39 protein-coding genes, 3 tRNA genes and 1 pseudogene are annotated in these 55,082 nt (G+C 73.1%); 19 read left to right on the plus strand and 24 right to left on the minus strand.

Translation table 11 applies throughout. The annotated features are described in order from the left end of the window. Positions 1 to 238: 238 nt before the first annotated feature. From AB0O07_RS35525 to AB0O07_RS35545, 5 genes are all read left to right on the plus strand, one after another. A complete protein-coding gene (locus tag AB0O07_RS35525; protein WP_365641597.1) occupies positions 239 to 1,408 on the plus strand; it encodes an ABC transporter ATP-binding protein in 1,170 nt (389 codons plus the stop codon). Further along, positions 1,405 to 2,073 carry an HAD family phosphatase gene (locus AB0O07_RS35530; protein WP_365641599.1) on the plus strand — a complete coding sequence of 223 codons (669 nt, stop codon included), beginning with the start codon at positions 1,405 to 1,407 and terminating at the stop codon, positions 2,071 to 2,073. The genes AB0O07_RS35525 and AB0O07_RS35530 overlap by 4 nt, the downstream gene beginning before the upstream one ends. Positions 2,074 to 2,457: 384 nt before the next feature. Then, positions 2,458 to 5,211 carry a pyruvate, phosphate dikinase gene (gene ppdK / locus AB0O07_RS35535; RefSeq protein WP_365641602.1) on the plus strand — a complete coding sequence of 918 codons (2,754 nt, stop codon included), beginning with the start codon at positions 2,458 to 2,460 and terminating at the stop codon, positions 5,209 to 5,211. A gap of 322 nt (positions 5,212 to 5,533) precedes the next feature. Continuing rightward, a complete protein-coding gene (locus AB0O07_RS35540) occupies positions 5,534 to 7,288 on the plus strand; it encodes an ABC transporter permease subunit (RefSeq protein ID WP_365641604.1) in 1,755 nt (584 codons plus the stop codon). Between the two features lie 18 nt (positions 7,289 to 7,306). Beyond that, the gene (locus tag AB0O07_RS35545; protein ID WP_365641606.1) at positions 7,307 to 8,731 is read left to right on the plus strand and encodes a nitrate/sulfonate/bicarbonate ABC transporter ATP-binding protein; all 1,425 of its coding nucleotides are present in this window, start codon (positions 7,307 to 7,309) and stop codon (positions 8,729 to 8,731) included. A gap of 97 nt (positions 8,732 to 8,828) precedes the next feature. Here the strand turns inward: AB0O07_RS35545 and AB0O07_RS35550 are convergent, their stop codons facing one another. Continuing rightward, a complete protein-coding gene (locus AB0O07_RS35550) occupies positions 8,829 to 9,266 on the minus strand; it encodes a metalloregulator ArsR/SmtB family transcription factor (protein WP_365641608.1) in 438 nt (145 codons plus the stop codon). 357 nt (positions 9,267 to 9,623) lie between these two features. On the opposite strand from AB0O07_RS35550, the gene AB0O07_RS35555 reads away from it, so the two are divergent. Beyond that, on the plus strand, positions 9,624 to 10,646 hold the full coding sequence (locus tag AB0O07_RS35555; RefSeq protein ID WP_365641610.1) for a winged helix-turn-helix domain-containing protein: 1,023 nt from the start codon (positions 9,624 to 9,626) through the stop codon (positions 10,644 to 10,646). A 174-nt stretch (positions 10,647 to 10,820) separates the two neighbouring features. Further along, positions 10,821 to 12,236 carry an endo-1,4-beta-xylanase gene (locus AB0O07_RS35560; RefSeq protein WP_365641611.1) on the plus strand — a complete coding sequence of 472 codons (1,416 nt, stop codon included), beginning with the start codon at positions 10,821 to 10,823 and terminating at the stop codon, positions 12,234 to 12,236. A gap of 32 nt (positions 12,237 to 12,268) precedes the next feature. Here AB0O07_RS35560 and nirD read toward each other — a convergent pair whose 3' ends face one another. Both nirD and nirB read right to left on the minus strand, forming a co-directional pair. Next, on the minus strand, positions 12,269 to 12,688 hold the full coding sequence (nirD, locus tag AB0O07_RS35565; RefSeq protein WP_365641613.1) for a nitrite reductase small subunit NirD: 420 nt from the start codon (positions 12,686 to 12,688) through the stop codon (positions 12,269 to 12,271). Then, a complete protein-coding gene (gene nirB, locus AB0O07_RS35570) occupies positions 12,685 to 15,315 on the minus strand; it encodes a nitrite reductase large subunit NirB (protein ID WP_365641615.1) in 2,631 nt (876 codons plus the stop codon). The genes nirD and nirB overlap by 4 nt, the downstream gene beginning before the upstream one ends. A gap of 238 nt (positions 15,316 to 15,553) precedes the next feature. On the opposite strand from nirB, the gene AB0O07_RS35575 reads away from it, so the two are divergent. Beyond that, on the plus strand, positions 15,554 to 16,333 hold the full coding sequence (locus AB0O07_RS35575; RefSeq protein WP_365641617.1) for a TSUP family transporter: 780 nt from the start codon (positions 15,554 to 15,556) through the stop codon (positions 16,331 to 16,333). A gap of 37 nt (positions 16,334 to 16,370) precedes the next feature. Here AB0O07_RS35575 and AB0O07_RS35580 read toward each other — a convergent pair whose 3' ends face one another. Next, on the minus strand, positions 16,371 to 17,183 hold the full coding sequence (locus AB0O07_RS35580) for an aminotransferase class IV (RefSeq protein ID WP_365641619.1): 813 nt from the start codon (positions 17,181 to 17,183) through the stop codon (positions 16,371 to 16,373). 93 nt (positions 17,184 to 17,276) lie between these two features. On the opposite strand from AB0O07_RS35580, the gene AB0O07_RS35585 reads away from it, so the two are divergent. Continuing rightward, positions 17,277 to 17,933 (plus strand): NAD(P)H-dependent oxidoreductase, encoded by a 657-nt coding sequence (locus AB0O07_RS35585; RefSeq protein ID WP_365641621.1) that lies wholly within the window; start codon positions 17,277 to 17,279, stop codon positions 17,931 to 17,933. Positions 17,934 to 17,970: 37 nt separating this feature from the next. Here the strand turns inward: AB0O07_RS35585 and AB0O07_RS35590 are convergent, their stop codons facing one another. The 6 genes from AB0O07_RS35590 to AB0O07_RS35615 all read right to left on the minus strand — a co-directional run bounded on the left by AB0O07_RS35590 (position 17,971) and on the right by AB0O07_RS35615 (position 32,166). After that, positions 17,971 to 18,597 (minus strand): ElyC/SanA/YdcF family protein, encoded by a 627-nt coding sequence (locus AB0O07_RS35590; protein WP_365641681.1) that lies wholly within the window; start codon positions 18,595 to 18,597, stop codon positions 17,971 to 17,973. Positions 18,598 to 18,836: 239 nt separating this feature from the next. After that, complete coding sequence (locus AB0O07_RS35595) at positions 18,837 to 20,780, minus strand: hypothetical protein (protein ID WP_365641623.1); 1,944 nt, start codon at positions 20,778 to 20,780, stop codon at positions 18,837 to 18,839. Beyond that, complete coding sequence (locus AB0O07_RS35600; RefSeq protein WP_365641683.1) at positions 20,777 to 24,622, minus strand: DUF5682 family protein; 3,846 nt, start codon at positions 24,620 to 24,622, stop codon at positions 20,777 to 20,779. The genes AB0O07_RS35595 and AB0O07_RS35600 overlap by 4 nt, the downstream gene beginning before the upstream one ends. A 259-nt stretch (positions 24,623 to 24,881) precedes the next feature. Further along, positions 24,882 to 26,030 carry an AAA family ATPase gene (locus tag AB0O07_RS35605; RefSeq protein WP_365641685.1) on the minus strand — a complete coding sequence of 383 codons (1,149 nt, stop codon included), beginning with the start codon at positions 26,028 to 26,030 and terminating at the stop codon, positions 24,882 to 24,884. 122 nt (positions 26,031 to 26,152) lie between these two features. Further along, entirely contained in the window at positions 26,153 to 31,228 is a 5,076-nt protein-coding gene (locus AB0O07_RS35610) for a hypothetical protein (RefSeq protein WP_365641626.1), read from the minus strand. Beyond that, a complete protein-coding gene (locus AB0O07_RS35615; protein ID WP_365641628.1) occupies positions 31,225 to 32,166 on the minus strand; it encodes a DUF4132 domain-containing protein in 942 nt (313 codons plus the stop codon). Before AB0O07_RS35615 ends, AB0O07_RS35610 begins: the two co-directional genes overlap by 4 nt. Positions 32,167 to 32,302: 136 nt before the next feature. Here AB0O07_RS35615 and AB0O07_RS35620 point away from each other — a divergent pair, with 136 nt between their 5' ends. The 7 genes and pseudogenes from AB0O07_RS35620 to AB0O07_RS35650 all read left to right on the plus strand — a co-directional run bounded on the left by AB0O07_RS35620 (position 32,303) and on the right by AB0O07_RS35650 (position 41,007). Beyond that, positions 32,303 to 33,268 (plus strand): helix-turn-helix domain-containing protein, encoded by a 966-nt coding sequence (locus AB0O07_RS35620; RefSeq protein ID WP_365641630.1) that lies wholly within the window; start codon positions 32,303 to 32,305, stop codon positions 33,266 to 33,268. 4 nt (positions 33,269 to 33,272) lie between these two features. Continuing rightward, positions 33,273 to 33,737, plus strand: a complete 465-nt coding sequence (locus AB0O07_RS35625; protein WP_365641633.1) for an SgcJ/EcaC family oxidoreductase — start codon at positions 33,273 to 33,275, stop codon at positions 33,735 to 33,737. A gap of 240 nt (positions 33,738 to 33,977) precedes the next feature. Beyond that, complete coding sequence (locus AB0O07_RS35630; protein ID WP_365641636.1) at positions 33,978 to 34,775, plus strand: sirohydrochlorin chelatase; 798 nt, start codon at positions 33,978 to 33,980, stop codon at positions 34,773 to 34,775. A 57-nt stretch (positions 34,776 to 34,832) separates the two neighbouring features. After that, positions 34,833 to 36,155, plus strand: a complete 1,323-nt coding sequence (locus AB0O07_RS35635) for a deoxyguanosinetriphosphate triphosphohydrolase (RefSeq protein ID WP_365641638.1) — start codon at positions 34,833 to 34,835, stop codon at positions 36,153 to 36,155. 169 nt (positions 36,156 to 36,324) lie between these two features. Then, positions 36,325 to 37,608 carry an FAD-dependent oxidoreductase gene (locus tag AB0O07_RS35640; RefSeq protein WP_365641641.1) on the plus strand — a complete coding sequence of 428 codons (1,284 nt, stop codon included), beginning with the start codon at positions 36,325 to 36,327 and terminating at the stop codon, positions 37,606 to 37,608. Positions 37,609 to 37,710: 102 nt separating this feature from the next. Continuing rightward, positions 37,711 to 39,639: a DNA primase gene (dnaG, locus tag AB0O07_RS35645; protein WP_365641643.1), complete on the plus strand. Its 1,929-nt coding sequence runs from the start codon at positions 37,711 to 37,713 to the stop codon at positions 39,637 to 39,639. 92 nt (positions 39,640 to 39,731) lie between these two features. Continuing rightward, positions 39,732 to 41,007: pseudogene (locus tag AB0O07_RS35650) on the plus strand (sigma-70 family RNA polymerase sigma factor). 135 nt (positions 41,008 to 41,142) lie between these two features. On the opposite strand, the gene AB0O07_RS35655 reads toward AB0O07_RS35650, so the two are convergent. From AB0O07_RS35655 to AB0O07_RS35670, 4 genes are all read right to left on the minus strand, one after another. Then, the gene (locus tag AB0O07_RS35655) at positions 41,143 to 43,071 is read right to left on the minus strand and encodes an ABC transporter ATP-binding protein (protein WP_365641646.1); all 1,929 of its coding nucleotides are present in this window, start codon (positions 43,069 to 43,071) and stop codon (positions 41,143 to 41,145) included. After that, positions 43,071 to 44,804: an ABC transporter ATP-binding protein gene (locus tag AB0O07_RS35660; protein WP_365641649.1), complete on the minus strand. Its 1,734-nt coding sequence runs from the start codon at positions 44,802 to 44,804 to the stop codon at positions 43,071 to 43,073. The genes AB0O07_RS35655 and AB0O07_RS35660 overlap by 1 nt, the downstream gene beginning before the upstream one ends. A 405-nt stretch (positions 44,805 to 45,209) precedes the next feature. Then, positions 45,210 to 46,667: an FGGY family carbohydrate kinase gene (locus AB0O07_RS35665; RefSeq protein ID WP_365641652.1), complete on the minus strand. Its 1,458-nt coding sequence runs from the start codon at positions 46,665 to 46,667 to the stop codon at positions 45,210 to 45,212. A gap of 49 nt (positions 46,668 to 46,716) precedes the next feature. Beyond that, entirely contained in the window at positions 46,717 to 47,016 is a 300-nt protein-coding gene (locus tag AB0O07_RS35670) for a YtxH domain-containing protein (RefSeq protein ID WP_365641655.1), read from the minus strand. Between the two features lie 230 nt (positions 47,017 to 47,246). On the opposite strand from AB0O07_RS35670, the gene AB0O07_RS35675 reads away from it, so the two are divergent. The 3 genes from AB0O07_RS35675 to AB0O07_RS35685 all read left to right on the plus strand — a co-directional run bounded on the left by AB0O07_RS35675 (position 47,247) and on the right by AB0O07_RS35685 (position 47,684). Continuing rightward, positions 47,247 to 47,319, plus strand: a tRNA-Asn gene (locus AB0O07_RS35675). 5 nt (positions 47,320 to 47,324) lie between these two features. Next, positions 47,325 to 47,397: transfer RNA gene (locus tag AB0O07_RS35680), tRNA-Asn, on the plus strand. Positions 47,398 to 47,610: 213 nt separating this feature from the next. Continuing rightward, positions 47,611 to 47,684, plus strand: a tRNA-Ile gene (locus AB0O07_RS35685). Between the two features lie 179 nt (positions 47,685 to 47,863). On the opposite strand, the gene AB0O07_RS35690 is transcribed toward AB0O07_RS35685, so the two are convergent. The 10 genes from AB0O07_RS35690 to AB0O07_RS35735 form a co-directional block, all read right to left on the minus strand. Continuing rightward, complete coding sequence (locus AB0O07_RS35690) at positions 47,864 to 48,112, minus strand: hypothetical protein (RefSeq protein WP_365641658.1); 249 nt, start codon at positions 48,110 to 48,112, stop codon at positions 47,864 to 47,866. After that, positions 48,109 to 49,266: a hypothetical protein gene (locus AB0O07_RS35695; protein ID WP_365641661.1), complete on the minus strand. Its 1,158-nt coding sequence runs from the start codon at positions 49,264 to 49,266 to the stop codon at positions 48,109 to 48,111. The genes AB0O07_RS35690 and AB0O07_RS35695 overlap by 4 nt, the downstream gene beginning before the upstream one ends. Further along, on the minus strand, positions 49,266 to 50,267 hold the full coding sequence (locus AB0O07_RS35700; RefSeq protein WP_365641664.1) for a hypothetical protein: 1,002 nt from the start codon (positions 50,265 to 50,267) through the stop codon (positions 49,266 to 49,268). The genes AB0O07_RS35695 and AB0O07_RS35700 overlap by 1 nt, the downstream gene beginning before the upstream one ends. Positions 50,268 to 50,346: 79 nt before the next feature. Further along, a complete protein-coding gene (locus AB0O07_RS35705) occupies positions 50,347 to 51,207 on the minus strand; it encodes a phage tail protein (protein WP_365641667.1) in 861 nt (286 codons plus the stop codon). After that, positions 51,204 to 52,316 (minus strand): hypothetical protein, encoded by a 1,113-nt coding sequence (locus AB0O07_RS35710; protein WP_365641670.1) that lies wholly within the window; start codon positions 52,314 to 52,316, stop codon positions 51,204 to 51,206. Before AB0O07_RS35710 ends, AB0O07_RS35705 begins: the two co-directional genes overlap by 4 nt. A gap of 24 nt (positions 52,317 to 52,340) precedes the next feature. Then, positions 52,341 to 53,012, minus strand: a complete 672-nt coding sequence (locus AB0O07_RS35715) for a hypothetical protein (RefSeq protein WP_365641672.1) — start codon at positions 53,010 to 53,012, stop codon at positions 52,341 to 52,343. Positions 53,013 to 53,037: 25 nt separating this feature from the next. Further along, positions 53,038 to 53,397: a hypothetical protein gene (locus tag AB0O07_RS35720; RefSeq protein ID WP_365641688.1), complete on the minus strand. Its 360-nt coding sequence runs from the start codon at positions 53,395 to 53,397 to the stop codon at positions 53,038 to 53,040. A gap of 47 nt (positions 53,398 to 53,444) precedes the next feature. Further along, complete coding sequence (locus AB0O07_RS35725; RefSeq protein ID WP_365641675.1) at positions 53,445 to 53,735, minus strand: hypothetical protein; 291 nt, start codon at positions 53,733 to 53,735, stop codon at positions 53,445 to 53,447. A gap of 34 nt (positions 53,736 to 53,769) precedes the next feature. After that, positions 53,770 to 54,345, minus strand: a complete 576-nt coding sequence (locus AB0O07_RS35730) for a phage tail protein (protein WP_365641677.1) — start codon at positions 54,343 to 54,345, stop codon at positions 53,770 to 53,772. A gap of 95 nt (positions 54,346 to 54,440) precedes the next feature. Further along, positions 54,441 to 54,851, minus strand: a complete 411-nt coding sequence (locus AB0O07_RS35735) for a hypothetical protein (protein ID WP_365641679.1) — start codon at positions 54,849 to 54,851, stop codon at positions 54,441 to 54,443. Positions 54,852 to 55,082 lie beyond the last annotated feature (231 nt).

The raw sequence follows: 55,082 nt of genomic DNA on the forward strand, positions 1-55,082 counted from the left end.
GGGGGGGGGGGGGGGGGGGGGGGGGGGGGGGGGGGGCCCCCCCCCCCCCCCCCGGCCGCTCCGGCCGCCGCGTCGTCGGCTCCGGGGACGGGTGCGGGCGCGGGCGCGGGGGCGGCTTCGCCGTCTGCTTCCGCCGCTGGTTCCGCCGCTGGTTCCGTTTCCGCCGCCGCGTCCGCGTCCGGTGTGTCCGTGTCCGCCGCGTCTGCCGCGTCCCCCGTCCCAGAGAAGGAGTAGCCCCATGTCCCCCACCACCGCGGTCACCACCGGACCGCCCGCGGCGCGTACGGAGGCATCCGGCGCCCGTGTCGAATTCCGCGGGCTGCGGCGCGCCTTCGGCCCCACCGTCGCCCTCGACGGGCTCGACCTCACCGCCGAACCCGGTGAACTCCTCGCCCTGCTCGGCCCCTCCGGGTGCGGCAAGACCACCGCGCTCCGGGTCCTCGCGGGCTTCGAACACCCCGACGCGGGCGAGGTGCTGGTGGACGGCGAGGACATCACCGGCGTCCCCGCCAACCGCCGCGACGCGGGCATGGTCTTCCAGTCGTACAGCCTCTTCCCGCACCTCAACGCCCGCGACAACGTCGCCTTCGGGCTGCGGGTACGGAAGGTCTCCACCGCCGAACGGCGCGCCCGCGCGGCCGAACTCCTCGACCTGGTCGGGCTGCCCGAGCACGGCGACCGCTTCCCGCACCAGATGTCCGGCGGCCAGCAGCAGCGGGTCGCGCTCGCCCGCGCGCTGGCGCTGCGCCCGCGCGTCCTGCTGCTGGACGAGCCGCTCTCGGCGCTCGACGCCAAGGTGCGGCTCACCCTGCGCGAGGAGATCCGGCGGCTCCAGCTCTCGCTGGGCATCACCACCATCTTCGTCACGCACGACCAGGAGGAGGCGCTCTCCATGGCCGACCGGGTGGCCGTGCTCAACGCGGGCCGTCTGGAGCAGTGCGCGCCGCCCGCCGAACTGTACGAGCGGCCCGCCACCGCCTTCGTCGCGGAGTTCGTCGGCACGATGAACCGGCTGCCGGGGGAGGTGACCGGGGCCGGTACCGGGGCCGGTACCGGGGCCGACAGCGACGGTGGCGGTGCGGTCGCGGGCGAGGGTGCTTCGGTGCTGGTCGCGGGGGTCACGCTGCCCGTGGACGGAGAGGTTCCGGCGGGCGGGGGCGCCGTCGAGGTGCTGATACGGCCCGAGAACATCACCGCCACCGCCGACCCCGCGGGCAGCGCCACGGTGGTCTCCACCTCCTTCCTCGGCGCGGTCACCCGGGTCCTGCTCGACCTCCCCGGCTCCACCGCCGTCCACGCGGATGTGCCGTCGCGCGACGCCGGGGTGCTCACGCCGGGGGTACGCGCCCGGGTCGAACCGGCGCGCCGCCCGGTGCTCGTCGTACCGGCGCGCGAGGGGCGCGGATGACGGCGCGGCCCGCCGCCGTGCTCTTCGACATGGACGGCACCCTCGTGGACACGGAGGTGCTGTGGTGGGAGACGGCCGAGGAGGTCGCGGCGGGCCTCGGCCACCGGCTCACCGGCGCGGACGCGCCGGAGGTGGTCGGCCGGGCCGTCGCCGACACCGCCGCTCATCTGATCAGGGTCACGGGGGCGACGGATCCGGCGGCGCCGGAGCGGGTCGCCGCCGCGCTCTCCCAGGGGTTCTTCCGGCGGGTCGACGCGGGGGCGCCGCCCCGTCCCGGCGCCCGCCGGCTGCTCGCCGAACTGGAGTCGGCCGGGGTGCCGTTCGCGCTGGTCAGTGCCTCGCCCCGGACGGTCGTGGACGCGGTGGTGCACGGTGCGCTGGCCGATGTCCCGTTCGCCTTCACGCTCTCGGCCGACGACACCGTACGGACCAAGCCGCACCCGGATCCGTACCGGGCGGCCGCGGAGCGGCTGGGGCTCGACCCCGGCGCCTGTGTCGCGGTGGAGGACTCCCCGGACGGCACCGCCTCCGCCGTCGCCGCGGGGTCCGCGGTGCTGGTGGTGCCGTCGTTGCTGCCGGTGCCCGAGGGGGCCGGGCGCTCCTTCGCGCGGAGCCTGGAGGAGGTCGACCTCGGGGTGCTGGGCGCGGCACTGGGGGCGCGATGACGGCGCGCCCGAGGGGTGCGTCAAGGGGGTGATTCTCGCCACGTTTGATGTGGCCCTGGCTCAGATGAGCGGATCTTGACTCCGTTCCCCGTGCATTGAAGACGGAAAGGGTGGCACTCGGTGCCACCCTTTCCGTCTTCAAGAAATGAAAACAGACGTCGATGTCAGCGCTCAAATGAGCGCGGCTGGTCATCTCCGGGTCATGCCCGCTTCGAGGGGTGAACGAGGCGCCGCGCCCCCTGTCGTCCGGGGGCCGCTTTCGATCCGGTGGCGGACGCGCGGTTAAGGCCGTATGACAGTTAAGTGGCCGTACCCAGGCGCCTTCGATCTGGGTATGTTCCTCGCCAGCCAGGTCAGCCACCGCGTCGCCGAGGAGTCAACACCGTGCCGGAAACCAGTGATTCCCACGTAGCTTCCCACGCAGCCACCTCCGAGAAGTACGTGTACGACTTCACCGAGGGCAACAAAGACCTGAAGCATCTCCTCGGCGGCAAAGGCGCCAACCTGGCGGAGATGACCAACCTCGGGCTCCCCGTCCCGCCCGGCTTCACCATCACCACCGAGGCGTGCAACACGTACCTCGACACCGGTACGGAACCGGCCGCCCTCCGCGACGAGGTCAGCGCCCATCTCGACGCGCTGGAGACCCGGATGGGCAAGAAGCTCGGTCAGCACGACAACCCGCTGCTGGTCTCGGTCCGCTCCGGCGCCAAGTTCTCCATGCCCGGCATGATGGACACCGTCCTCAACGTCGGGCTCTCCGACGCCTCGGTCGCCGGACTCGCCGCGCAGACCGGCGACGAACGCTTCGCGTGGGACTCGTACCGCCGGCTCATCCAGATGTTCGGCAGGACCGTGCTCGGCGTCGACGGCGAGCTGTTCGAGGAGGCGCTGGAGGAGGCCAAGCGGGCGCAGGGCGCCGCCACCGATGTCGATCTCGCCGTCGCCGACCTGAAGAAGCTGGTCAAACACTTCAAGAAGATCGTCAGCCGGGAGGCGGGCCGCGACTTCCCGCAGGACCCGCGCGAGCAGATGGACCTCGCCATCCGCTCGGTCTTCGCGTCCTGGAACACCGACCGCGCCAAGCTCTACCGCCGCCAGGAGCGCATCCCCGGCAACCTCGGCACCGCCGTCACCATCTGCTCCATGGTCTTCGGCAACCTCGGCCCGACGGCGACATCGAAAGGCGGCGGCACCGGCGTCGCCTTCACCCGTGACCCGGCCAGCGGCCACCAGGGCGTCTACGGCGACTACCTCCAGAACGCGCAGGGCGAGGACGTCGTCGCCGGCATCCGCAACACCGTCCCGCTCGCCGAACTCGCCACCATCGACAAGGAGTCGTACGACCGGCTCCTCGCCATCATGGAGACCCTGGAGAACCACTACCGGGACCTGTGCGACATCGAGTTCACCATCGAGCGCGGCCAGTTGTGGATGCTCCAGACCCGGGTCGGCAAGCGCACCGCCGGCGCCGCCTTCCGGATCGCCACCCAACTCGTCGACCAGGGGCTGATCGACGAGGCCGAGGCGCTCCAGCGCGTCAACGGCGCCCAGCTCGCGCAGCTCATGTTCCCGCGCTTCGACGAGGAGGCCAAGCGCGAACTGCTCGGCCGGGGCATCGCCGCCTCACCGGGCGCCGCCGTCGGCAAGGCCGTCTTCGACTCGTACACCGCGATCAAATGGTCCCGCTCCGGCGAGAAGGTCATCCTCATCCGCCGCGAGACCAACCCCGACGACCTCGAAGGCATGATCGCCGCCGAGGGGATCCTCACCTCGCGCGGCGGCAAGACCTCGCACGCCGCCGTCGTCGCCCGCGGCATGGGGAAGACCTGTGTCTGCGGCGCCGAGGAGCTGGAGGTCGACACCAAGGCGCGGCGGCTCACCGTGGGCACGACCGTGATCGAGGAGGGCGACGTCGTCTCCATCGACGGCTCGACCGGCAAGGTCTACCTCGGCGAGGTCCCCGTCGTGCCGTCCCCCGTGGTGGAGTACTTCGAGGGCCGGATGCACGCGGGCGCGGACGACGCCGACGAACTGGTCGAGGCCGTTCACCGGATCATGGCGTACGCCGACCGCCGCCGCAGGCTCCGGGTGCGCGCCAACGCCGACAACGCCGAGGACGCGCTGCGCGCCCGCCGCTTCGGGGCCCAGGGCATCGGGCTCTGCCGTACGGAGCACATGTTCCTCGGCGAGCGGCGCGGGATGGTCGAGAAGTTGATCCTGGCCGACACCGAGGAGGAGCGCGAGGAGGCACTGGGTGCCTTGCTGCCGCTCCAGAAGAAGGACTTCATCGAGCTCTTCGAGGCGATGGACGGCCTCCCCGTGACGGTCCGGCTCCTCGACCCGCCGCTCCACGAGTTCCTGCCCGACATCACCGAACTCTCGGTACGGGTCGCCCTCGCCGAGGCCCGCAAGGACCACAACGAGAACGACCTGCGCCTCCTCCAGGCCGTCCACAAGCTCCACGAGCAGAACCCCATGCTCGGGCTGCGCGGGGTACGGCTCGGGCTGGTCATCCCGGGGCTCTTCGCCATGCAGGTACGGGCCATCGCGGAGGCCGCCGCCGAGCGGAAGAACGCCAAGGGCGATCCGCGCGCCGAGATCATGATCCCGCTGGTCGGCACGGTCCAGGAGCTGGAGATCGTCCGGGACGAGGCCGAGCAGGTCATCGCGGAGGTCGAGCGGGCGAGCGGCTGCGCCCTCAAGCTGGCGCTCGGCACGATGATCGAGCTGCCGCGCGCGGCGCTGACGGCCGGCCAGATCGCGGAGGCCGCCGAGTTCTTCTCGTTCGGCACCAACGACCTCACCCAGACCGTCTGGGGCTTCTCCCGCGACGACGTGGAGGCCAGCTTCTTCACGGCCTACCTGGAGAAGGGCATCTTCGGGGTCTCGCCGTTCGAGACCATCGACCGGGACGGCGTGGGCTCGCTGGTACGGGACGCCGTCGCGGCGGGCCGGGCCACCCGCCCCGGGCTCAAGCTGGGCGTCTGCGGCGAACACGGCGGCGACCCGGAGTCCGTGCACTTCTTCCACGAGGTCGGCCTCGACTACGTCTCCTGCTCGCCGTTCCGGATCCCCGTGGCACGCCTGGAGGCGGGCCGCGCGGCGGGCGAGTCGAGCGGCAGCGACTCGCGCTAGCCGACGCGCCACCGGGACCGCCGCGCCGGCCCGTTCCTCACCCTCGCCCGGGCCGGCGGGGGCGGTCCCGGGCACGGAGGGGCGGGCGCACTGTGCGGTGCGCCCGCCCCCTTTTTCCTGTCACCCCCGTCTCTCCCGTCTCTCCTGCCTCTCCCGTTCTGACCTCTGGCTTCTCGCCGCTCTTCACTCGTCCGGGTGAGGGAGGTGATTGGTATTTGCGTATCGACGCAAGAAGGGGCACGCTTGATCGGGACGGGCCTCCGGCGTGCTGCCGCGAGGCATGGCTCGGCGCTGTGCGCATGGTGGGGAGGGGAGGCCGGTGATGTCGTTCCGTACGGACCGGACCCCCGCGCGCGCCGAACTCTCCGCACCCCTCGCCGGGCGCGGGCCCCGGCTTTCCTGGGTGGACCTGGTCGTCGCCGCTGCCGTGCTCGTCCTGCTGTACGTGACCCTGCGCGTCGGCCAGGGGACCACGGTCTCCTTCCACCCCAGCGAGTCGGTGCGGGTGAGCACCGACCCCGCCGAGCTCCCCTACGACGCGGCGCGCAGCCTGCTCCGGATGTTCCTCGCGCTGGCCCTCTCCCTGGCCTTCACCTTCGTCTACGCGTACGCGGCGGCCAAGAGCCGGCGGCTGGAGCGGATCCTGATCCCGGCGCTGGACATCCTCCAGTCGGTGCCCGTGCTGGGCTTCCTGACCGTCGCGGTGACCGGGTTCATCGCCCTGTTCCCCGGTTCGGTGCTGGGCCTGGAGTGCGCGTCGATCTTCGCGATCTTCACCTCGCAGGCGTGGAACATGACCTTCGGCTTCTACCACTCCCTCATCTCGCTCCCCCGCGAACTCGACGAACTCTCCCGCTCGTTCCGCTTCACCCGGTGGATGCGGTTCTGGAAGGTGGAGCTGCCGTCGGGCGCGATCGGGCTGGTGTGGAACGGGATGATGAGCTTCGGCGGCGGCTGGTTCTTCCTGGTGGCCTCCGAGGCGATCAGCGTCAACAACAAGAACTACGCCCTGCCCGGCGTCGGCTCCTACGCGGGCGCCGCGATCGCCGAGGGCGACCTGGCCAAGGTCGGCTATGCGATCGCCACCATGACCTTCCTGGTCGTCGCCGTGAACTTCCTGTTCTGGCGCCCGCTGACCGCCTGGGCCGAGCGGTTCAAGAACGAGCAGTCCGAGGCGGGCGAGGTGCAGCGCTCCGTCGTCCTCGACTTCCTGCGCCGCTCCAACTGGCCCCGGCTGCTCGGGCGTCTGCTCCGGCCGGCGGGGCTGGCCGCGAGCCGGGCGGGCCGGATCTTCGGCACCGACGACCGGCCGCTGGTCGTCCACCCCCTCCGGCGCCGCACGGGCGATATCGTCTTCGCGCTGGTGGCGGGGGTGGCGATCGTCTGGGGCCTGTTCGACCTGGGCCGCTACCTCCATGACCGCACGGGGCTCGGGGTCTTCGGCGAACCGCTGCTGCTCGGCCTCGCCACCTTCGGCCGGGTCGTGGTCCTGGTGGTGGTCGCCACGGTGATCTGGGTGCCCGTCGGGGTCCGGATCGGCTTCTCACCGCGCCTGACCCGGGTCGCCCAGCCGCTCGTCCAGATCCTGGCCAGCTTCCCCGCCAACTTCCTCTTCCCGCTGGCCGTCTGGTTCTTCCTCAGGACGGGGCTCTCCCTCGATGTGGGCGGCATCCTGCTGATGGCGCTCGGCGCCCAGTGGTACATCCTGTTCAACACGATCGCCGGGGCCATGTCCATCCCCACCGACCTCCGCGAGGCCATGGACGACCTGGGGGTGCGCGGCGGACAGCGCTGGAGACGCCTGATCATCCCGGGCATCTTCCCGTCCTATGTGACCGGCGGCATCACCGCGTCGGGCGGGGCCTGGAACGCGTCGATCGTCGCCGAGGTAGTCACCTTCGGCGCCACCACCCTCACCGCCACCGGCCTGGGCGCGTATATCGCCAAGGCGACCGAGAGCGGCGACTTCCCCCATCTGCTGGCCGGGGTCGCCGTGATGAGCCTGTACGTCGTCGGGCTCAACCGGCTCGTCTGGCGCCGCCTGTACCGCCTGGCCGAAACCCGCTACAGCCTGTGACCGAGAGAGGAGCCGACGATGGCCCCGCGATCCCTGCGTTCCCTGCTGCGGGGCGACCGTGCCCCGCGCACCCCGTACGGCGCCACCGCGCCCCGCCCCCGGGCCGCCGACGGTGAGCTGCTGCTCTCCGCCGAGGCCCTCACCAAGTCGTATGCCGGAGCCGACGGCGAACTCCCCGTCCTCTCCGGGATCGACCTCCAGGTCCGCGCCGGGGAGATCGTCGCCCTGCTCGGCAAGTCGGGCTCCGGCAAGTCGACCCTGCTGCGCTGTCTGGCCGGCCTGCTGCCGCCCAGCTCCGGGACGCTCACCTACCGGGGCGAGACACTGACCGGGGCCAACCCCGGCACCGCGATGGTCTTCCAGACCTTCGCGCTGCTCCCCTGGCTGACCGTGCAGCAGAACGTCGAACTCGGCCTGGAGGCCCGGGGCGTCTCCGCCGCCGTGCGGGCCGAGGCAGCCGTGCGGGCCATCGACCTGATCGGCCTCGACGGCTTCGAGTCCGCCTACCCGAAGGAGCTGTCCGGCGGGATGCGGCAGCGCGTCGGCTTCGCCCGCGCCCTGGTGGTGGAGCCCGATGTGCTGATGATGGACGAGCCGTTCTCCGCGCTGGACGTGCTGACCGCGGAGAACCTGCGCGGCGAGCTGATGGAGCTGTGGGAGTCGGGCCAGTTCCCCACCCGGGCCATCGTGCTGGTCACCCACAACATCGAGGAGGCGGTGCTGATGGCCGACCGGATCGTCGTGCTCGGCTCGCGGCCGTACGGCACGATCCGGGAGTCCTTCGAGGTCGGCCTCGACCGGCCCCGGGACCGGCACTCCGCCGCCTTCGAGGAGCTCATCGACCGCGTCTACCGCACCATGACCGGCCGGGCCAGGGAGACCCGGCTGCCCGGCCGCCCCGAGGGGGTCGAGGCGGACCGGCGCACCGCCGCCAACACCCCGCTGCCCACCGCCAGTGTCGACGGGCTCTCGGGCCTCGCCGAGATGGTGCTGCACCAGGGCGGGCGGTGCGATCTCGCCGATCTCGCGGACGATCTGGTCCTGGAGATCGACGACATCCTGCCTATCGTGGACGCCCTCGACCTGCTCGGATTCGCGAAGATCAGCGGGGACGACCTGGTCCTCACCGAGCGCGGCACCGCCTTCGCCGGGGCCGATGTCCAGGAGTCCAAGACCATTTTCGCCGCCGCCGTACTGGGCGCCCCGCTGGTCACCCTGATCACCACGAGCCTGCGGCAGAGCCCCGAGGGCACCCTGCGGGCCGGCTTCTTCCGGGATGTCCTGGCCCACCACTTCACCAGCGAACAGGTCACCCGGCAGTTGGAGGTGGCCACCGACTGGGGCCGCTACGCCGAACTGTACGCATACGACGCCGAACCGGAGGAGTACCGCCTCGACGAGGGGGACGCACCCGGGGACGCACCCCCACCCCGGGAGGCGTGAAGGAGGCAGGTGGGCAGGGGATGCGAGGGGGACAGGTGATGTGCGAGGGCAGGTGATGTGCGGGGAGGGCGCGGGGGAGAGGTACGGGCGGGTGCCGTCAGCGGCCGGGGGCCGGGTGCTGGTGGGGGCGTACCGGCGTCGGCATCCGTACGCCCTGACGGGCGGTGGCCGGGGCCGGTTCCTCGCGGGGGGCCGTGCCGTCCGGAGCGGCGGCCGGGGTGACGGGGTCGCCGACCGCGTCCGCCGCCAGGGACGCCTCCTCCAGCAGGCCCGTCACATGCGCGCCCGACGCCCGGTAGTAGATCCGCGTGCCCTCGCGCCGGGAGGTGACCAGACCGGCCGCCCGCAGCTTCGCCAGATGCTGGGAGGTCGCCGCGACATGCGCGCCCAGCAGTTCGGCGAGTGCGCTCACCGGCTGCTCGCTCCGGCTCAGCGCCCACAGCAGCCGGTACCGCGACGGGTCGGCCACCGCCTTCAGCACCGCCACCGCCCGGTCGGCTCCGGCTGAATCCCACGGCGTAACTTGCGCTCCCATGCAAATAGCCTACCCGGGTCCCGGGGTGCCCGTGCCGGTTCCCCTGCCGGAAATGCCGAAAGAAACCATCGGGAAGGGGCACGGCCGGAGGATCCCCACCCACCGGCCGTGCCATTACGCGAGCCGGGCATGGAGCCGCAACCCGACCGACCGCCGCCAGGTGCGCAAAGCCCCCCACGGCCTTCGGCACACCCTTTCGGACGTTCGGGTTTCATGCCCGACGAGGTACAGCTTTTCGTCTGGCGACCGGCGTCCGCCAGGCGTTTCAAGTGTGGCTGAAACACCGTGGTAACAGCCGGTGATGGCGTGCATACTCGGTGCCGGGGCGCGATGGTGGGGCAAACAGGTGGGGACGGGATGCTGCGTATTCATTTCACCGGAAACGACCTGGGCGGGGTCAGGATGGCGGCCGGGCCCGATCCGTTATGGGAGACGATTCTCAGCTTTCATCGAATAAGGGATCGGCGCGGGCCGCTTGTCTACGGAGAATGGCGCGGAGAAACACGGAGCAAGTTGAAAGGGGAAACGAGTCTGCTCTCGGCGCTCGTTCCGCAGCGCGGCTATTTCCCGGATTTCCTCACCCCCGCGCAAGGCCGGTTCGGTATGGACGCGGGGCTCGAAGCGCTCCGGGCCACCCCGTCCGAGCGGGTCCGCGCCGAACTCGCCCTGGTGGCCGCCGGTACCGGTCGCCCGGCCCGCAAGGATCCCGGCGGCCGGCTCGCCACCCTCGCCGACGGCGGACCAGGGTGCCTGGGCCACCTCGTGGACACCATCCGTACGTACCACCGCGTCGCCGTCGAGCCGTACTGGCCCCGGATCCGCGCCCGGGTCGACGCCGACCGCGCGCTGCGCGGCCGGGCCCTGCTCGACGGCGGCGCCGGCCGGCTCCTCGCCACCCTCCCGCCGATGGTGCGCTGGAACGGCACCGTGCTGGAGGCCGACTACCCCGTCGAGCGCGAACTGCGGCTGGACGGACGCGGACTGCTCCTCCAGCCGTCCTTCTTCTGCCGCTCGACCGCCGTCGTCCAGCGGGACCCCGCCCTGCCGCCCGTCCTCGTCTACCCGGTCACCCACTCCGACGCGCCCGCCGCCGCCGAGCGCGGCGGCCCCTCGCTCGGCCGGCTCCTCGGCCACACCCGCTCGGCGGTCCTCCGGGCCATCGGCCAGGGCGCGACCACCAGCGAACTCGCCCTCCGGACCGGCGTCTCGCTCGCCTCGGCCAGCCAGCACGCCGGTGTCCTGCGCGAGTCGGGCCTCGTGGCCACCCTCCGCCACGGCAACGCCGTGCTGCACACGGTGACCCCGCTCGGCGCCGCCCTGCTGAGCGGCCGGGCCGCGGCGGACGGCCTCTACGCGGCGAACCGCCGGACCGGCTCGTAGCGCCGGGTGCCGGTGCCGGTGCCGGGTGTCGGGTGTCGGGTGCCGGTGCCGTTGACGAAGCCCGGCCGCGCCTCTACGTTCCTCCCCGCACCCGTCGAAACTTTCAGGGAACTTTCCGAAACCTCGCTGTGGGAGCCTCCACGAGAAGGGACGATCGTGAGGAATCTCCGCGCCATGACCCGGCGCCGGCGGCGTACCGTCGCCGCCCGCGTCGCGGCCACCGTCTCCGCCCTGACCGCCGCCGCCGTCGCGGCGGTCGGATTCGCCGCACCCGCCCACGCCGCCGACCCCGTGCTCCGCGATCTCGCAGCGGCGAAGGGGGTCTACTTCGGCACCGCCGTCACCGCCTCCAAACTCACCGGCACATACGGCGCCATCACCGGCGCCCAGTTCAACTCCATCACCCCCGGCAACGAGATGAAGTGGGGCTCCGTCGAGCCGACCCGGGGGAGCTTCAACTGGGGCGGCGCCGACCAGGTGGTGAACTTCGCCGCCGCCAACGGGCAGAAGGTGCGCGGCCATACCCTCGTCTGGCACAGCCAGATGCCCGACTGGCTGGCCAACGGCACGTTCGGCGACAGCGAACTGCGCACCATCATGACCGACCACGTCACCACCGAGGCCGCCCGCTACGCCGGGAGGATCGACCACTGGGACGTCGTCAACGAGCCGCTCAACGAGGACGGCACGATGCGGGCGAGCAAGTTCTACACCCAGCTCGGCGAGTCCTACATCGCCGACGCCTTCCGTGCCGCCCGCGCCGCCGACCCCGCCGCCAAGCTCTACATCAACGACTACAACACCGACGGCACGGGCGCCAAGAGCAACGGCATGTACTCCCTGGTCCAGCGCCTCAAGGCGCAGGGCGTGCCGATCGACGGCGTCGGCTTCCAGGGCCATCTCATCCTCGGCCAGGTGCCCGCCACCCTCCAGGCCAACCTCCAGCGCTTCGCCGATCTCGGCGTGGACGTCGCGATCACCGAACTCGACATCCGGATGACCCTTCCCGCGACCGACGCCAAACTCGCCCAGCAGAAGGACGAGTACCGGGCCGTCACCGCCGCCTGCCTCGCCGTCTCCCGCTGCGAGGGCGTCACCGCCTGGGGCTTCACCGACTCCGACTCCTGGATCCCGGGCACCTTCCCGGGCCAGGGCGCGGCCACCCCGTACGACGAGAACTTCCAGCCCAAGCCCGCCTACTACGGGATCGCCGAAGCCCTCGGCTGGAGCGGCGGGGACGGCGGCGGGGGCGGCGGTACGGACCCGGCCGGCGGATGCGCGGTCGGGTACACCGTGCAGAGCCAGTGGAACACCGGCTTCACCGCCGAGGTGACCGTGCGCAACACCGGTACGGCCCCGGTCAGCGGCTGGACGGTGCGCTGGACCTGGCCCTCGGGCCAGACCGTCACCTCGGCGTGGAACACCACCCTCACCCAGTCCGGCAGCCAGGTCACCGCCGTCAACGCCGCCCACAACGCGGCCATCGCCGCGGGCGGTTCGGTCTCCTTCGGCTTCAACGGCGCCTGGAGCGGCGTCAACACCGCGCCCACCGGCTTCACCCTCAACGGCAGCGCCTGCGCCACGTCGTAACGTACCTGCTCACCTCCGCGGTACGGACGTACCTACGTGGTGGCCGGTACGCGCGTCCGCAGCCGGGCCTCGTACGCCTGGACGGCGACCTCCTCGTCGTCCAGGCAGCGGCCGGTCGCCAGCTCGAAGCGCTGTTTCAGCAGCGGCGACGCCACGAAGAACCGCCCCTCGTGCGTTCCGGTCAGCCCCCGGGAGAGCACATACGCCCCGGAGAACGGATCCCGGTTGGAGATCGCGTACGGCCGTCCCGACCGGTCCAGGAAGACCGCCACCTGACGGCCGTCCGGGAGCAGCGCGGCCACCCCGCGGCCCGGGGTGAGCGTGTCCGGCGCGCAGACGGGGTACCACTCGTCGTCGCCGAGCAGCACGTCGAGGGTGCTGCCTTCGAGGGTGCTGCCTTCGAGGGTGCTGTCTCCGAGGGTGCTGTCTCCGAGCGTGGAGGATCCGGTCATCGGGCGTTCGCCCCTTCCAGGGGTTCCAGGGTGAGGAGGACCAGGTCGGGCTTGACCTGGTCGCGTTCCGGTACGAACTTCACCGTCGGGTCCGGCGCGTCGGGCGCGTTGACGAAGGAGACGAACCGCCGCAGCCGCTCCGGGTCGTTGATGGTCTCGGCCCACTCGTCGCGGTATCCCGCGACATGCGCCGCCATCAGCGCCTCCAGCTCCGCGCAGAGCCCCAGCGAGTCATGGACCACCACGTCCCGTACGTGGTCGAGTCCGCCCTCGATCCGCTCCAGCCATGCCGAGGTGCGCTCCAGCCGGTCGGCGGTGCGGATGTAGAACATCAGGAACCGGTCGATCAGCCGTACGAGCCCGGCGTCGTCCAGGTCCTGCGCCAGGAGCTCCGCGTGGCGCGGGTCGGCGCCGCCGTTCCCGCCGACGTAGAGGTTCCAGCCGTTGGCGGTGGCGATGACCCCGAAGTCCTTCCCGCGCGCCTCGGCGCACTCGCGCGCGCACCCGGAGACCGCCGACTTCAGCTTGTGCGGCGAGCGCAGCCCCCGGTAGCGCAGCTCCAGGTCGATCGCCATCCGCACCGAGTCCTGCACGCCGTAGCGGCACCAGGTCTGCCCCACACAGGATTTGACGGTACGGAGCGACTTCCCGTACGCGTGCCCCGACTCGAAGCCCGCGTCCACCAGCCGGGTCCAGATCAGGGGCAACTGGTCCACGCGGGCGCCGAAGAGGTCGATCCGCTGGCCGCCGGTGATCTTCGTGTAGAGGCCGAAGTCCCGGGCCACCTCACCGATCACGATCAGCTTCTCCGGGGTGATCTCCCCGCCCGGAATCCGGGGGACGATCGAATACGACCCGTTGCGCTGGATGTTGGCGAGGAAGTGATCGTTGGTGTCCTGGAGTGCGGCCTGTTCGCCGTCCAGGACATAGCCGCTCGCGCCGATCGCGGGGGCGAGCGAGGCGATGATCGAGGCGACGGCCGGCTTGCAGATCTCGCAGCCGTCCCCGCCGCGTGCCCCCTCGCGGCCGTGCGTGTCGAGCAGCCGGGCGTACGAGGTGAGGCGCAGGGTGCGGATGATCTCGTACAACTCGCCCCGGGTGTGAGGGAAGCAGCCGCAGAGCCCGTGGTCGGCGGGCCCGTTGCCGTTCGCCGCCAGCAGTTGGCCGATCACCTTCACACAACTGCCGCACCCGGTGCCGGCCTTGGTGCACTTCTTCACCTCGGCGAGCGAGCCGCAGGGGTCGATGGCGCCCTTGGTGACGTTGTGGCAACTACAGATGACGGCCTCGTCGGGCAGCGCCTCCGGGCCCATCGCGACGGGCGCGCCGAGCCCGGCGGGCAGCACCAACTGCGCGGGCGCGACGGGCGGAACGCTCCCGGTGAGCGCGCGGAGGGTGCCGTACGCCTCGGCGTCGCCGACGAGCACCCCGCCCAGCAGGGTGCCGGACGCGTCCACCACCAGCTTCTTGTAGATCCCGGCGCGGGGGTCGGCGTAGACGACATCGAGGGCGCCGGGTGTGGCGCCGTGCGCGTCACCGAACGACGCGACGTCCACACCGAGCAGCTTGAGCTTGGTCGAGAGGTCGGCGCCGGTGAAGCCGGGGCCGGGGCCGGCCGGGACGGCTGAGCCTGTTCGGGCCGGCTCCTCGGGGTCGCCTCCGGCCGCGAAGGAACCGGCTGCCGTGGGGACATCGGCTGCCGCGAGGACGTCCGCGACCGTCGTGGCCATCTCGTATCCGGGCGCCACCAGCCCGTACACCCGGCCGTCCACCGCCTGCGCGCACTCGCCGATCGCGAAGACGGCGGGGTCGGACGTACGGCACCACGCGTCGACCACGATGCCGCCGCGCTCCCCGACCGCCAGCCCCGCGTCCCGCGCCAACTGGTCCCGGGGGCGCACCCCGGCCGAGAAGACGACGAGGTCGGTGGCGAGCGAGGAGCCGTCGGAGAGCGCCATTCCGGTGACGGTCCCCTCGGCGTCCGTCGTCACCTCCCGTGTGCCGACGCCCGTGTGCACCGTCAGGCCCATCTCCTCCACCGTGTGCAGCAGCGCCGTGCCGCCGCCCTCGTCGATCTGGACGGGCATCAGGCGGGGCGCGAACTCCACGATGTGCGTGGCGAGTCCGAGCCCCTTGAGCGCGCCCGCCGCCTCCAGGCCGAGCAGTCCGCCGCCGACGACCGCGCCGGTGCGGGCCGTCATCGCGTACTCCTCGATGGCGAGCAGGTCCTCGATGGTGCGGTAGACGAAACAGCCGGTCGCGTCCTTGCCCGGCACGGGCGGCACGAACGGGTACGAGCCGGTGGCCAGCACGAGCGTGTCGTACCGGAAGACCCGCCCGGCCCGCGAGGTGACCGTACGGGCGGCGCGGTCGACGCGCTCCGCCGGGTCGCCGAGGTGGAGTTCGATGGCGTTCGCGGCGAGGAAGTCCGGCTCCAGGAGGGTGAGGTCCTCGGGCGTACGGCCGTCGAAGTACGAGGTGAGCCGCACCCGGTCGTAGGCGGGGCGGGGCTCCTCGCAGAGCACCACGACCCGGGCCCGCCCGGTCACGCCGCGCTCGGCCAGGGCCTCCAGGAACCGCTGGCCGACCATTCCGTGGCCGACGACCACGATCGTGGGGGTGGACATCTCGGGGCCTCCATCGGTTGGTCGTGTCCGGAAGCCTGCGGGGCGGCTGTTACCCGTCCGCATCGCCTCCGTTTCCCGGACGGAACGCTGCGCTCAGCGCGGGCGGGGGGTGGGTGTGAGGGGGCCGGGAACTCGTTCCGCGTACTCGTGCCAGGTACTCGTGCCAGGTACTCGTGCCAGGTACTCGTTCCACGTACTCGTTGGACAGGCCATGTATCCGCTCCCTAAGGTCGCGGCCATGCCCGACATATCCCTGACAGTGATCCTTCTGCTCTGCCTCGCCGCCGCCGCGGCGGGATGGATCGACGCGGTGGTCGGCGGGGGCGGGATGCTGCTCCTGCCCGTGTTCCTGCTCGGCCTTCCGCAGGTCTCCGCCGCGCACATCCTCGGCACCAACAAGGCCGTCGCCATCGTCGGCACGACGGGCGCGGCGATCACCTACGCGCGCCGGGCGCCGGTGGACGTGGGGGCGGCGGTCAGGATCGGGCTCATGGCGCTCGCCGGGTCGATGGCCGGCGCGTTCTTCGCGGCCGGGATCAGCAGCGAGACGCTCCGCCCGGTGATCATGGTGGTGCTGCTGGGGGTCGCCGCGTTCGTGCTGCTCCGGCCCGGCTTCGGCCGGGAGCAGCGGCGCGGCCCGGTCGGGCGGGGGCGGGCGGTGCTGGCGATCGTGCTGGTGGGCGGCGGCATCGGCTTCTACGACGGGCTCTTCGGACCGGGTACGGGAACCTTTCTCGTCCTGGGGCTCACCGCGATACTCCACCTGGATCTGGTGACGGCCTCCGCCACCGCGAAGGTCGTGAACATCTGCACGAACGCGGGGGCACTGGCGATGTTCGCGTACCACGGCACGGTGTTCTGGCAGCTCGCCGGGGTGATGGCGCTCTTCAACCTGGCCGGCGGGATGGTGGGCGCGCGTATGGCGCTGAGCAAGGGGAGCGAGTTCGTCCGGGGGGTGCTGCTGGTCGTGGTCTTCTCGCTGGTCGCGAAGCTGGCGTTCGACCAGTGGTCGGGGTGAGGCGCGGGGCCGCGTGCCGGGTCCGGGTGGCGCGCCCTCAGATCACGTCCCACGCCACCCCTTCGTAGACTTCGCTCACCCTCCTCGACAGCGCCTCGTCGCCCGGCAGTACGGTCCCGTCGATCCGGCCGACCGGTGCGATCCCGTGCGAGTTGGTGAGGAAGGCGGCGCGGTACGAGCCGAGTCCCGCGAGGGTGACCTCGCGGCGTACACACGGGATCCCGGCGGCCGGAAGCAGCGGCTCCAGCAGCGCCATGGTGATACCGGTCAGAGCCGGGGCGTCCGGCCAGACCAGCGACGTGCCGTCCCAGAAGGCGATATTGGCGATGGCGCTCTCCGACACCACCCCGGCCGCGTCGACCAGCAGCGCGTCGTCGAACCCCGCGCGCCCCGCGAGCCGCCGGTAGTGGATCTGGGCGAAGCCCCCGAGGTGCTTGATATGCGGAACGGGCCGCTGGTACGGGACCGACATGAGCCCCTGCGGCCGGGCGGCCGGGGCCACGGGCGGGGCCACGGTCACCATCAGGGTCGGCTCGGGCGCGTCGGCGGGCCGGTGGACATGGACCCGGGCCGAGGCGGCCCGTACCCCGCCGAGCGCGTGCCGCAGCACCTCCCGTACCCGCGCACCGTCCAGCCCGGTGCCGAACAGTTCCCGGGTCGCCGCGTCCAGCCGGGCGAGGTGGTGCGCGAGGCCACGGGTCCGGCCGTCCCTGACCTGGAGCGCGGTGAAGTGCCCGTACGAGTCGAGGGCGCGCAGCCGCAGGTCGTCGGCGGTGGCGGGGCGCCCGTCGACCTCGACGGTGAGACCGGGCGGTGCGCTCTGCGAGGCGCTCTCGGAAGGGGTGATCATGCCGTCCACCGTATGTCGGAGGGGGCGGGGTGGGGCCGGGGTGGGGCCGGCCAGGGTTGACCTCAATCTTTGTTGAGGTTGCAGGCTTCTCCCATGCCTACGACTGAGGTCCTCGACCCCGTTTCCACCCCCACCCCCGCCCCTACCTCCGCACCCGTCTCTCCGTCCGCCCCCGCCCCGCTGAAGCTCGCCGTCATTCTCGGGAGCAACCGGGAGGGGCGCTTCGGGCCCGTCGTCTCCGACTGGTTCCTCTCCCGCGTCGCGTCGCGCGCCGACTTCACCGTCGAGCTGATCGACCTCGCCGGTGCAGCGCTGCCGCCGGTGCTCTCCTTCAACCTGGCGGAGGACGCCCGCGCCGGACTCGCCAAGGTCTCGGCGTCGCTGGCCGAGGCGGACGCGTTCGTCGTGCTCACGCCCGAGTACAACCACTCCTTCCCCGCACCCCTGAAGTCGCTCATCGACTGGCACCACGCCGAGTGGCAGGCCAAGCCGGTCGCCTTCGTCTCGTACGGCGGGATCTCCGGCGGCCTGCGCGCGGTCGAGCAGCTCCGGCAGGTCTTCGCCGAACTGCACGCCGTGACCGTCCGGGACACCGTCTCCTTCCACAACGCGGGCGCCCTCTTCGACGAGGAGGGCCGCCCCAAGGACCCCACCCGCTGCGACGCGGCGGCCACGACGATGCTCGACCAGCTCGCCTGGTGGGCCCTGGCCCTGCGGGAGGCCAAGGCGTCCCGCCCGTACGGCGGCTGACCCCGCGATACGGAGCTGCCCCTTCCCTGCCCCTTCCCTACCCCTGCTCCTCCTCCCGCCCCTCGGCCAGCGCCGCCGTCACCCCCGGCTCGGCCGGGCCGAGGTAGGTGGGGCGGCGGTCGGTGGCCGCGTCGGTCAGGGCCTTCCCCGCGGCGAACAGCTCCCGCACCCCGCCGTAGTACCAGGTCGCGTCGTGCGGCTCGGCGACCCCGACCCCGTACGCCTCGACCCCCGCCACCCCGCAGAGCGCCACCGCGCGCCGGACATGGAACCCCTGCGTCACCAGCAGCGCCCGCTCGACCCCGAAGATCTTCTTCGCCCGTACGCACGAGTCCCAGGTGTCGAACCCGGCGTAGTCGCTGACGATGTGCCGGTCGGGCACGCCCCGCTGGACCAGGTAGCCGCGCATGGCATCGGGCTCGTCGTACTCCACCCGGCTGTTGTCCCCGGTCACCAGGACGACCTTCACCTTCCCCGTGCGGTACAACTCGGCGGCGGTGTCCAGCCGGTGCGCCAGATACGGCGTGGGCCGCCCGGCCCGGAGCCCCGCGCCGAAGACCACGGCGACATCCTCGGCCGGCGCCTCCGCCACCGTACGGATCCGGCCGTCCGCCGCCGCGTGCAGCCAGGTCGAGGGCGCCAGCGCCAGGGCGCACCCCACCATGACCACCTGCACGGCGCGCCGCCGCCGGGCCCGCGGCTCGCCGCCCAGCAGCCGCCTCGCCGCGCCCAGCAGCCCCTTCACCGCGTCGGGTATCCGCGCGGGTCGCGGCAACGGCATGGTCCCCCCTGGGGTGTTCACGGGCCGGGCCGGGCCCTTCTCCTGTCTCCTGTACGACGATCACCCGCGCCGATAGGTTTCCGGCCCTCCGCCCTCCGCCCTCCGCCCTCCGCCCTCCGCGCCTATGCCGGGGGCTCCCATGCCGCCCGTACCAGCGCCTCCGTCGCCGCCGCCGTGTAGACCGACGCCGCCAGCCAGGCCAGGGCGAAGCCCTCGGGGTCGGCGGGGAGGAGCCGGCCCAGCGCGTCATGGCGCCGGTCCGCCGCCGCCTCGGCCAGGGCGGCGGCCCGCTGCGCGCCCGTGGCCAGGCCCACGGCCCGCAGCCTGCGCGGCAGGTCGTCGTCCACCGCCGCCGCGGCGACCGCGCGCCCGCCCGCCACCGCCCGGTCCACGGCCCTGCGCAACAGGTCCAGTTCGACGGGGAGCGCCGGGGAGCAGGGTGGCCCGGCGGGAGCGGGCGGCGGGTTCCGTACGGCGGGCAGGTGCGAGCGGTTGAGCCGGCGCAGGCCCAGGTCGGCGCGTACGGGCTCACCGTCATGGCCCGTCCAGGACGCGGCCAGCGCATGCACCACGTCGGGGCGGTCCGGGACGGCCCGGGCGACGAGCCGCAGCGCGAGCCCGGGGCGGGTGGCGAAGAGCGCCAGGTTCTCCGCGTACGGCAGCTCAGGCCGCTCGTCCGGCGCTGCCAGCCGCACCACGGGCCCGCCCGCCACGGCGAACCCCGTACCGTCCGTGCCACCGGTGCCGGTGCCGGTGCCGGTGCCGGGACCAGCACCGGGACCGGTGAGTGTGCCGTCGAGGAAGAGCAGGTCGCCGCCCGCGCCCCGGGAGTCCGGGGGCTCGGCCAGCCAGGCCAGCGCCGCCGCCAGTTGCGCGGCGGGCGGCCGTTCCCAGAGCGCGCTCAGCGGGGCGTCCCGCCACCCCGCCCCCGCCGCCCGTACGGAACGCACCTGCCCGCCCCCGCCGATCCGGCCGTCCGGCGAGACCGTCGCCGAGGTGAGGATCGCCCCGCCGCCGGCGCCCAGCTCCCGCAGGGTGAGCGCGCAACCGCCGGGCAGCGGCGACCCGGACGCCTGTACGGCCCGCTCGGGGCCGCCGGGGGCCACATCGGAGCGGGTACGGAGCGCACCGTCCGGGGCGAGCGCGTACACCGTGGCCCCCGCGTAACCGGACGCGGTGACCACCGGTTCGGTGAACACCCCGTACAGCCGCAGCGCTCCCTCGGGCCGGTAGGCGCGGCGCGCCGGCACCGCCGCCTCGGCCGGGCGGCGCACCAGGTCGAGCACGTCGGCCAGGTCCCGGGAGAGCGTGGCCAGCCGGAACGCCGGGTCGTCCGAGCGGGCCTCCCCGAGCTGCCGGGCGACCCGTACGGCGGTGGCGGCCGGCCGGGGCAGCCCGGCGAGCCGCGCGGAGTGCGCGGCGTGCAGCAACTCGGCCCGGTGCACGGCGCCGGACCCGGACACCCCGGAGACGAGCACGGCCGTCGCGACACCCCCGAGCGTGCGCAGCGCGTCCCGCTGGGCGCCGCTGAGCGAGACGGAGCCGCCGGGGCCCTCACCCCCGTCGACTTCCCCTTCTTCCGCCGCCGCAGGTTCCACTGCCGCCGCAGGCTCCTCCGCCGGCCCAACCCCGTCTCCCTCTCCCTCGCCCTCTCCCTCGCCCTGGGCGAGAGGGGCCAGGGAGAGTACCGCAGCGCGGTGCAGACAGGCCGGGGCGAGCAGGCAGTCGCAGACCGCGCTCCCCGCGTCGGCCACGATCCCGCCCGTCACCCGCAGCGTGACGGCGGTGTCCTCGGCGACCCGGACGAGGACCCCCTCGGGGGTGGCCGCCACCGGCCAGCCGGCCGCCTTCGCCACGGCCCCGTCCACCCGCTTGCGCAGCCGGGCGGGGAGCAGGTCGAGCGCCCCGGCGGCCACGTCGGGGGCCACCGGCGGCAGTACGGCCACGCCCCCGGACGGGGCCCCGGACATGGGTTCCGGCGCGGGTCCGGACATAGCTCCGGGCGTGGCCCCGGACATGGCTCCGGGCGTGGCCCCGGACATGTCCGCCGTGGTGGAACCGTTCATCGCCGTACCCCTCCTACGCGTTCGCCGACCCAGCGGGCCAGCTCCAGGGGGCTCAGCGCCGCGACCGGCATGCCCGCCCCCACCAACTGCCCTGCCACCCCCGTCGAGTAGCGCGGCCTCCCCTTGTCGTCCAGCGAGGCGCACCCCAGGACATGGCAGCCCGAGTCGACCAGTGCCCGGACCTCCGCGAGCAGCGGGGAGACCGGGCCGCCCTCCTCGAAGTCGCTGATCACCACGGTGAGTGTGCGCGACGGCACGGTCACCAGCGAACGGGCGTGCCGCAGCCCGCGCGCGATGTTCGTACCGCCGCCGACCTGGACCTCCAGGAGCAGACTCAGCGGATCGTCCACCTGGTCCGTCAGATCCACCACCTCGGTGGAGAAGGCGATGAAGTGCGTACTGAGCGCCGGGACCCCGGTGAGTACGGAGGCGGTGAGCGCGGCCCAGATCGTGGACGCCTCCATGGAGGCCGAGACGTCCACGACCAGGATCAGCCGCCACTCCGTGGACCTGCGGGCCCGGGTGCGGAAGACGGGCCGCTCCGGCAGGACCGTCACGGCGCCCGTCGCCGCGTCCCGGCGCGCCGTCGCCAGATTCGCGCGCAGCGTACGGGGGAGATCCAGCGGGCCCCCGGGGCGGCGGGTCGGGCGCGGGTGCGCCAGCCCGGTGAGCGCGGGGCGCATCCGATGGGCGAGCGCCCGGGTCAACTCGGCGACCAGCCGCGCCACCAGAGGGCGTAGCCGGGCGAGCCGCTGCTCGGGGAGGCCACCGGCGTACGACAGGACGGTGCGCAGCAGCTCCACGGAAGGCCGGGCCGACGCCGGGTCGAGCTCCAGCGCGGCATCGAACCGGCCGGCGTCGGCCGCGGCGGCGAGCACCTCCTCGCGCACGCCGGGCCCGAAGAGCGCGGCCAGCTCCTCGGACCAGGCCCGCACATCGGGATACGGCGCCCCGTCGCCCCCCTGGGACACCTGCCGATCCTCGCCCCGGGCCCCCTCGCCGCGCCCGTACCCGTACAACTCGTCGAGCGCCCCGGCGATCCGCCCCGCCCGGCCGCTCAACCCCCGTCCCTTCCCCAGCAGCAACCGCCACCGCACCCCGGCCTCAAGCGCCGAGGCTCCCCCGCCAACCCCTTCCGTCCCGCCCGTCCCCGTGCCCGGCACCTCCGTCTCCACCCCGGGCCGCCCGGCCGTGGCGGTCACGGGCGCCCCGGCCGGGGAAACCGCGACGCCATGGCCCCTGACCTGGTGGGCCCCGGCTTGGTGGGTCCCGGTCTCGTGGTCCTCGGCCTGGTGGCCCCCGCCCCTGTGGGCTTCGGCCTGGTGGGTCCTGGCCTCGTGGCCCTCGGCCAGCGGTGCTCCGGCCTTGCCTGCTCCGGCTGCGGGTTCTCCGGCCCTGCCCACCCCGGCCCCGGGTGCCCCGGCCCCGGGTGCCCCGGCTCCGGGCGGCCTGCTCGCCGCGTCCGCCTCCGCCTTTCCGCCGTCAACGCCGTCACCGCCGCTGCCCCTGCCGGTGCCTTCCCGATCGCCGTCGCCCTCGCCCAGGCCCCGTGCCGTCAGGGCCTCCCGGCCCGCCAGGTCGGCCGTGGCCAGGAGGGCCGCCATGGCCGGGTCGGCGAGCGCGGGGGAGAGCGTGGCCGCGTCCTGTCCCGTACGTTCCCGCACCGCGGCGAGCAGCCGGGACCGCGCGGCCGGGGAGAGGATGTCGAAGCCCGCGCGCAGAGCGGGCAGCCGGTCCAGGAAGCCCCGGTCCGGCAGGGACTCGACACGGTCCAGCAGGGGATCCAGCGTCCGCCCCGTCTCCAGGAGCGGGCCCGCAGCCAGCAGGGTGCCGTGGAGGAACGCGGCCAGGTCGGCGCGGAGCGCGGGGGTGGTCGCGCCGTCCACGCGCGATGCCAGACGCACCCCGAACTCCGCTGCCTCCCGCAGGCCCAGGAGAACCCGCGACGCCCCCGCCGCGCCCCGGATCAGGGGCGTCCCCTCCTCGTCCAGCCGCCGCAGCGCCGCATCGAGCCGGAGCCCCACGCCCGCGCCCCCGCCCGGCGCCCCTCCGGTCGCCCGGTCCGCCAGGGCCACCAGGGCCCGCGCGTCCGCCGGGGCCGTGGAACCGGCCAGACCGTCCAGCGCCCGTACCCCCGCCGTGGCCAGCTCCTTGTACGCCGCGTCGAGCGCGACCCGCTCCCACCCGGCCGGCAGCCCCGCCAGATGCCCCGCACGGAGCCGGTCCACCAGGGCGAGCCCCGCGAGCACCTCGGGCAGGGTGCCCGAAGCGGGCAGCACCTCCGCCGCCTCCGCCAGCCGCTCCGCCGCCACCTCCGGCAGCCCGCACTGCGCCGCCTCCTCCAGACCGGTCAGCACCTCCGCCGCCGTCGGCCCGCCCGCGCGCCGCTCCGCCGCGCGCCGACGGCGCAGCAGCCCGGCCGCCGCCTGGCCGAGCGTCACCCCGTGGGCACCCGTCAGATCGAGCATCGCCGCCGTCGACGGCGTCCACTCCACCGTCCACCGCGTGGTCAGCGGCCCCGCCTCGCCCACCCCGGCGACCGCGCCCTCCTCCCCGTACGGGATCCGGCAGGCGGCCAGCCTGCGCAGCGCCACCTCCCGGCGCCGGTCCCGCTCGCTCCGGTGCGCGTCGAGCCGGAGTTCACGGCGGGCCGGGTCGGCCGGTGAGGGCAGCGACAACGCGGCCAGCAGCGCCTCGACCGCGGGCCCGAGACCCGAACGCGGGGTCCCGGGGGCCGGCCGGCCCTGCCGCGAACCGACCAGGACCTCCTCCATGGCCGCCGCCACGACCCGGCCCCGGCCGAGCAACTGACCCTGGGTCAGCACGGTCTCCACCGCCTCCACCAGCTCCCCCCGCCCGGCGGCGGGCAGCCCGCGCAGCGCCGCCAGATCCCGGGCCACCCGGACGATCTCCCGGGCGTCCACCGGACCGCTCGGATGCCCGGCCTCCCGTACGGCAGCGCAGATCCGCACCGCGCTCTCCGTCAGCAGTTCGTCGAGGACCGCCCGGTCCCCACCGGCCAGGAAGACCCCGCGCTGCCACTCCGGATCCCGGATCCCGGCCGGATAACCGGACCGCTCGTCCAGCAGCGCGTACGCGTACGGCACCAGAGAGATCACCGGCCCCCCGGAACCGTCACCGGATCCGCCCCCGGAACCGACATCGGATCCGCCCTCGGAACCGTCACCCGAGAACCCGCCGGATGCCCTGCCCGACGGGACCTCCGTGCCGAGCACGCCACCGGGCAGGAGCGCGGGGGCGTGGAAGGCGCCGATCACGGCGGCCGTACGGCGGCCCCGGTGCTCGGCCAGCCGCCGCCGCATATGCGCCTCACGCCGCAGGTCGTACGGGTCCACCGCGCCCGCGTCCGCCCGCAGCGCCCAGCCGGCCAGGAGCGCCGCCCGGCGCAGCGCCTCCGCACCGGAGCCGGGGGCCACCGCCTCGACCAGCCGGTCCCACAGATCGTCCCCCGGGCGGCCGCCGGCCCGGGCGCGCAGCGCGGCGGCGAGTGCCCCGGGCGCCGGCCCGGAAGCCCCCTCCGGCCCCGGCGTCTCCTGGGGCGACCCGGTGCGCTCCGCCTCGCGTGCCGACAGGGGCAGGTCGCAGGCGACGACCTCCACCCCGGCCGCCCGCGCCCAGCGGATCGCCGCCAGCTCCGGCGAGAACTCCGCGAAGGGGAGGAAGACCAGCCCCCCGCCCGGCTCCCCGTCCGCGCCGCCGCCCCGCGCGCCCGCCAGCGCGACCGGCGGCACCGTCTCCGGGTCGGCCAGATACGGCAGCCAGGGCCCGAACTCCTCCGGCAGCTCGACCAGCACCACCTCCGGTGCCGCCGCCGCCAGCATCGCCGGTACGGCCGCGGCCAGCGCGGGGGAGTGGTGCCGTACCCCGATCAGATACGGCTCCCGGCACCCGGCCAGCACATCCAGCGCCGCCACGACCCCCGCCTCGTCCCAGACCCCCACGCCCAGGCCCGGCACACCGTCGCTCCACACCTCCTGGCCCGGCACCTCCTGCCCCGGCACCTCCTGGCCCCGGACACCCTGCCCCGGCACGTCCTGGCCCCGCTTCCCCCGGCCCCGCGCGCCCCCGCTCCTCTCGGCCTCAGCCCAGCTCATCACGGAGCCCCCACAGCGTCCGCCACAGCGGTGACCCCGCCTCCGCGCGGCGCCTGACCGGGCCGTCCCAGTACCCCAGCAGCCGTGCGTGGTCGGCCGGATCGTCCTTGCGCACGGTGCCGAGCAGATGGCCGGGCAGCGTCCGTACGACATCCCGGCCACCGCCCAGATACGCCGCGCCCAGCCCCATCGACGTGGCCACATGGACCGCCTCGGCCGTCGACATCACCGTCGAGGGGCGCTCGATCTCCCACCCCTCCGCGCTCCGCCCGGTCCGCAGCTCCCGGAACGCCGTCACCAGCGCTTCGAGGACCGCGTCGTCCACCAGCAGCTCCGCGCCGCCGCGCGCCAGCGCCGCCGTGGCCTGCGCGCGCACCAGCGCCGTCTCGGCCTCCAGATCCGCGATCGGGCCGACCGTCTCGAAGTTGAACCGCCGCTTCAGCGCGGCGGACATCTCGGAGACCCCCTTGTCCCGGAGGTTGGCCGTGGCGATCAGCGTGAACCCGGGCACCGCGTGCACCGTGGACTCCGTACCGTCCCCGCCCGCCAGTTCGGGCACCGACATCCGCCGCTCCGAGAGCAGCGACACCAGCGCGTCCTGCACCTCGGGCAGCATGCGGGTGACCTCCTCGACCCGGGCCACCGCGCCCCGGGTCATGGCCGAGAGCACCGGGGAGGGCACCAGCGCCTCCCGGCTCGGGCCCTTGGCCAGCAGCATCGCGTAGTTCCAGCCGTAGCGGAGCTGGTCCTCCGTGGTGCCCGCGGTGCCCTGCACGGTGAGGGTGCTGGTGCCGCAGACGGCGGCGGCCAGCAGCTCCGAGAGCATGGACTTGGCGGTGCCGGGCTCGCCGACGAGCAGCAGCCCGCGCTCGCCCGCCAGGGTCACCACGCACCGCTCCACCAGCGCCCGGTCACCCACGAACTTCCGGGTGACGACGAGCCGCTCACCGCCCGGCGCGCGCAGCGGCTCCTCGCCGGAGCCGCAGATGAAGTCCACCACCGCGCGCGGCGTCAGCCGCCACCCCGGCGGGCGCGGCCCGGTGTCGTACGCCGCGAGGAACGCCAGCTCCGCCGCGAACCGGTCCTCCGGCAACTCGACCTGCCGCCCCGCGCCCGCCCCGGAAGCCGCCCCCATATCCGTACCCGTACCCGGCTCCGCCCTCGTATCCGTATCCGGTTCCGCCGCCGTCTCCGCGCCCATCTCCACCCCGTCCTTCCCGGTACCCGTACCTGTGCCGCCGCCCGCTCCCCGGGCCGTCATCGCGTGCCGCCCCGGCGGCCGCGTCCGGTGCGGCTCCGGAACTCCTCGTAACCCGGCGCGTCGCCCTCCACGACCCGCCGCCACGCCGTCTCGAAGAGGCGCTCCACCGGCCGGTGGGCGACCACGAACCCGGCTATGTCCGCATCCACCAGCGGCGCCTTCCAGCTCTCCGAGGGCAGCACCGGCGCGGACGCCTCCTGCCAGCCCCCGGGCAGGAAGAGCGAGCGCCCCGCCCTGGCCCGCTTGGCCTCCACCACCAGGTCGGTGGCGGCCAGTTCGGCCCGGGCCCGCTTGATCCTGGCGGGCTTCCAGCCGGTCCAGGCGACCTGGTTCCGGTCCGTCGGGTCGGGCAGCGCGAGCAGCATCAGATAGAGCGCGGCCGCGTCCTCGGAGAGCCCGGTCCGCCCGGTCACCTCACCCACAAGCGCGGGCACACTGCGCCCCGGATGCTGCTGCGCCCCCGGCTCGCCGTCCGCCGAGACCAGCTCCAGGAACCCCTCGCCCAGCACCGTCCGCAGCGCGGCCAGCGAGGGCGAGTGGCCCGCCGTCGCCGCCAGGAGCAGCAGGTCCGGGTGGTCGGGTCCGTCCACGGCCGACGGGCGCACCCAGACCGATTCGTCGTTCCCGTACCGGTCCGGCACGAGCACCAGGGCCGGGGAGAGTTCGAACGGCTTCGTCCCGCCCTTCCCCTGCTCCGCGCCCACCCCGTGGGCCTCGCGCAGCCGGGGTGCCACGGCGTTCCAGGAGTCGTCCCTGCTGACCTCCAGGTGGAGCAGGAGCCCCGGGTCGGCCAGCCGCCGCCGCACCGCGCGCACGGTCTCCGGCAGGACGGCGCGCAGCGGGTCCCCGTACGGCAGCCGGTACGCCAGCCAGCGCACCGCGTCGACCAGTCCGCGCAGCTCACGCCCGGTCAGCAGCAGCTCGGGCCGGGCCGCCGTCAGCTCGTCCTCGACCATGCCCTGGGTGGTACGGCCCGACAGCGCGGGCAGCAGTCCGGGGTTGAGCGCGTCGTTCACCTCGACACCGCCGCCCAGCTCGGCCACCATCTGCCGGACCAGCCACGCGGGGGTCACCCGGCGCCGGCCGCGCGCCGCGATCCACGCCTCCGCCGCGGGCCCCATGGGGAAGCCGTCCGCCCACACCCCGGCCATCTCCGCCGGGTCGGCGGGGAGCAGCAGCGCCGTGTACGCGCACCGCTCGGCCAGGCCCACCACGGCGAGCGCCGCCCGCCCCACCCGGACCTCGGCGCTCTTCGCGCCCAGCGGCTCCAGATGCTCGGCGCCCAGCACCTCCGTCTCCCCATAGCGGCCCACCCCGGGCGAGCCGAGCTGGAACAGCGCGGCGGCGACGGCGGTCGTGCCGACCCGGTCCGCGAACTCCACGGCCCACTCCGGGCGGTACGGCAGCGGCCCGCGCTCCCGCACCAGCTCCACCATGCGGCGTACGGAGGGAGCCCGCACCGGATCGCCCGGCGCCCCCAGCACCTGGGAGCTCCGTACCGCCGCCCCCGCCCAGCCGCCGAACGCCCCCGCCGGGTCGTACTCGACGGCGTGCCACACCGCGTCGTCCCCGTCGGCGTACTGATGGCCGAGCACCAGCAGCCGGCGAGCCCCCTCGGCGCGCACCTGCCCCGCCGACGCTCTGCCGCGCCCCTTCTGCGGGGCCACCAGCTCCACCGTGCGCAGCCGCCCCCGGGGGTCGATCAGCAGGGCGTCACCGTCGGCCCCGCCCGCCCCTTCGAGGCTTCCGGCCGTCACGGAGAGCGCCGCGTCCAGGAACTCCAGCAGCCCGGCGCGGTGCCGCTCCTCCGTGGTCGGCGCGGCGGCCCGCACCGCGAGCGCGGCCATACCGGCCCCGCACAGCGACGCCCACCCGAGGGGCGAGTCCATCGGCTCGGCGTGCCCCTCCGACGGGTCCGTCACCGGGCCCGAAGCGACCGCCTCGTGCAGCCGCCGCATCTGGTCGAGGACGCCCGCGGACCGGTCCGCCGAGCCGTAATAGCGGTACGGACTCCGGCCGAGCCCCTGGAACGCCTCCTCCAGCACCTCGTCGAAGGCGTGCTCCACCGCCACCTTCCGCACGACGGCGGAGTCCCGGGCGGCCTGCTCCGCGAGGACCCTGAGCCGCCCGGCGTGCCGCGCCGCCTCCACCACCAGACCGGCCACCCCCGCGACCAGCCCCGGGTGCGTGACCTGGGGCAGCACCTCCCGTACGGCCGCCTCCGCCGCCCGGGCGCGCTCCTCGTCCCGCTCCTCGTCCTGTTCCCCGGCCGGCCCGTCGCCCACGGCGGCCAGCAGCGCCGCCGCGTCCTCGTCGGTCACCGCGCGCAGCGCCGCGGAACCCCGCTCGTCGCGCGGGCGCAGCGCATGCCAGTGCACCGTCGGCACCACGAGCGGCGTCCCCTGGGCGTGCGCGCCGCCCGCCGCGCCCTCCTGCACCGTGGCGAGCAACAGGCCGTCCGCGTCGTACAGTTCGACATCCGACCGGTACCCCCGTGACTCCCGGGGATGGAGCACCGCCCCGGCGGGCAGCCGCAGCGGCGGCAGCGGGTAGGGGGCACCCAGACCACCGGGGGAGGCGCCGCGCGGCAGGGTGACGGCCGGACTCCGGCCGCCGTCCACCGAACAGGCCGTCACCGTCCCCGCCTTCCGGTCCTCGACGACCCACCACCCCAGCAGCCCGTCCTTGGTGCCGAACGGGGAGGACTCCTGTCCCGGCCGGACCGGCAGCAACTGGCACGCCCGCTCCACCAGCCGTACGCCATCCCCGTCGACCGGAGCCGAGCCGAAGAAGCCCGGCACCGAGACCCGGCCCCGGCGCGCCGACTCCGGGTCGTACTCCCACCACTGGTCCTCGTGCAGCACCCAGACCGAGATACCGTCCGAGGCGACCGGGCGGCGCTCCAGCGCGAACGACGTGTCCCCCGGGTGGATCGGCCGGCCGCCGAAGCAGCGGCCCCCGTCGGGCAGTTCGAGCGAGGCGTCCCGGTGGGACGACCAGTGCTCCGGCAGATCGCCGTCGGGGGTGAACACCTCGGCGGGGCGCCCGGACCACACCCCGCGCCGCTCGGCCCCATGCCCCTGGACGACCAGCCACTGGCCGCCCGCATAGCGGATGACCATCCCGTCCCTGCCCCGGCCCGACGGGGACGGCAGGACGAGGGTCCGCCGGTCCACGACCCCCGTGGGGCCCACCGCCACGGCCTCCGCGCCCACCCGGACCAGCAGCGCGGGCCACGCGTCGCCGATGCGGTAGCAGTCGTCCTCCGCCCAGTGCCGGGACGGGTCACGGCCGACCCCGCCGAGCCCCGGCAGGGCCTCCTCCAGCGCGGGCCAGCCCAGCTCGTCCAGGACGCCCGCCCGCAGCGTCCGCGCCAGCGCGGGGGCGGCCGAGACCGCCGTGATACGCGCGACCGCCTCCGGCGCCGTGGCCAGCACCGACGGCGCGGTGAAGTGGCTCAGCCGCCCCAACTGGGCGTCCAGCCCCGGCAGTCCCAGCGGACGCGACAACTCCTCGGCCCGCTCGTCGAACCAGCCCACCAGCGCCGAGCGCAGCGCGGGCAGCGCGACGATCCGCTCCAGCAGTTCCGTGGCGCCATGGGTGTCCGCGGCCTCCTCCACGCCCGCCCGCAGGATGCGGGTGAACCGGGGGTCCCCGGCGAGCGCGGCCAGATCCCGGCGTCCCTCGGACGGGTCCGAGAGCCAGTGCTGGAGATCCAGATGGCGGGCCCCCGGGTCCGGCCCCACCACCGGCACCCCCCATGCCAGACACGCGTCCAGCAGATCCAGATCGGCACGGGAGCGCCACCCGTGGCCCAGCAGCCGTACCGGCGTGCCGTCCGCCACCAGCCGGTCCCGCAGCCGCTCCACCAGCGCCAGCTCGGCCGGGACGCGCGGCGCGTCACGCCAGCCGCGCCGCCGGTGCGCGGCCCACCCCGACAGCCACGCGGCGGCCGGCACCGTCCCGTCCAGCAGCAGCTCGACCGCGCCGCACTCGTCCAGCAACTCCAGCCAGGAGGCGTCGAACCGCTCCGGGTGCTCCCCGCCCGTGGTCGGCAGCAGCGCCAGCAGCCGCTCCCGCACCGCGCGGTCCTCGGCCGCCAGCCTGGTCAGCGCGGGCAGCGCCGACTTCCAGAAGCTGCCCGCCGCCCGGTTCATCGGACCCAGGTGGATGATCTCCCCGAGCAGCGCCCGCTCCTCGGCCCCCGCGTCCAGACCCGCGCCCCTGGCGAGACGTCGCAGGTCCTCCAGCATCCCCGCGTACGGCGCGAGACCCGCCGCGCACCGCTCCCGCGAGACCGTCAGGAACTCCGCGTACGCCTCCTCCGGCGACAGCCGGTCCGTCAGCCCCTTCGCATGCTCGCGCAGCGCCTTGCCGCTCAGCGCGCCCGCCTCCGCGAACTCCAGGAACACCTCGCGCAGCCGCGCCTCGTCCACCGCCAGCGCGTGCCGCTGCTCCGCCGCCCGCGCCTTCCCGAAGAACACCGACGCCTGCTGCGGGGACTCGACGCCCAGGAAGAGCCGCGCCACCTGTTCGTAGAACGTGGGCAGGAAGTGCGGTACGGAGCGGTCGAGCCGCGCCCCGATCTCGTCGAACCCCTCCTTCGCCAGCCCCGGCTTGGTGGCGACGAGCCGGGTCAGCCGCTCCATCTCCTTGACCACAGCGAGCGCGTGGTGCCCGTTGCCCGGATCGTTCACCAGAGCCCATGCGGGGAAGCCCAGCGACTGCCGCCTGACCCGGCCGACCCGCTCGGCCCGCCCCTCGCCGAACCCCAGATACTCCAGCGACAGGTCCTCGGCGGCCCCGATCGCCTCGGGCACCAGCCGCACCACCGTGCGCCCGTCCAGCGCCGGATGCCCGTACGCCCGCGCCGTCAGCACATCGCCGCCCGCCGCGCCCCCGCCGTCCCCGTCGCCCTCGCCCGGCCCGTACGGCAGCACCGCCCCCGCGTCCAGCAGCCGCGCGGCCACCGCCCCGGCCGTATCAGCCGCCCCGTCCGTAGCCCCCGTAGCCCCCGTAGCCCCGGCGGTCCCGCCGGGAGCCCGCGTCCCCTGGTGTCGTACGTCGTTCACAGCGCCTTCTCCTCGTCACTCTCGACCACGCGGCCCGCGTACACCGACGCGGCCATCCGCTCCCCCTCGGACCAGGCGACCGGCCCCACCTCGGCGAGCGGCAGCCGCCGCCCCGCCGGATCCCGCCACTCCAGCGCCCCGGTACGCGTCTCCGCCTCCGGGTAGTCGTCGCCCAGCCAGTACGCCGCCTCCACCGCACGGCCGTCCTCGACCAGCGGACAGACCACATGGCCGCCCCGCACCCGGTAACCGAGCTGCACCGCCCGCGCCGTGGCGTGCCGGAGCTGCGCGAACTTCCCGTCCGCGTACGCCCGCCACCCGTACGCCGCCGCCGCGCCCGCCGCGCCGTCGGCCGCCGTGCCCCCGGTGGCCCCGGCCGGCCCCGCGGCCCCGGGACCCGGCTTCCGCCACACCTCACGGAAGAGCTGCTGCGCCCGCTGCTCCACCCCCAGCTCCGCCGCGAACTCCCGCAGCTCCTCAAGCTCCTCCAGCAGCACCGGATGGGGGAGCAGCACCCGCTCCACCTCCGCCGGGTCCCACCAGGCCGAGTCGCCGTCCAGATCGACGACGCCCAGCCCGCGCACCGGATCCGCGTCCCGCAGAAAACCCGCGCGCCCGGTGTCCGGCGAACCGTCACCGGCCACCGGCGCCACCACCAGATCGCGGAGCACCGCCTGCCACGCCTCGTCCGGCCACACCCGCGCCAGCAGCCCCACCGGAACCGGCAGCGACCGCACCAGCCAGCCGTCCACCTGCTCCCGGCACTCCTGCTCGTGCCGCTCCAGCCACTCGGAGAGCTGCCGCAGCCGGACCACCTCGGCGTCGTCCCTGAGCTTCGGCGGCACCTGCTTCAGCAGCCGCCCCTTCGCATTGCGGCACAGCACCTTCGCACCGTCCAGCGCGACGGTGTACCCGCCCGTCGTCTCGATCCAGCCCATGGCAGGACCCCCTCCCCGACCTCTGGTTTTCGAACTTCCATCACAGTAGGCGGGGGGTCTGACATCGACGCTGACGCTCAGGCCACCATCTGGTGCGCGGGCTGGACGTCAGCCGGCTGAAGCTACCGTGGAATCCGTGATCACCGATATCGAGACCTTCCAGGAGACGCGCCTGGCCAGCGGGCTGCCGCCCGTGCTCGGCGGCCGGCACGACAGCCGGGAGATCCGGGCCGGCATCGTGGCGGGTGAACTCGGTCCTCTCAAGCTGGTGGAGCTGGTCACCCCCGAGGGCGAGTGCTTCAGGGACGACCGCTGCGCCCGCGCCGTCGACGAGGAACTGTGGCAGATCGACCTGATGACACGAGGGCGGGCACGTGTCGAGCAGGGCGGTGGCACCGCCGAACTCGGACCGACCGACCTGGTTCTGATCGACCCCGCGCGGCCGGTCCGGTTCGCCGGCACCGCCGGCAGGCACGTGACCATGCTGGTGCCCCGGCGGGAGCTGCGGCTGCGCCCCGGCGACGCCGCCCGGCTGCTCGGCGTACGCATCAGAGGCAACCAGGGCCCGGGGGCTCTGGTGTCCTCGCTCGCGCGGGACATGGCCCGGTCGCTGACCGGATTCCGGGCCGGCGAGGCGGGCCGGTCGGCGGCCGCGGTGATCGAGCTGATCTCGGTGGCGCTCGAAGCCCAGTTGGACGACGTGCGCCCGAGCCCCGACGAGGCTCTGCGCAACCGCGTCCTCGGGTACATCGAGGCGCGGCTGCCCGACCGGGATCTCGGGCCGGCCCGCATCGCACAGGCGCACCACATCTCGGTACGCCGGCTCCACAAACTCTTCGAGGACCAGCCGCTGACCGTCGCGGCCCTCATCCGCCGGCGCCGCCTGGAGCGGTGCCGCGCCGACCTGGCGCTGAGCGGCCGGACGGTCGCGTCGGTCGCCACCCGCTGGGGATTCGCCGATCCGGCGCATTTCAGCAGGCTCTTCAAGACGACGTACGGCTACAACGCGGCGGCGCTGACGTCCAGCAAGGGTGCGCGGACAGTCAAGGACCCCGCCGCCCGGCCCGGTGAGGATGGTGGCGCACACATCAAGGAAAGGTGATGACATGGAGCAGTCGGTCGAGGAGCGGTCAGCCGAGGAGCAGTCGGTCGAGGCGATCAGCGCCATTCCGGGCCGGATGTACGAGGCCTGGAACCGTGGGGACGTCGCCGGGTTCTTCGCCGACTTCGCCGAGGACGTGCTCTTCGCGGAACTCGAAGGAACCGTCTACCGGAGCCGTGCGGAGGCGGTCACGGCGCACGAGGCGCTCCTGGGCACGGTGATGAAGGGGTCCCGACTGGTGCGCGGCGAGGTGTACTTCGCCCGGATCGTCAGCCCCGGCGTCGGCGTGGTCCACAGCCGGGTGGGCATCCAGATGCCGGGCGAGGAGGAGCCGCCGTCGACGCGTTTCTCCATGCAGTTGTTCGTCACCGTGTGGCGGGACGGCCGCTGGGTGGTCGCCGCTCTGGAGAACGCGCGCCTGCTCTCCCTGGAGACCATGGCGGCCCTGGATTCCCTGGCCGTCGGATAGCGGGCACGGCGCGGACGACGCGATCACTTTCCCCGCTTGCCCGAACAGCCCGGGTGAGCGTCGGGTGAGCGGGGAAAGCAGGGATCGGAGAGCGCGTGCGCGGGCCCGCCGACCGAAGGTCTGCGGGCCCGGTGGCCGCCTCCGGGGTCTGACAGCCGCCTCCGGCGCCTGTGAGGCGGTGGAAAACTTCCGTCATGACCATGCAACGGCCCGGCAATCCGGGCCGGGCACGATCGGCCCATGACGGACCACCCCACCCTGGTCGTCGTGGCCCACGGCAGCCGCGACCCGCGCGCCCTGCGCACCATCACCACCCTGCTGGAGCGGGTCCGCGAACGCCGCCCCGGCCTGGCCGTACGCCTGGGCCATATCGAGATCGAGCGGCCGGCGCTCCCCGACACCCTGCGCTCCCTCGGCACCGGCCGGGCCGTCCTCGTACCCCTGCTGCTGAGCCGCGGATTCCACGTGAAACACGACCTGCCCGCGTTCGCCGCGGCGGCCGCGCCCCGGCTGGAGACCCGGGTCGCGGCCCCGCTCGGCCCGCACCCGCTGCTGATCGAGGCGTTGTACGACCGCCTCCTCGAAGCAGGCTGGCCCGCGCCCGCCGCCCCCGCGCACCCGGCCCGTAACCCCGCCCCCGCGCCCGCCGCCGGTGTCGTGCTGGCCGCCGCCGGCTCCCGCGACCCCCACTCCGCCGCCGACACCCGCAGGGCCGCCGCGCTGCTCAGCGAACGCCTCGGCGGCGTCCCGGTCCTCCCCGCCTACGCCTCCGCCGCCTCGCCCACCGTCCCCGAGGCGCTGCGCGCCCTCGCCGCCCGGGGCCGCCACCGGACCGCCGTCGCCTCGTACTTCACCGCCCCCGGCCACTTCGCCACCCGCACCGCCGCCTGCGCCCCCTGGATCGCCACCGCCCCGCTCGGCGCGCATCCCGCGATGGCCCGGCTGCTGCTGCACCGCTACGACGAGGCCCTCGCCGCCCCACCCGTCACACCCGGCACTCCGCGCCCCCCGCGCCACCTCCTCGCCGCCCCCGCGTAACGTGCGCCACGCCCGCCCGCCGGGCCCACCGCCCCGCCCGCCGGTTACGGTCGGTGCATGGCACGCACCACCGCACCTCCCCACGACGCCTACGACGCCCGGTCCACCGAACGCTGGGACCCCGAACCCGACAAGCGCCCGGGCCGCACCGCCTTCCAGCGCGACCGCGCGCGCGTGCTGCACTCCGCCGCGCTCCGGCGCCTCGCCGGGAAGACCCAGGTGGTCACCCCCGGCTCACGCAGCCAGGAGTGGGACGCCAGCCCCCGCACCCGGCTCACCCACTCCCTGGAGTGCGCCCAGGTGGGGCGCGAACTGGGGGCCGCGCTCGGCTGCGACCCCGATCTCGTCGAGACCGCCTGTCTCGCGCACGACATGGGCCACCCCCCGTTCGGCCACAACGGCGAGCAGGTCCTCGCCGGCTTCGCCGCGGAGTGCGGGGGCTTCGAGGGCAACGCCCAGTCCCTGAGGCTGCTGACCCGGATCGAGCCGAAGCGTTTCGTCCGCTCCCCGGAGAGCGGCGCCCTCGTCAGCGTCGGACTCAACCTCACCCGCGCCGTGCTCGACGCCGCCACCAAATACCCCTGGCCGCGCGGGGCGCATCCCACCGATCCCGATTCGGTGAAATTCGGGGTGTACGAGGACGACCTGCCGGTGTTCCACTGGGCCCGCGCGGGCGCACCCGCCGACCGGACCTGCTTCGAGGCGCAGGTCATGGACTGGTCCGACGATGTCGCCTACTCGGTCCACGACTTCGAGGACGCCCTGCGGGCCGGCCATGTCGACCCCGCCGCGCTCTCCTCCGCGGCCGAGCGGAGCGGCATCTGGGAGGTCGCGATCGGCCGCTACGTACCCGCCGGCACCGCGCCGGACGAACTGGCCGCCGCGCTCGACCGGCTCATGGCCCGCCCGTGGTGGCCGCACGGCCACGACGGCTCCGCCCTCGCCCAGTCCCACCTCAAGGACGCCACCAGCCAGCTCATCGGCCGCTTCTGCGAGGCCGCCGAGCAGGCCACCCGGCAGCGGTACGGCCCCGGACCGCTCACCCGGTACGCCGCCGAACTGGTCGTCCCGCGCGCCGCCCGCCACGAGTGCGCCGTCCTCAAGGCCGTCGCCGACCGGTATGTCATGCAGCGCGCGGAACAGGAGGCCCTCCGCGCCGACCAGCGCGTCGTCCTGGCCGAACTCGCCGAGGCGCTCACCGCCCGCGCGCCCCTCGGGCTCGACCCCCAGTTCCGTGCCCTGTTCACCGCTGCCGCCGACGACCGGGCGCGCCGGCGCGTCATCGTCGACCAGATCGCCTCGCTCACCGACGCGACGGCCCGCACCCTCCACGCGGAACTGACCCGTCCGGCGCGAATGAGCGACCCGCGCCCCTCCTGACGTCCGCCTTGCGCCCACCGTCCCCCGCGTACGTGTACGAAAGGAACCGGATCACGCCGGACCCCGTCGGATCCGGTCGAGAGTCAGGCCCGTGGAGCGCTCCCTCTTTCGCCATCACGCTCCGTGCGGGACGCTCACAGATGGCGGCAGCACGAAGAGGAGGCATCAAGTGGTCGACGCACACCGGACATTTGTCATCGTCGGCGGAGGGCTGGCCGGGGCGAAGGCCGCGGAAACCCTCCGTGCGGAGGGCTTCACCGGCCGGGTGATCCTCATCGGTGACGAGCGCGACCACCCCTACGAACGCCCGCCCCTCTCCAAGGGGTATCTGGCCGGCAAGGAGGAGCGCGACAAGGCGCTCGTCCAGGAGCCCGCCTGGTACGCGCGGGCCCAGGTGGAGCTCCACCTCGGGCAGGCCGTCACCGCCGTCGACCGGGACGCCCGGTGTGTCCACCTCGGGGACGGCACCTCCCTCCGGTACGACAAACTGCTCCTGGCGACCGGTGCCGAGCCGCGCCGCCTCGACATCCCCGGTACGGACCTCGCGGGCGTCCACCATCTGCGCCGGCTCGCCCACGCCGACCGGCTCCGCCAGGTCCTGACCGCCCTCGGCCGCGACAACGGCCATCTGGTGATCGCCGGAGCCGGCTGGATCGGCCTGGAGGTCGCGGCGGCGGCCCGCGCCTACGGCGCCGAGGTCACCGTCGTCGAACCCGAGGCGACCCCGCTCCACCGCGTCCTCGGCCCCGAACTCGGCCAGCTCTTCACCGACCTGCACCAGGAACACGGCGTACGGTTCCACTTCGGCGCCCGGCTCACCGAGATCACCGGCCAGGACGGCATGGTCCTCGCGGCCCGTACCGACGACGGCGAGGAGCATCCGGCGCACGACGTGCTCGCCGCCATCGGCGCGGCCCCGCGCACCGCCCTCGCCGAGGCCGCCGGGCTCACCCTCGCCGACCGGGCCACCGGCGGCGGCATCGCCGTCGACTCCGCACTGCGCACCTCCGACCCGGACATCTTCGCCGCCGGGGACGTGGCCGCCCTCCCGCTGCCCGCCTGGGGCACCCCGGACACCGCCGGCCGGATCCGCGTCGAACACTGGGCGAACGCCCTCAACGGAGGCCCGGCCGCCGCCCGCGCCATGCTCGGCCTCGACGTCACCTACGACCGCGTCCCGTACTTCTTCTCCGACCAGTACGACCTCGGCCTGGAGTACTCGGGGTGGGCACCGCCCGGCTCGTACGACCAGGTCGTGGTGCGCGGCGACGCCCGGAAGCGCGAGTTCGTCGCCTTCTGGCTGAAGGACCGCACCGTACTGGCCGGCATGAACGTCAACGTCTGGGACGTCACCGAGGACATCCAGCGCCTCATCCGCTCCGGCGCCCCCGTGGACCCGGAGGCCCTCGCCGACCCGGCCGTCCCCCTCTCCGCCCTGGGCCCGCGACCGTAGCCCCGGGCCGTGCCCCCGGCCGAAGCCCGCCCCCGGCCGAAGCTCGCCCCCGGCCGTCCACACCGGTCCCGGGCTGTCGGCGCCTCCCCGTAGAATTCTCGCGTGGCAGGCAGGATCAACGATGACGACGTCAAGGCGGTCCGGGACGCGGTCCCGATCGACGCCGTCGTGTCCGAATACCTCCAGCTGCGCAGCGCGGGCGGCGGCAATCTGAAGGGGCTCTGCCCCTTCCACGACGAGAAGTCCCCCTCCTTCCAGGTCAGTCCGGGCAAGGGCCTCTTCCACTGCTTCGGCTGCCAGGAGGGCGGGGACACCATCGCCTTCGTGATGAAGATCGACCATCTCTCCTTCTCCGAGACGGTCGAACGGCTCGCCGCCAAGACGGGCATCACGCTGCGGTACGAGGAGGGCGGGTACAACCCGACGAGCCAGCGCGGCGAGCGGACCCGCCTGGTGGAGGCCCACCGCCTCGCCGCCCGCTTCTACCAGGACCAGCTCTCCGGCGACGAGGCCGCCATCGGCCGTACGTTCCTCGCCGAGCGCGGCTTCGACCAGGCGGCCGCCGAACACTTCGGCGTCGGCTACAGCCCGGCCGGCTGGGACCATCTCACCCGCTTCCTGCGCGGCCAGGGCTTCAGCGACAAGGAGCTGACGCTCTCCGGGCTCTCCCAGGACGGCCGCCGGGGCCCCATCGACCGCTTCCGGGGCCGCCTGATGTGGCCGATCCGCGACATCTCCGGCGACGTCGTCGGCTTCGGCGCCCGCAAGCTCCGCGAGGACGACAACGGACCGAAGTACCTGAACACCCCCGAGACGGCCATCTACAAGAAGTCCCAGGTGCTCTACGGCGTCGACCTGGCCAAGAAGGACATCGCCAAGAGCAGCCGCGCCGTCGTCGTCGAGGGGTACACGGACGTGATGGCCTGCCATCTCGCCGGGGTCACCACCGCCATCGCCACCTGTGGCACGGCCTTCGGCGGCGACCACATCAAGATCCTCCGCCGCCTTCTGATGGACAACGGAAGCGCCCGGGTGATCTTCACCTTCGACGGGGACGCGGCCGGCCAGAAGGCGGCCCTGCGCGCCTTCGAGGACGACCAGAAGTTCGCCGCCGAGACCTATATCGCCATCGCCCCCGACGGCATGGACCCGTGCGACCTGCGGCTCGCCAAGGGCGACGCCGCCGTCCAGGACCTGGCGGAACCGCGCACCCCGCTCTTCGAGTTCGCGATCCGCCAGATCGTCTCCCGGTACGACCTGGAGACCCCGGCCGGCCGCGCCGCCGCGCTGGACGAGGCCGCGCCGATCGTCGCCCGGATCAAGAACCACGCCTCCCAGCACGAGGTGGCCGTCCAGCTCGCCGGCATCCTCGGCATCCTCGACACCCAGTTCGTCGTCAAGCGCGTCGCCCAGGTGGCCCGCTGGGCCCGCGACCGGGGCGGCCGGGGACCGGGCACCGGGCCCGGATCCGGCCCTGCCCCGGGCCCCGGGCGGCGCGCTCCGCAGCCGTACGAGGGCGAGCAGCGCCGGGGCCCCTCAGGACCCGCGCTGACCCTGCGCAGCCCCGCCCACCGCACCGAGCGCGAGCTGCTCAAACTCGCCCTCCAGCGGCCCGAACTGGTCTCCCCGGCCTTCGACGCCTATGGGGAGGACGAGTTCACCGCCGCGCCGTACGCCGCCGTGCGGCGCGCCGTCGAGGACGCGGGCGGGGCCGAGTCGGGGCTCCAGTCGGCCCCCGAGTATCTGGCCAGGGTCCGCGAGGCGGCCCCCGACGACGTGGTCCGCGCCATGGTCACGGAGCTGGCCGTGGAGGTCTTCCGGGGCAAGACCATCGACGAGGTCTACGCGGGCCAGCAACTCGTCCAGGTCCGGCTGCGCGCCGTGGACCGGCGCATCCAGGACGTCACCGGCACGTTGACGCGACTGGGCAGCCAGGGCGACCCCGTACGGTACGAGACCGTCCAGCAGGAGCTGTGGGTGCTCCAGCAGTACGGACAGGCCCTGCGCGCCCGGGGCGCGGACGCGCTCTGACGCCCCGGTAACGGCCCGGTTACGGACCGGACTCAGAAAAACGCCGCACGCCCCTCGTGGCGGCGATGTGTCGTCCCCCACACTGGGGTGCGGTGCCTGAGTCCTCGGAGCGCGGCCCGTCCATCGTCCGACGGACCCCCCACCCCCGCGGATCCGCTCATCGTGTACGGGACGGACGGCGGCCCGGCCGCCCCCGTCCCGCTGCCGTACCCCCCGAACCGGCAGCGATCACCCTGGAGGTCGCCCCCCGTGCAGACCCGGACCCTGACCCTGACGCCGACCCTGACCGTACCGCCGCAGAGCAGGCAGAACCACCGTCCCGAGACATCCGAGCCCCCCTGGGGCCACGGCCAGGGACCCCTCACCGAGCCCGCCGAGCCGCCCCTCGTACCCGCGCCGGAGCCCGAGCCCGCCGGGCGTCCCGGCACCCGCGCCGACACCGGCGGGCCCTCCTCCGACCTCTTCCGGCAGTACCTGCGGGAGATCGGCCGGATCCCGCTGCTCACCGCCGCCGACGAGGTGGAACTCGCCTGCCGCGTCGAGGCCGGGCTCTTCGCCGAGGAGAAGCTGGCCGCCGCCGGCGATCTCGACACCGCGCTCGACGCCGGACTCGCCCTCGACCTCGACCGGCTGGTCGTCCTCGGCCGGATGGCCAAGCGCCGCCTCATCGAGGCCAACCTGCGGCTGGTCGTCTCCGTCGCCAAACGGTACGTCGGGCGCGGGCTGACCATGCTCGACCTCGTCCAGGAAGGGAATCTGGGCCTGATCAGAGCGGTCGAGAAGTTCGACTACGCGCGGGGCTACAAGTTCTCCACGTACGCGACCTGGTGGATCCGGCAGGCCATGTCCCGCGCCCTCGCCGACCAGGCCCGCACCATCCGGGTCCCGGTCCATGTGGTCGAGCTGATCAACCGGGTCGTCCGGGTCCAGCGCCGGATGCTCCAGGAGCGCGGCTACGAGCCGACCCCCGAGGAGGTCGCCGCCCACCTCGAACTCACCCCCGACCGCGTCCGGGAGGTCCTCAGACTCGCCCAGGAGCCCGTATCGCTGCACGCGCCCGTGGGGGAGGAGGACGATGTCGCGCTCGGCGACCTGATCGAGGACGGCGACGCCGCGTCCCCCGTCGAGTCCGCTGCCTTCCTGCTGCTGCGCGAGCACCTGGACGCCGTGCTCTCCACGCTCGGCGAACGCGAACGCAAGGTCGTGCAGTTGCGGTACGGCCTGGACGACGGCCGGCCGCGCACCCTGGAGGAGATCGGCAGGATCTTCGGCGTGACCCGCGAACGCATCCGCCAGATCGAGTCGAAGACCCTCGGCAAACTCCGCGACCACGCCTACGCCGACCAGCTCCGCGGCTACCTGGACTGACCGGCCCGTACGTTCCCGGGACCCCCGACAGGAAGGGGGGCGGGAACGTACGGGCCGGCCGGACGGCCGTCGCCCCCGGCCGCCCTCAGCGGCCGTCAGGCGCCGCGAGCCGCCTCAAGCCGCCCCCGGCCTCCCTCAGTCGACCTCGGCCACCGCCTGCGCGAACTGCGCCTGGTAGAGCCGGGCATACGCGCCGTCCGCGGCCAGGAGCTCGTCGTGCGTGCCCTGTTCGACGATCGAGCCGTGCTCCATCACGAGGATGACGTCGGCGTCCCGGATCGTGGAGAGCCGGTGCGCGATGACGAAGCTGGTCCTGCCGTGCGCGAGCCGCGCCATGGCCTTCTGGATCAGCACCTCGGTACGGGTGTCGACGGAGCTGGTCGCCTCGTCCAGGACCAGGATCACCGGGTCCGACAGGAACGCGCGGGCTATCGTGATGAGCTGCTTCTCACCCGCGCTGACACCCGTGCCCTCGTCGTCGATGACGGTGTCGTAGCCGTCCGCCAGGGTCCGTACGAACCGGTCCGCGTGCGCGGCCCGTGCCGCCTCCTCGATCTCCTCCCGGGTGACCTCGCGCGCCGCCCCGTAGGCGATGTTCTCCGCGATCGTCCCGCCGAAGAGCCAGGTGTCCTGGAGCACCATCCCGATGCCGGAGCGGAGCTCCTCCCGGGACATCTTCGCCACGTCCGTGCCGTCCAGCAGGATCCGGCCGCCGGTCACCTCGTAGAACCGCATCAGCAGGTTCACCAGCGTCGTCTTGCCGGCGCCCGTCGGCCCCACGATCGCCACGGTCTGCCCGGGGGCCACCGCCAGCGACAAGTCCTCGATCAGCGGCTTGTCGGCCTCGTACCGGAACGCGACACCGTCCAGCACGACCTCCCCGCGCGCCTCGCGCAGCCGCTCCACCGCCGGGGCGTCCGGCTCCTGCTCCTCCGCGTCCAGCAGCTCGAAGATCCGCTCGGCGGAGGCCACCCCGGACTGGATGAGGTTGGCCATCGAGGCGACCTGGGTCAGCGGCATCGAGAACTGCCGGGAGTACTGGATGAACGCCTGGACATCGCCGATCGACAGCGTCCCCGAGGCCACCCGCAGCCCGCCGACCACCGCGACCATCACATAGTTCAGGTTGGAGACGAAGAGCATCAGCGGCTGCATGATGCCGCTGTTGAACTGGGCCTTGAAACCGGCCTCGTACAGCTTCTCGTTCTCCTCGCCGAACTTCTCCGCGGACTCCTCCTGCCGCCCGAAGACCTTCACCAGGGAGTGCCCGGTGTACATCTCCTCTATATGGGCGTTGAGCGAGCCCGTGACCTTCCACTGCTGCACGAAGTGCGGCTGCGACCGCTTGCCGACCTTGGCGGCGACGAACACCGAGAGCGGCACCGTCACCAGCGCGACCAGCGCCAGCAGCGGCGAGATCCAGAACATCATCACCAGGACGCCGACAATCGTCAGCAGGGAGTTGATGAGCTGGCCCATCGACTGCTGCAAGGTCTGCGAGACGTTGTCCACGTCGTTCGTCGCCCGGCTGAGCACCTCGCCGCGCGGCTGCTGGTCGAAGTAGGAGAGCGGCAGCCGCGACAGCTTCGCCTGGATGTCCTCGCGCATCCGGTACACCGTGAAGTTGATGGCCCGGATCGAGAGCCGGCTCGCCACCAGCATCAGCAGCCCGGCGCCCATGCTCACGGCGAGCGCCATCAGCAGGACCTCGCCGACCGCGCCGAAGTCGATCCCGCGCCCGGGGGTGAAGTCCACCGCCGAGAGCAGATCCGCGAGCCCGTCGTCGCCCTTGGCCCGCAGCCCGGCGACGACCTGCTCCTTGGTGACCCCGCCCTGGGTCTGCCGGCCGATCACGCCCGCGAAGATCAGATTGGTCGCGTGCCCGAGGATCTTCGGCGCCCAGACCGAGAGCGCCACGCTGAGCACCGACGCCCCGACCATCCACGACAGGGTGACCTTCTCCACCGCCAGCCGTCGCAGCAGCCGTTTACCGGACCCCTTGAAGTCCATGGACTGCTGCGCTCCGGCACCGGCCGCCATCATGCGTCCACCTGGACCACTCATCAGGCCGCCTCCGCCTCGGTCAGCTGGGAGAGCACGATCTCCCGGTAGGTCTCGTTCTCCGCCATCAGCTCGTGGTGGCGGCCCTCGCCCACCACCCGGCCCTCGTCCAGCACCACGATCCGGTCCGCGTCCCTGATGGTCGACACCCGCTGGGCGACGATCAGCACGGTCGCCTCCGCGGTCTCCCGCCCCAGCGCGGCCCGCAGCGCCGCGTCCGTCGCGTAGTCCAGCGCCGAGAACGAGTCGTCGAAGAGATAGATCTCAGGGCGCTGCACCAGCGTCCGCGCGATCGAGAGCCGCTGCCGCTGCCCGCCGGAGACATTGGTGCCGCCCTGCGCGATGGGCGCGTCCAGGCCGCCCTCCAGCGAGGTCACGAACTCCTTGGCCTGCGCCACCTCCAGCGCGTGCCAGAGTTCCTCGTCGGTCGCCTCCGGATTGCCGTACCGCAGGTTCGTGGCGACCGTCCCGGAGAACAGATACGGCTTCTGCGGTACGAGGCTCACGGTCTTCGCCAGCAGCGCCGGGTCCAGGCCGCGTACGTCCGTACCGTCGACCAGCACCTCCCCGCCCGTCGCGTCGAAGAGCCGGGGCACCAGACCGAGCAGCGTGGACTTCCCGCTCCCCGTCGACCCGATGACCGCGGTCGTCTCCCCGGGCCGCGCGACCAGCGAGACCTCCCGGAGCACGGGCTCCTCGGCGCCGGGGAAGCGGAACTCGGCGTCCCGGATCTCCAGGTGGCCATGGCGCGAGAGTTCCCGTATCGGCTCCTCGGGCGGTACGACGCTCGACCGGGTGTCCAGCACCTCCTCGATGCGCTCGGCGCACACCTCGGCGCGCGGCACCATCATGAACATGAAGGTGGCCATCATCACGGCCATCACGATCTGCATCAGGTACGCGAGGAACGCGGTCAGCGCCCCGATCTGCATCCCGCCGCTCTCGATGCGGTGCGCGCCGAACCAGACGACGGCGATCGACGACAGGTTCACCACCGTCATCACGGTCGGGAACATCAGCGCCATGAGCCGGCCGGTCGACAGCGCGACATCGGTCAGCTCGGTGTTGGACTCCTTGAAGCGCCCCTTCTCGTACTCGTCCCGGACGAACGCCCTGATCACCCGGTTCCCGGTGATCTGCTCCCGCAGCACCCGGTTGACCGTGTCCAGTCGCGTCTGCATGGTGCGGAACAGCGGCCGCATCCGCTTCACGATCAGGGAGACGGAGATCCCGAGCACCGGCACCACCGCGAGCAGCACCGACGACAGCGGGACGTCCAGGCCGAGCGCCATGACGATGCCGCCCACACACATGATGGGGGCGGACACCATCAGCGTGAACGACATCAGGACCAGCATCTGCACCTGCTGGACGTCATTGGTCGTACGCGTGATCAGCGAAGGGGCCCCGAAGTGGGCCACCTCACGGGCGGAGAAGCTCTGCACCCGCCCGAAGACGGCGGCCCGCACGTCCCGGCCGAGCGCGGCGGCGGTCCGCGCCCCGTAGTACACGGCGCCTATGTTGCACAGGACCTGCGCCACACTGACGGCGATCATGAAGCCGCCGAGGCTCAGGATGTAGCCGGTGTCCCCTTTCACCACACCGTTGTCGATGATGTCGGCGTTGAGGGTCGGCAGATACAGGGTGGCGATGGTCTGGAGGAGCTGGAGCAGTACCAGCAGGGCTATCGGTCTCTTGTACGGGGCGAGATGGGCTCGCAGGAGTCGTAGCAGCACGTGCGGTCTCTCGGATTCGGCTCGGGTCGGCTGGGGTTCAATCGGAGTTCGACTGAGGTTCAGCCCGGTGTCGGCAGGGAACCAACTGGGCCGAACGGCCACGACCGGCCGGCGAAGATCAGGGGGTCCCGACGCTCCATCTTGCGTCAAACCCCCCGCGGAACCCCAAGGGTTTTCGTCCAAGGACCGGTCAAGAACAACAACCGGCAGTACAGAACGACCGTACGCAAAGCGCACCACGAGCCCGCCACGCGCCACCGCGTGCCGGAACGAGCCAGGCGTGCAGCCCCCGCCCCGAAGCCCGTCAGCCGGTCAGCCCGTCACCGGAGCACCATCCCGAGCACCTCCGTCACCGGAGCACCACCCCGAGCACCCCCGTCACCCCCGTCACCCCGAGCACCCCCGTCACCCCGCCGTCCCGGCCCCCGGCCCGAACGCCCCCGGATGCACCTGCTCGCGCGTGGCCGCGTACTGCTGCCGTACCGCCGCCCCCACCGCCGTGTCCTCCCCCGGCTCGAAGACCTGCGCCGCGGCGCCCTGCCAGGCCGGCGGCTGCTGCGGGGAGTGCGTCCCGCGCGCCACCCCGAGCGCCCACGCCGCCTGCCGGGCCGCGCCCAGCGCCGTGTAGTCCGCCGGCTGCGGTACGACGACCTGCGCGCCGAAGACCGAGGGCGCCAGCGCCTGGACGGCGGGCAGCTCCGCCGCGGCCCCCAGCAGGAAGACCCGGCGCACCTCCACCCCGCGCCCCCGCAGCACGTCCATCGCGTCCGCGAGCGAGCAGAGCATCCCCTCGAACGCGGCCCGCGCCAGATGCTCCGGCTTCATCGACTCGCGCCGCAGCCCGGTCAGCGTGCCCGCCGTGTGCGGGAGCCGCGGGGTCCGCTCACCTTCCAGATACGGCAGGAAGACCAGCCCCGAGGAGCCCGGTGTGGACTTCAGCGCCAGCTCCGAGAGATCGCCCAGATCCGCCGTCCCCAGCAGCTCGGCCGTGCCGCGCAGCGCCCGGACCGCGTTGAGCGTGTGGACCACGGGCAGGTGCATGCCGGTGGCGTCGGCGAAGGAGGTGATCAGCCCGGACGGGTCGGAGACCGCCTCGTGGTGGACCGCCATCACGGAGCCCGAGGCCCCCAGCGACACCACCGCGTCCCCGACCCCGACCCCGAGCCCGAAGGCGGCGGCCATCGTCTCGCCGGTCCCCGCCGAGATCAGCAGCCCCTCCGGCGTCGTCCCGGCGGCGTCCGCCGGGCCGAGCACATCCGGCAGCGCCGCCTGGTGGCCGAGGGCCAGCTCCACCAGATCCGGCCGGTACGACTCCGTACGGGCCGACCAGTAGCCGGTGCCCGAGGCGGCGCCCCGGTCCGTGGTCCGCCGCGCGGGCCGCCCCAGAAGCTGCCAGACCAGCCAGTCGTGCGGCTGGAGCACCAGCGCGGTCCGGTGCGCCGACTCCGGCTCGGTCCGTGCCAGCCAGCGCAACTTCGCCACCAGCCGGCTCGACTGCGGTACGGAGCCGACCGCCTCGGCCCAGGCGTGCCGGCCGCCCAGCGCGTCGATCAGATCGGCGGCGGCGACCTGGGCGCGCTTGTCGTTGCCGATGAGGGCGGCCCGCACGGGGTTGCCCTGCCGGTCGAGCGTGACCATCCCGTCCTGCTGCGCCGCGACACCGATGGCCTGGACGCCTTCGAGCAGCCCGCCGGAGGCCGCCTCGCCGAGGGACAGGAGCCACACCTGGGGGTCGACCTCGACGGCTTTGGGATCGACCGGATGCTGCGCGTACCCCTGCCGCAGTACGGCACCTGTGTCCGCGTCGCAGACCACGACGCGTGTGAACCCGGACGAACTGTCCAACCCGGCGACTATTCCCATGACACCCGATTCTGCCGCACGCGCGCGGGGGCCCGCGCGCTCCGGCCGGTCAGGTGTTGCTGGTGCCCCAGTCGTCCAGACCGTTCTGGCTCCGCTCCCGCAGCGAGCGGACGCGCTGGGCCACCGAGTCGGGCAGCTTGTCCCCGACCGCGCCGTTCACGGAGTCGTAGGCGCGGCCCGCGACGTCGAGGCCGGTCCGCGCGGCGGACTCGGCGGCGTTGCGCACCGCGGGGTTCTGGGCGATCTCCCGGGCCGTCTTCTTCATCTGCTCGTAACGCTCACGGCCCGCGCGGGTCCCGAGGACGTACCCGCAGGCGAACCCGGCGATGAAACTGAGGCGGTACAACATGGCTGCCCAGCCTTCCTTCGTGATCAGTGTCCCGAGCGCCCGGCGCCGGACGGCAGGCCCTTGTAGGTCTGTGCCCTCCGCCTACCCCGTCCTGGACCGGGATCACGCAGGGTGAACCGCCACGATACCGATTGGCGGAGCACCCCCCTGCTTGCGCTAATGTATGTGTCGCAGCGAACGCGCGCCGCCCGGGAGAGCCGGGCTAGGTACGTTCGGTGCAAACGCAGCAATCCCCTGTAGCTCAATTGGCAGAGCAGCCGGCTGTTAACCGGCAGGTTACTGGTTCGAGTCCAGTCGGGGGAGCGCGATCCCCTGTAGCTCAATTGGCAGAGCATTCGGCTGTTAACCGGAGGGTTGCTGGTTCGAGTCCAGCCGGGGGAGCGGAAACGCCGGAAGGGACCCTCAGGGGTCCCTTTTCGTCGTCCCCATGACGCCCAACTGATCCCTCGTACGGGGGACTTGAGAGGTTCCGGGAACCGGGCGGCGCATGGCGGGGTCCTCATGGTCAAGTGTGCCGACCATCCGAGGCAGGAGATCGTATGACCGGCTATGCTGCGGCAGACGGCGCGCACAAATGTGCGCGACGCGCCGTTAGGGGCGGTAGCTCAGCCGGTCAGAGCAGCGGACTCATAATCCGTCGGTCGTGGGTTCGAGCCCCACCCGCCCCACCGCAGGGCTCTCGCAGAGAACCGTTTCTACCTGCGGGAACAGAAGAACGGGGGCCGCCACTCCAGAGTGGCGGCCCCCTTTCACACGTCCGGACCAAGATCCAGTGGACACTCAGGGGACACACAGGGGCCACGAGGAGGGATCGGCGGGGGCGCCTGGCCGGCAGGCCGTCTTCCGGTCAGCGCGGCTCCTGCTCCTGTTCCGGACCTTGCTCCGGATGTGACGCGACGGTCCGGTCTGCCGGCTCCGTCCCACCGTTCCCGGACTCGGGGGCCGGCCCGGTAGCGGCCGTGTTCTCGCCCATGGCCGTGGGCGTCGTGGACCGGGGCGTCGCGGAGGCGCGTTGTGCCGTTTCCAGGGCATGGAGGCGGCGTTTGATGTCGCGCAGCTCGGTGAGGAGGGTGTCGGGGCGGTTGATCCTGGTCACGGAAGCCTCCTGATCGGGGTGACGGTCAACTGGACCTGTTCCTCGCCCGCGTCGTTTCCCGGGGTGACTTCGATGCCGGTGATCCGTACGTCGAACTGGGTGCCGTCGGGGAAGAAGACATCCCTGACGACGACGGTGGCCTCGTCGCCGACCTGGTAGGACCCGAGCAGTGGTTCCCGGTCGGCGCGGGCGGTCAGTTCGGGCAGGACGACGGGGGCGGAGACCGCGGCCAGCGCCGAACGGGCCTGCGAGCGCAGCACCTCGGGGTCGGAGATCTGGACGTACGACACCTCGGTCTCCAGAAGCGGCCTCCCGGTGGTGAGGTCCTCGGCGACCGCGACGAGCTGACCGCCTTCGCTCTCGCCCCCGCCTTCGTCCCCGTCCTCGCCCCCGCCCGGCCGCTGCTCCCCGAGGGCGAAGACCCGTACGGCTGTCGAGGCGCCGTCCACCGGCCAGGTGTACCCGGTGAGGTTGGCGCCGTACTCCCACACATGCCCGGTGCTCCGCCGGCCGAGCCGGGGCGTGCCGACGCGCAGCCGACGGACGGGGCGCCCGTCGGACCCGTACGCCACGTCGAGGAGGAAGTCCGGACCGTCCTCCAGACTGGCCAGCTCGCGCAGCGCCTCGCCGGTGCTTTTGAGCTGGCCGCCGGGGAAGCCGAGCGTGCGGGGGATTCCGGACCGGGCGGCGGAGTCGGGGCGTACCCGGATGTCGCCGCCCGGGTGCGCCTGGGCGAGACGGACCAGGTCACGGGCGATGTCCGACTGGTCGTGATCGGTGAACGTGACTCCTACGGACGCCAGTTCGGTGACGGCCGGGTCGAAGTCGGCGGGCAGAACGCGTCGATGGTCGAAGTAGGAGAGGAACCCCGCTCCGCTGATCTCCAGGTGCCGGTCGGCGGAGCCGTACTTGACGGTCCAGATCACGCCGCCCCAGACAAGGATGCCGTCACGCTCGACGTAGAGGGCGGCGCGCGCGGGTTCGGTGAGTTCACGTGGCCGGTGCACGGTGACCCTCGGGTCACCGAGGGGGAGCCGGCCCCGGAACTCCCCCGCCTCGTTCAGTTCGGTGCTGAAGGTGACGTCGTAGAGGGGCAGCTCGTCGGAGATCGCGCCAGTCGCGAGGTCGGCGGTGTAGTAGGTGTAGCGGGCCATCAGCCGGTCAGCCAGGTCGTTCCGATGAACAGAGAGGTACCTGTGGGTACGGAATTGGTATCGGGCCACACCGCGAGCCGGTCTCCGTAGAGCGCGAACTCGCAGGCGAACAGCGTCGAGCTGCCTGTGGTCGGCCCGTACCAGCGATGCGCGACGGCGGGCCGGAAACCGGCGGGGATGTAGAGGAGCGTGGCGTTACCGGCGGCGGAGGAGTTCAGCCGTGTGGCACCGCCCCGCAGATACACCACCGCCCCGACCCGGCGTACAGCCGGTGCCTCCTGGGCGTTGTACGGCTGCCAGTTGGCCTCCAGAGGCAGGGGCGTCCAGCCGGTGTCGTCGTTGACGGCGCGCCAGCCGGCGGTGGTGTCGTAGGACTCCAGGTGGTTGGTGTCGGTGCGGTGGATGTACATGCCGCTGTACGGGGCCGTGGGGCGGCCCGCCTCCCCCGCGGCCCGGATGATGCCGCCCACGGCCGCGGTCCACGGGCGCAGGTCCTCGACGCTGGTGACGGCGGTGGCGTTGCCGGCGACTCTGATCCGGGCGAGGGGGATGTGGTCGCCGGTCACCGGGGGGTCGGTGGGGGAGGGGGCCGCGGTGCCCTTCACGAGCTCGACGGTCATCGTCGTGGCGGCGTCTCCGTACTGCTCGTCGCGCTGCCGGGCGATGACCAGGTCCTGGCGGGGGTGGGTCGGGTCGGCGGGGTACGGGCCGAGCACGTCGATGGTCTTCGTACGGTCGAGGGTGACCAGATAGGCGCCGGCCGCGGTCGCCGCGGTGCCCTGGATGACGGCCTGGAACGGGTTGACGGTGACCTTTCCCGACGCGGTGGGGGTGGCCAGTACCCTGCCGGGGTCGCCGGGCGCCGGCCGGATGCCGCTGCGGGCCTGGACCGGACCGCCGCCGGGCGCCGCGAGCACCCCCGTGGCGAGGCGGGCGTCCTCCGCGTCGACGAGGCCGCCGGATATCCAGCCGGAGTCGCGTTCCGGGGTGGGCGTGGTCATGGGGATGCCTCTCCTCTGCTCTGTGGGATGCCACGGTCGGCACGGATCCGGAGGTACGGGCGCGTCCCTGCCGTCGGGGTCAGAGCCATGCGTCACGCCATTCGGCGGTGAGCCGGGCCGCTGGTTCGTAGGCACGGGCGCGGAAGAGAACGGGCGTCGGGCCGGGTGGGAGGGGGAACCAGTCGGAGCCGGGCAGCAGAGTGGAGCGGCGGGACGCGGTGCCCTGGAGCAGGACCGTACGGGCGTCGGTGTCCACGACCAGATAGTCGCCTTCCTGGAGGGTGAGTCCGAAGGACAGGTCCGCGCCGCCGGCGGTGTTGGTGATGACCGGGTCGACGCAGGGCCCGCTGATCCGCCAGACCGGGCAGGTGGGGGCGGTGCCCGCGTTCTCCGGCACCAGCCGGCCGCCGGAGGAGCCGGGACCGAAGTCCAGCGGGAACTCCAGGGGGAAGACGAGGCCGCCGCTGGACGAGGGCAGTGTGCAGGTACGGGTGTTGAGCCGGGCGGAGTAGCGCAGCGGGTCCGGCGCGGTCATGGCCAGCGAGAACTCGAAGGCGCCCGCCTTACGGTCGGTGATCTTGGTTTCGGAGGAGAGACGGACGAGGACGCGGCGGGAGGCGTGGGGCTCGGTGACGACGAGGGGGAGCAGGGCGGTGCCGTCGGCGAGTACGGCGGCGAGCCGGTCCTTGGCGGCCTCCTTCGCCGCACGGCCGGGTGCGACGGCGGTGCCCTCCAGAGTGATCACGCGGGGCCCCCGGTAGGAGGGGGCGTCGAACGCGCCGTGCCGCTCGGGCCGGTCGGTGAGGGCGAGCCGGACGGGCGGAGTGGAGGCCCAGCCCTGCTCGGCGGTGACCCACCACTCGACGCCTGCCTCGTCGACGGTGTTCCCCGCCCACCCGTCGACCTCGAACACCGGCTGCTGGAGCGGGTGCCCGGTCACCGCTTGCCCGCCCAGGCCAGTTCGCGGGCGGTGATCCGACCGATCTCGTACTCGGACTGCCCGGGGCGCGGGTGGACATGGACGGTGACGGGGCTGTTGCCGGCGCCGCCGGTACGGCCCGCCGCGCGTACGCTCGTACCGGCGAGGCCGTAGCCGGGGGAGATCAAACCGCGCGCGGTGGCGGTGGCGAGGCGTCCGGCGGCGCCGGAGACCCGGTTGCCGGTGCCCTCGATCCCGAGGGCGAGCCCTTCGCCGACGTCCCGGCCGAACCCCATCATCAGGGTGGACGGTGAGGAGATACCGAGGCCGCGACGGATGGGACCCGGGATTTTGTCGATGACGAAATTCTTGATGGTGGAGGTGAGCGCCGAGGCTTTTCCGATGATTCCGTTGATGAGGCCCTGGATCAGATGTCCGCCGGTGTTCCTGAGCGTCGCGGCCAGCCCGGAGAAGAGCTTGGAGATCCGGCCGGGGATGCCGCGCAGGAAACCCATGGCATCGTTCCATTTGCTGACGATCGCGTTCCGTACCGCGCCGACGGCGGAGGTGATCCGGTTCCAGTGCTTCACGATCATCAGCACAGCGATGCCGATGGGGCCGGCGAGGATGGCCACCAGCAGCGGCCAGTTCGCCTTCAGCCAGCTGAACATCCTCTTCGCCGCGTTGACCACCCAGCCGATCGCGGCGGAGCCCGCGCGCATGGTGGCGCTCATCACCTGACCCATGACCTGCATCGCCTTCTGCACGACGGCCTGCACGGTCTTGGACCGCATGGCCATTTCGACGAGCTTGGTGATGAGCGGTATGAGCAGCGCGAGGATCGCGCCCATGACATTCGCCTTCATCGCGGTGTTGAGTCCTCGCATCGCGGTGCTCGCGCCACGCACTCCGCCCGTCAGCCGGCCGAACAGCCCGCCGCTCGCCCCCGCGTTGCGCGCGGCGTTCTGAACGCCGGTTGCGGATTGCCGTGCGGATCCCGCGAGTCGCTGCATTTCGGCACTGTTCTGGCGTGTGGAGTCGCGCAGTCGGTTCCCGGAGCTGCTCGCCTGGGTGAGGGCGGACCGGAAACGGGTCAGTGCGCCGCTGGCCTGGATCAATGCGGTTCTCATGGTGGGATGCACCTCCTTCCGATGTCAGCGGAGATTGTTCGCGATGTTGTGGATCTCCTGGAGGAAAACTCTCATGTTCGGATGGGACCGGCTGAGTGCGCGGTTGTAATCGTCGATGGCGCGCCGAAGTTGCTCGGGGCGCTGCGCACTTCCAGTGGTGCGTGCTTCGAGTGCGGCGATCCTGGGCAATATTCTGGTGAGTGCAGTGTCGGTGTACTGGGCTTTCTGGTGGTTCTCCCTCACTTTGTTCTTGAGGTTCTGGATATCCTTCCGGAGCTGTGTCGGGTCTATCAAGTCCTTGATCTGCTGCCGGGTCGCGTTGGGGAAGTCGTTCCGCAGCTCCCGGAGAGCGTTCGAGGTTTCCAGGCGATTTTTCACTATGTCCCTGAATACTGCGTCGACCCTGAACACGTCGGCTTGGAAGGTGGCCAGGTTGGCTTCGGCCTTCAACAGGTTTCCGCCGACGGCCACGCCTGTTCCTTCGGCCTTCAGCACGGTGCCCCCGACGGCCATGCCCGTCCCTTCGGCCTTCAACGCGGTGCCGCCGACGGCCACCCCCGTCAGCTCGGCCTTGCGGCGATGCAGTTCCAGGGACTCCCACAGCTTCTTCACGTCGAGGGAATCCTCGATGGCCTTCCTGAACTCCTTCGACAGGGGGCCTGTCCGGAACCAGGACGGGAAGGGGTTCTCGGTCATGGGATCCTCCTCACGGGCGGGTGAGTCAGGGCGAATTCAGGAACGTCACGATCTCCGCCGCACTCGCACCGCGCGACGGGACATCCGCGCCGGAGGGGTCGGTCGTCACCCCGGTTCCGCCCGGGCGCGGCACCGGATCCGGGTACGGTGCCGGGTCGGCGTCCTCGTCGCGGTTGACCGTCGCGAACATCCAGTTCGCGACGGCCAGGTGGTCGACGACCGCCGCCAGCAGATGGTCCGTGAGCGTCCACTCCGCCTGTTCGCCGTGGAGGGCACGGGCGAAGGCCGAGTCCTCCGGGAGATGCTCGGTGAGGACGCGCAGGCGCCGTGAGGAGAGGCTGCCGCGGTACCAGTCGAGGAGGTCGACTCCGTAGTGGCGGAGCAGATCCGCTTCCAGGGCCTCGGCGTGCTCGTCGACCAGCGCGCCGAGGCTCAGCCTTCCCCCAGCGTCATGCCTGTCTCGCTGCCGTACGCCTCCAGGATCGCGGAGACGTCCTGGACACTGATGTCGTACGTACTGAAGCGTTCGAACTGCTCGGCGCCGAGCAGCAGGGCGAGCAGCCCGTCGATGTCGTTGTCCTCCAGGGCCGCGATCTGCTTGGCGATGGAGCGCGGGAACTCGGTGGGCAGCCGGAACACGGTTCCGTCCACCTCGAACTCCCATTCCTTCCCCAGCGTTTCGAGACGCTGGGCACGGGCCGCGTTGACGTTGAAGCGGGGCATGGTCACAACTCCTCGGTGCGCTCGGCGGAAATTCTCAGGCGGCGCTGAAGCTGGGGTCCTTCATCAGGAACGTCGCGAGCGGCGCGTCATCGGCCGTGGCGAGTGCGGTGAAGGTGACACCGAGCTTGACGGGAGCTGTGCGGATGAGGGAGATCTCCTCGGTCTCGGTCACCTGGCCGCGGGCGATGACCATGCGGTAGGTGACGTCGTCACCGTCGGCGAACTCCAGGCCGAGCATGCGTTCGTCGAACTTGGGTTCGGACGCCAGTTCGTAGCGATAGACCCCGGACCCTTCCGCGGTCTCCGCCACGTCTCCGCCGCCGAAGAAGAACGGCAGGGTCTCCTCGTTGAGCTGGAGGAGCTGGAACTTGAAACTGAGATCGCGGTCGGAATAGATGAACCGTGCCGCGCTGACGTTCTGCCACGTGTCGAGGGGGTCGAGCTTGTCCTTCTTGGAGATCTTCACCCCGTCGGTGGTGGTGTAGCCGAGGTCGCTCCAGCCGGCACCCCATGGCGTGCTGATGTCGGTGGGCGGAGGGGTGTCGAGCGGTGCGATGAGGACCCGGCCCTTGCCGGCGACCCGGATCTCGTTGGCGTTCGTTCCGGCCATCACTGCTCCTTGCTGGGAGTTGGGCGTGACTGGGGCGATGTGTTGCCAGGTGCGAGGTGGCGCGGTGCGCGGCTCCAGGGCTCAGCGCATGGAGTTCAGCCGGGGCGGATGGTCAGCCGGGTGGTCGACACGTAACGGTTGGCGGTCGCGTGGCGGTAGTCGGGCAGCCAGCGGGGCCCGTCCTCCTCGACCACGTCGAGTACGGTCGCCGCGCCGTACCCCACGCCCCGGAGCTGGAGCAGCAGGGCGCGGGCGACCAGGGCGACGGCGTGGGCCGCCGCCTTGTCCGGGCCGTACGCCTCCAGATCGACCAGCGGGTTGTCGAGCCGTGGGTCCTCCGCCCAGGCCCCGCCCGCCCGTGAGACCAGCACGGCGCGCTGAGAGCCGTCGAATCCGGAGGGCGGCTGGACATCGACGATGGCGCCCGCCAGTTCGGTGCGGTCCTTGATCAGGTCGACGACGAGCTGTTCCACGTCCGGGAAGGTGACGTACGGCTCACTCGTCACCGGGTGCCCCATCATGCACATCCATGTCAACTGCCTTTTCTTTAAAGGGTGTTGACCATTTGTTGACGTCGAATGTAACCGGCGTGCCCGCTGTGGTGTGAGCCGCCTCGCATTGCGGACCGGTAACAATGCGTTGATCATGGGTTGCGGAAACGGAGTGGTGGGGCCCCCCCCCGCCCGGGGGGGGGGGGCCCCCCGGGGGGGGGGGCGGCCGGGCCGCCAGGCCGGACG

Source organism: Streptomyces sp. NPDC093085 (assembly GCF_040683935.1).
In the GTDB taxonomy this organism is placed as follows: Bacteria; Actinomycetota; Actinomycetes; order Streptomycetales; family Streptomycetaceae; genus Streptomyces.

Excerpts from the sequence above, each read along its gene's own strand:
- AB0O07_RS35525 (WP_365641597.1), top strand. The coding sequence starts at position 239 with ATGTCCCCCACCACCGCGGTCACCACCGGACCGCCCGCGGCGCGTACG.
- AB0O07_RS35530 (WP_365641599.1), top strand. The coding sequence starts at position 1,405 with ATGACGGCGCGGCCCGCCGCCGTGCTCTTCGACATGGACGGCACCCTC.
- AB0O07_RS35540 (WP_365641604.1), top strand. The coding sequence starts at position 5,534 with ATGTCGTTCCGTACGGACCGGACCCCCGCGCGCGCCGAACTCTCCGCA.
- AB0O07_RS35545 (WP_365641606.1), top strand. The coding sequence starts at position 7,307 with ATGGCCCCGCGATCCCTGCGTTCCCTGCTGCGGGGCGACCGTGCCCCG.
- AB0O07_RS35550 (WP_365641608.1), bottom strand. The coding sequence starts at position 9,266 with ATGGGAGCGCAAGTTACGCCGTGGGATTCAGCCGGAGCCGACCGGGCG.
- AB0O07_RS35555 (WP_365641610.1), top strand. The coding sequence starts at position 9,624 with ATGCTGCGTATTCATTTCACCGGAAACGACCTGGGCGGGGTCAGGATG.
- AB0O07_RS35560 (WP_365641611.1), top strand. The coding sequence starts at position 10,821 with ATGACCCGGCGCCGGCGGCGTACCGTCGCCGCCCGCGTCGCGGCCACC.
- nirD (WP_365641613.1), bottom strand. The coding sequence starts at position 12,688 with ATGACCGGATCCTCCACGCTCGGAGACAGCACCCTCGGAGACAGCACC.
- nirB (WP_365641615.1), bottom strand. The coding sequence starts at position 15,315 with ATGTCCACCCCCACGATCGTGGTCGTCGGCCACGGAATGGTCGGCCAG.
- AB0O07_RS35575 (WP_365641617.1), top strand. The coding sequence starts at position 15,554 with ATGCCCGACATATCCCTGACAGTGATCCTTCTGCTCTGCCTCGCCGCC.
- AB0O07_RS35580 (WP_365641619.1), bottom strand. The coding sequence starts at position 17,183 with ATGATCACCCCTTCCGAGAGCGCCTCGCAGAGCGCACCGCCCGGTCTC.
- AB0O07_RS35585 (WP_365641621.1), top strand. The coding sequence starts at position 17,277 with ATGCCTACGACTGAGGTCCTCGACCCCGTTTCCACCCCCACCCCCGCC.
- AB0O07_RS35590 (WP_365641681.1), bottom strand. The coding sequence starts at position 18,597 with ATGGTGGGGTGCGCCCTGGCGCTGGCGCCCTCGACCTGGCTGCACGCG.
- AB0O07_RS35595 (WP_365641623.1), bottom strand. The coding sequence starts at position 20,780 with ATGAACGGTTCCACCACGGCGGACATGTCCGGGGCCACGCCCGGAGCC.
- AB0O07_RS35600 (WP_365641683.1), bottom strand. The coding sequence starts at position 24,622 with ATGCTGGCGGCGGCGGCACCGGAGGTGGTGCTGGTCGAGCTGCCGGAG.
- AB0O07_RS35605 (WP_365641685.1), bottom strand. The coding sequence starts at position 26,030 with ATGGGGGCGGCTTCCGGGGCGGGCGCGGGGCGGCAGGTCGAGTTGCCG.
- AB0O07_RS35615 (WP_365641628.1), bottom strand. The coding sequence starts at position 32,166 with ATGGGCTGGATCGAGACGACGGGCGGGTACACCGTCGCGCTGGACGGT.
- AB0O07_RS35625 (WP_365641633.1), top strand. The coding sequence starts at position 33,273 with ATGGAGCAGTCGGTCGAGGAGCGGTCAGCCGAGGAGCAGTCGGTCGAG.
- AB0O07_RS35630 (WP_365641636.1), top strand. The coding sequence starts at position 33,978 with ATGACGGACCACCCCACCCTGGTCGTCGTGGCCCACGGCAGCCGCGAC.
- AB0O07_RS35635 (WP_365641638.1), top strand. The coding sequence starts at position 34,833 with ATGGCACGCACCACCGCACCTCCCCACGACGCCTACGACGCCCGGTCC.
- AB0O07_RS35655 (WP_365641646.1), bottom strand. The coding sequence starts at position 43,071 with ATGAGTGGTCCAGGTGGACGCATGATGGCGGCCGGTGCCGGAGCGCAG.
- AB0O07_RS35665 (WP_365641652.1), bottom strand. The coding sequence starts at position 46,667 with ATGGGAATAGTCGCCGGGTTGGACAGTTCGTCCGGGTTCACACGCGTC.
- AB0O07_RS35670 (WP_365641655.1), bottom strand. The coding sequence starts at position 47,016 with ATGTTGTACCGCCTCAGTTTCATCGCCGGGTTCGCCTGCGGGTACGTC.
- AB0O07_RS35695 (WP_365641661.1), bottom strand. The coding sequence starts at position 49,266 with ATGGCCCGCTACACCTACTACACCGCCGACCTCGCGACTGGCGCGATC.
- AB0O07_RS35700 (WP_365641664.1), bottom strand. The coding sequence starts at position 50,267 with ATGACCACGCCCACCCCGGAACGCGACTCCGGCTGGATATCCGGCGGC.
- AB0O07_RS35710 (WP_365641670.1), bottom strand. The coding sequence starts at position 52,316 with ATGAGAACCGCATTGATCCAGGCCAGCGGCGCACTGACCCGTTTCCGG.
- AB0O07_RS35715 (WP_365641672.1), bottom strand. The coding sequence starts at position 53,012 with ATGACCGAGAACCCCTTCCCGTCCTGGTTCCGGACAGGCCCCCTGTCG.
- AB0O07_RS35725 (WP_365641675.1), bottom strand. The coding sequence starts at position 53,735 with ATGCCCCGCTTCAACGTCAACGCGGCCCGTGCCCAGCGTCTCGAAACG.
- AB0O07_RS35730 (WP_365641677.1), bottom strand. The coding sequence starts at position 54,345 with ATGGCCGGAACGAACGCCAACGAGATCCGGGTCGCCGGCAAGGGCCGG.